General features: G+C 48.3%; 43 protein-coding genes, 2 tRNA genes and 1 pseudogene (2 of these 46 cut by a window edge). 37 read left to right on the top strand and 9 right to left on the bottom strand.

The window, feature by feature from the left end; translation table 11 throughout:
* Together ACL9RG_RS08270 and ACL9RG_RS08265 are read right to left on the bottom strand one after the other, a co-directional pair.
* Positions 1 to 1,344, bottom strand: partial view of an RHS repeat-associated core domain-containing protein gene (locus ACL9RG_RS08270; protein ID WP_422792118.1) — the 5' portion only. 2,880 nt of this gene lie to the left of the window's left edge; 1,344 of the gene's 4,224 nt are visible here — the first part of the coding sequence; the start codon lies at positions 1,342 to 1,344; its stop codon lies beyond the left edge, outside the window.
* 17 nt (positions 1,345 to 1,361) lie between these two features.
* On the bottom strand, positions 1,362 to 1,799 hold the full coding sequence (locus ACL9RG_RS08265) for a DcrB-related protein (protein WP_422792117.1): 438 nt from the start codon (positions 1,797 to 1,799) through the stop codon (positions 1,362 to 1,364).
* 258 nt (positions 1,800 to 2,057) lie between these two features.
* On the opposite strand from ACL9RG_RS08265, the gene budA (ACL9RG_RS08260) reads away from it, so the two are divergent.
* Together budA (ACL9RG_RS08260) and ACL9RG_RS08255 are read left to right on the top strand one after the other, a co-directional pair.
* Complete coding sequence (gene budA / locus ACL9RG_RS08260; protein ID WP_422792116.1) at positions 2,058 to 2,780, top strand: acetolactate decarboxylase; 723 nt, start codon at positions 2,058 to 2,060, stop codon at positions 2,778 to 2,780.
* A 102-nt stretch (positions 2,781 to 2,882) separates the two neighbouring features.
* A complete protein-coding gene (locus ACL9RG_RS08255) occupies positions 2,883 to 3,308 on the top strand; it encodes an ACT domain-containing protein (RefSeq protein WP_422792115.1) in 426 nt (141 codons plus the stop codon).
* A gap of 227 nt (positions 3,309 to 3,535) precedes the next feature.
* On the opposite strand, the gene ACL9RG_RS08250 is transcribed toward ACL9RG_RS08255, so the two are convergent.
* Positions 3,536 to 3,715 (bottom strand): DUF2158 domain-containing protein, encoded by a 180-nt coding sequence (locus tag ACL9RG_RS08250; RefSeq protein ID WP_422792114.1) that lies wholly within the window; start codon positions 3,713 to 3,715, stop codon positions 3,536 to 3,538.
* A gap of 136 nt (positions 3,716 to 3,851) precedes the next feature.
* On the opposite strand from ACL9RG_RS08250, the gene ACL9RG_RS08245 reads away from it, so the two are divergent.
* From ACL9RG_RS08245 to ACL9RG_RS08130, 24 genes and pseudogenes are all read left to right on the top strand, one after another.
* Entirely contained in the window at positions 3,852 to 4,283 is a 432-nt protein-coding gene (locus ACL9RG_RS08245; RefSeq protein WP_422792113.1) for an OsmC family protein, read from the top strand.
* A 144-nt stretch (positions 4,284 to 4,427) separates the two neighbouring features.
* A complete protein-coding gene (locus tag ACL9RG_RS08240; protein ID WP_422792112.1) occupies positions 4,428 to 5,765 on the top strand; it encodes a cation:proton antiporter in 1,338 nt (445 codons plus the stop codon).
* A gap of 259 nt (positions 5,766 to 6,024) precedes the next feature.
* Positions 6,025 to 7,629, top strand: coding sequence for a carbohydrate porin (locus tag ACL9RG_RS08235; protein ID WP_422792350.1), 1,605 nt, complete (start codon positions 6,025 to 6,027; stop codon positions 7,627 to 7,629).
* Positions 7,630 to 7,829: 200 nt separating this feature from the next.
* A complete protein-coding gene (locus tag ACL9RG_RS08230; protein ID WP_422792111.1) occupies positions 7,830 to 8,855 on the top strand; it encodes a substrate-binding domain-containing protein in 1,026 nt (341 codons plus the stop codon).
* 232 nt (positions 8,856 to 9,087) lie between these two features.
* On the top strand, positions 9,088 to 10,248 hold the full coding sequence (locus tag ACL9RG_RS08225; protein ID WP_422792110.1) for an MFS transporter: 1,161 nt from the start codon (positions 9,088 to 9,090) through the stop codon (positions 10,246 to 10,248).
* 193 nt (positions 10,249 to 10,441) lie between these two features.
* Complete coding sequence (locus ACL9RG_RS08220; RefSeq protein ID WP_422792109.1) at positions 10,442 to 11,212, top strand: IclR family transcriptional regulator; 771 nt, start codon at positions 10,442 to 10,444, stop codon at positions 11,210 to 11,212.
* Positions 11,213 to 11,312: 100 nt separating this feature from the next.
* Complete coding sequence (locus tag ACL9RG_RS08215; RefSeq protein ID WP_422792108.1) at positions 11,313 to 12,785, top strand: aldehyde dehydrogenase family protein; 1,473 nt, start codon at positions 11,313 to 11,315, stop codon at positions 12,783 to 12,785.
* A gap of 207 nt (positions 12,786 to 12,992) precedes the next feature.
* Positions 12,993 to 14,339, top strand: coding sequence for a 2-oxoadipate dioxygenase/decarboxylase HglS (gene hglS, locus ACL9RG_RS08210; protein ID WP_422792107.1), 1,347 nt, complete (start codon positions 12,993 to 12,995; stop codon positions 14,337 to 14,339).
* A gap of 186 nt (positions 14,340 to 14,525) precedes the next feature.
* The gene (locus ACL9RG_RS08205) at positions 14,526 to 15,941 is read left to right on the top strand and encodes a VWA domain-containing protein (RefSeq protein WP_422792106.1); all 1,416 of its coding nucleotides are present in this window, start codon (positions 14,526 to 14,528) and stop codon (positions 15,939 to 15,941) included.
* Between the two features lie 395 nt (positions 15,942 to 16,336).
* A complete protein-coding gene (locus ACL9RG_RS08200) occupies positions 16,337 to 17,770 on the top strand; it encodes an SrfA family protein (RefSeq protein WP_422792105.1) in 1,434 nt (477 codons plus the stop codon).
* 4 nt (positions 17,771 to 17,774) lie between these two features.
* A complete protein-coding gene (locus tag ACL9RG_RS08195) occupies positions 17,775 to 20,768 on the top strand; it encodes a virulence factor SrfB (RefSeq protein ID WP_422792349.1) in 2,994 nt (997 codons plus the stop codon).
* Positions 20,765 to 23,494: a putative virulence factor gene (locus tag ACL9RG_RS08190; protein WP_422792104.1), complete on the top strand. Its 2,730-nt coding sequence runs from the start codon at positions 20,765 to 20,767 to the stop codon at positions 23,492 to 23,494. The genes ACL9RG_RS08195 and ACL9RG_RS08190 overlap by 4 nt, the downstream gene beginning before the upstream one ends.
* Before the next feature lie 6 nt (positions 23,495 to 23,500).
* Positions 23,501 to 24,484 (top strand): hypothetical protein, encoded by a 984-nt coding sequence (locus ACL9RG_RS08185; protein WP_422792103.1) that lies wholly within the window; start codon positions 23,501 to 23,503, stop codon positions 24,482 to 24,484.
* A 9-nt stretch (positions 24,485 to 24,493) separates the two neighbouring features.
* Complete coding sequence (locus ACL9RG_RS08180; protein ID WP_422792348.1) at positions 24,494 to 26,503, top strand: vWA domain-containing protein; 2,010 nt, start codon at positions 24,494 to 24,496, stop codon at positions 26,501 to 26,503.
* The gene (locus ACL9RG_RS08175; RefSeq protein ID WP_422792102.1) at positions 26,504 to 27,199 is read left to right on the top strand and encodes an ABC transporter ATP-binding protein; all 696 of its coding nucleotides are present in this window, start codon (positions 26,504 to 26,506) and stop codon (positions 27,197 to 27,199) included. It begins immediately after the preceding gene.
* Complete coding sequence (locus ACL9RG_RS08170) at positions 27,183 to 28,427, top strand: ABC transporter permease (protein ID WP_422792101.1); 1,245 nt, start codon at positions 27,183 to 27,185, stop codon at positions 28,425 to 28,427. The genes ACL9RG_RS08175 and ACL9RG_RS08170 overlap by 17 nt, the downstream gene beginning before the upstream one ends.
* Positions 28,417 to 29,967 carry a formylglycine-generating enzyme family protein gene (locus ACL9RG_RS08165; RefSeq protein WP_422792100.1) on the top strand — a complete coding sequence of 517 codons (1,551 nt, stop codon included), beginning with the start codon at positions 28,417 to 28,419 and terminating at the stop codon, positions 29,965 to 29,967. Before ACL9RG_RS08170 ends, ACL9RG_RS08165 begins: the two co-directional genes overlap by 11 nt.
* A gap of 51 nt (positions 29,968 to 30,018) precedes the next feature.
* Positions 30,019 to 30,720, top strand: coding sequence for a hypothetical protein (locus tag ACL9RG_RS08160; RefSeq protein WP_422792099.1), 702 nt, complete (start codon positions 30,019 to 30,021; stop codon positions 30,718 to 30,720).
* 11 nt (positions 30,721 to 30,731) lie between these two features.
* On the top strand, positions 30,732 to 31,211 hold the full coding sequence (locus ACL9RG_RS08155; RefSeq protein ID WP_422792098.1) for a hypothetical protein: 480 nt from the start codon (positions 30,732 to 30,734) through the stop codon (positions 31,209 to 31,211).
* Positions 31,212 to 31,807: 596 nt separating this feature from the next.
* Positions 31,808 to 32,668, top strand: coding sequence for a hypothetical protein (locus tag ACL9RG_RS08150; protein ID WP_422792097.1), 861 nt, complete (start codon positions 31,808 to 31,810; stop codon positions 32,666 to 32,668).
* Positions 32,665 to 33,354, top strand: a complete 690-nt coding sequence (locus tag ACL9RG_RS08145) for a hypothetical protein (RefSeq protein ID WP_422792096.1) — start codon at positions 32,665 to 32,667, stop codon at positions 33,352 to 33,354. The genes ACL9RG_RS08150 and ACL9RG_RS08145 overlap by 4 nt, the downstream gene beginning before the upstream one ends.
* Complete coding sequence (locus ACL9RG_RS08140) at positions 33,341 to 34,399, top strand: thiamine-phosphate kinase (RefSeq protein ID WP_422792095.1); 1,059 nt, start codon at positions 33,341 to 33,343, stop codon at positions 34,397 to 34,399. Before ACL9RG_RS08145 ends, ACL9RG_RS08140 begins: the two co-directional genes overlap by 14 nt.
* A 337-nt stretch (positions 34,400 to 34,736) precedes the next feature.
* Positions 34,737 to 36,170, top strand: a pseudogene (locus tag ACL9RG_RS08135) (IS1182 family transposase).
* A 347-nt stretch (positions 36,171 to 36,517) separates the two neighbouring features.
* A complete protein-coding gene (locus tag ACL9RG_RS08130) occupies positions 36,518 to 37,051 on the top strand; it encodes a hypothetical protein (protein WP_422792094.1) in 534 nt (177 codons plus the stop codon).
* A gap of 413 nt (positions 37,052 to 37,464) precedes the next feature.
* Here the strand turns inward: ACL9RG_RS08130 and licT are convergent, their stop codons facing one another.
* From licT to ACL9RG_RS08115, 3 genes are all read right to left on the bottom strand, one after another.
* Entirely contained in the window at positions 37,465 to 38,292 is an 828-nt protein-coding gene (gene licT, locus ACL9RG_RS08125) for a BglG family transcription antiterminator LicT (protein ID WP_422792093.1), read from the bottom strand.
* Positions 38,293 to 38,397: 105 nt separating this feature from the next.
* Positions 38,398 to 39,807: a glycoside hydrolase family 1 protein gene (locus tag ACL9RG_RS08120; RefSeq protein WP_422792092.1), complete on the bottom strand. Its 1,410-nt coding sequence runs from the start codon at positions 39,805 to 39,807 to the stop codon at positions 38,398 to 38,400.
* Between the two features lie 34 nt (positions 39,808 to 39,841).
* Positions 39,842 to 41,719, bottom strand: coding sequence for a beta-glucoside-specific PTS transporter subunit IIABC (locus ACL9RG_RS08115; protein ID WP_422792091.1), 1,878 nt, complete (start codon positions 41,717 to 41,719; stop codon positions 39,842 to 39,844).
* Positions 41,720 to 42,050: 331 nt separating this feature from the next.
* Here ACL9RG_RS08115 and ACL9RG_RS08110 point away from each other — a divergent pair, with 331 nt between their 5' ends.
* From ACL9RG_RS08110 to ACL9RG_RS08080, 7 genes are all read left to right on the top strand, one after another.
* Complete coding sequence (locus ACL9RG_RS08110; protein WP_422792090.1) at positions 42,051 to 42,827, top strand: hypothetical protein; 777 nt, start codon at positions 42,051 to 42,053, stop codon at positions 42,825 to 42,827.
* A 349-nt stretch (positions 42,828 to 43,176) separates the two neighbouring features.
* Positions 43,177 to 44,580, top strand: a complete 1,404-nt coding sequence (locus tag ACL9RG_RS08105) for an MFS transporter (protein ID WP_422792089.1) — start codon at positions 43,177 to 43,179, stop codon at positions 44,578 to 44,580.
* 110 nt (positions 44,581 to 44,690) lie between these two features.
* On the top strand, positions 44,691 to 45,716 hold the full coding sequence (locus ACL9RG_RS08100) for a LacI family DNA-binding transcriptional regulator (RefSeq protein ID WP_422792347.1): 1,026 nt from the start codon (positions 44,691 to 44,693) through the stop codon (positions 45,714 to 45,716).
* 6 nt (positions 45,717 to 45,722) lie between these two features.
* Positions 45,723 to 46,706: a nucleoside hydrolase gene (locus tag ACL9RG_RS08095; protein WP_422792088.1), complete on the top strand. Its 984-nt coding sequence runs from the start codon at positions 45,723 to 45,725 to the stop codon at positions 46,704 to 46,706.
* A gap of 496 nt (positions 46,707 to 47,202) precedes the next feature.
* Positions 47,203 to 48,336: a porin gene (locus tag ACL9RG_RS08090; protein WP_422792087.1), complete on the top strand. Its 1,134-nt coding sequence runs from the start codon at positions 47,203 to 47,205 to the stop codon at positions 48,334 to 48,336.
* A gap of 401 nt (positions 48,337 to 48,737) precedes the next feature.
* A complete protein-coding gene (locus ACL9RG_RS08085; RefSeq protein WP_422792086.1) occupies positions 48,738 to 49,868 on the top strand; it encodes a porin in 1,131 nt (376 codons plus the stop codon).
* Positions 49,869 to 50,100: 232 nt separating this feature from the next.
* Positions 50,101 to 51,159, top strand: coding sequence for an NAD(P)H-dependent flavin oxidoreductase (locus ACL9RG_RS08080; RefSeq protein WP_422792085.1), 1,059 nt, complete (start codon positions 50,101 to 50,103; stop codon positions 51,157 to 51,159).
* A gap of 181 nt (positions 51,160 to 51,340) precedes the next feature.
* Here ACL9RG_RS08080 and ACL9RG_RS08075 read toward each other — a convergent pair whose 3' ends face one another.
* Complete coding sequence (locus tag ACL9RG_RS08075; RefSeq protein ID WP_422792084.1) at positions 51,341 to 52,207, bottom strand: LysR family transcriptional regulator; 867 nt, start codon at positions 52,205 to 52,207, stop codon at positions 51,341 to 51,343.
* A 105-nt stretch (positions 52,208 to 52,312) separates the two neighbouring features.
* Here ACL9RG_RS08075 and budA (ACL9RG_RS08070) point away from each other — a divergent pair, with 105 nt between their 5' ends.
* The 4 genes from budA (ACL9RG_RS08070) (at position 52,313) to ACL9RG_RS08055 (ending at position 57,379) form a co-directional block, all read left to right on the top strand.
* Positions 52,313 to 53,095, top strand: a complete 783-nt coding sequence (gene budA / locus ACL9RG_RS08070; RefSeq protein WP_422792083.1) for an acetolactate decarboxylase — start codon at positions 52,313 to 52,315, stop codon at positions 53,093 to 53,095.
* Positions 53,096 to 53,184: 89 nt separating this feature from the next.
* Positions 53,185 to 54,861: an acetolactate synthase AlsS gene (alsS, locus tag ACL9RG_RS08065; RefSeq protein WP_422792082.1), complete on the top strand. Its 1,677-nt coding sequence runs from the start codon at positions 53,185 to 53,187 to the stop codon at positions 54,859 to 54,861.
* Positions 54,862 to 55,102: 241 nt separating this feature from the next.
* The gene (locus ACL9RG_RS08060) at positions 55,103 to 56,758 is read left to right on the top strand and encodes a dihydroxyacetone kinase subunit DhaK (protein WP_422792081.1); all 1,656 of its coding nucleotides are present in this window, start codon (positions 55,103 to 55,105) and stop codon (positions 56,756 to 56,758) included.
* A gap of 336 nt (positions 56,759 to 57,094) precedes the next feature.
* Entirely contained in the window at positions 57,095 to 57,379 is a 285-nt protein-coding gene (locus ACL9RG_RS08055) for a DUF1435 domain-containing protein (protein WP_422792080.1), read from the top strand.
* 105 nt (positions 57,380 to 57,484) lie between these two features.
* Here the strand turns inward: ACL9RG_RS08055 and ACL9RG_RS08050 are convergent.
* Both ACL9RG_RS08050 and ACL9RG_RS08045 read right to left on the bottom strand, forming a co-directional pair.
* Positions 57,485 to 57,571: transfer RNA gene (locus ACL9RG_RS08050), tRNA-Leu, on the bottom strand.
* A 57-nt stretch (positions 57,572 to 57,628) separates the two neighbouring features.
* Positions 57,629 to 57,671, bottom strand: a tRNA-Leu gene (locus ACL9RG_RS08045) (it continues 44 nt past the right edge of the window).

The following is a 57,671-nucleotide window of genomic DNA, read 5'->3' as shown; positions in this document are numbered from 1 at the left end:
CAGGCCGTCTTGCCAGCTAAAGCGGCGGCGCAGGCTACCGCCCCGGCCGGTGACCGCGATCAGTTGCTGCTGTGCGTCGTAAGCATAGCTGACCAGGCAAGTGTCGTCATCCAACCAGGCACCGCTCAAGCGGCCATGGTGATAGCGACAGACCACGCGCTGTCCGGCGCTGTCGGTCAGTTCATGCAGTGTGTGATCGTCATTCCAACTAAACAGAATGTCATTGCCACAGGGTTCTGAAATACGGGTCAGTAAGGACGGTGAACCATCGCGCAGCGGGGCATAGTGCCAACGTTCGCCGCTAATGTCATACACCGACCAGCTATTATCTGAGTGATGTTCCAGCCACTTTTTTTCGGCTTCGCAGTAGGTGCGGCGGCCAAGCGGTACCAGCGGGAAGGGGATATAATCGCCAGAGGGCGCGCGCCACACCAGACCGTCTTGATAAGTCTCTAAGCGAGTTTCCCAAAACAGGTTCCAGCCACGGCCCAATACGCTGTCGCCGGGGTTACCGCTGCGCCAGGTGCGTTGCCACTGTACCGGCAGGCGTGAAGGCAGAACGAAGTCTAGCTCGTCATCGCCGCTGAGAAATTTTTGTCCGCTGACCACATCAACCGGGCGAGCAACGATACCGGCTGCTGCCACGCTAGTCATTAATACGCCCGCTCGACAGGCGATGCGGCCGAGTTTACTGATGCCAGGAATTTTGCTGAACAGCTTGGCTAGTGCCCCAACTTTGCCTGCTGCGCCTCCGGCACCCCCGAGCAGTCCGGCAAACAGCAGCGTCAGGTCGGAGACTTTATATAGCCAATCGGGAACTTCAGATTTGATGGGGAGGGTGGCTTCTGGATCACCGCCAATAATGACATTCGGCGAACCGTTCATCACCTTGGCACCGCAGTTAGTCTGGTCTTTGACGCGTGAAGCGGGCAGGTCGTTGATATAGACGCGGGACGAGCCTTCGGCCATTTGCATACTTGGGCCATCGTCTGAGCAGCCGACCAAGCTATTGGTGGCTATCGCCGCGGGTTTACCATTGATAAAGACGTTGGGTGAACCGGTGAGCAGCGTGCCTTTTTTCTCCATGCTGGCGGCACCGGCATCGGCAATGCCATCTCGGGCCGCTGTGGCCGCCTCCCCGGCGAGATATCCCACCGCCAGGCTGGCGGCAATGAGCACGACGCCAACGCCAAGGCAGGCGGAGGCCATACCAGCAATAAACAGCGCACCAGCGGCGATACCGCCAACGGCTGCCAGTAAACCACCGACTATCGTGCCTGCAATCATTCCTGCCAGAGCATGAGAATGGCCAATATCGTCACCGACGCGCGCCGCTTCAAACATAACAACAATCCTTATCGCTAATCATGACCAGCAAAGCTGGCAAGCAACTGCCCAAACAGCTGAATATCAGCGGCATCAAGTGCGGCCGTTTTGGTGATGGTGAACACCAAAATATGGTTTTCTTGTGTATTGAATACCGCTTGTTGCTGCCACACACGTTTGCCATCGCGCAGATAGCTGGCATGGACACATTCGCCAACTAAATAGTTATCGCCGAGTTCAACCGGTTCACGAGTCCCTTGCTTCCAGCCTTTAAGATGTTGGGCCAGCAACGCCAACTGGCGGTCAATATAGGCTGCCAGCGACTCGTTCTCATTGAGCGAATCGCGAGAAATGTTAATCGCTGCCGCCCCCTGTTGGGCGGACGTCATTACATTCACGGTCCGGTCCTGATAGCCATCAGGTAGCGTGACCTTACCTTCGGTGAACAGGCAGTCATTATCTTTGATGTGCATTAAGCGGCATCCATCTGCTTAGAAAGAGGTAGAGATTCTCATAGCTGGCTGACGATGGCAATGTGCGGCTGGCAGGAGGAATAAGGGGTTTGTTTTGTTATCAGATGATTCTTAATTGCCCATCACGCTATGTTCGATATTTTGCTCTGTCCCCGTATCCGCCGGGATAGGATTTTCGCTACTATTTTATCGCTTCATGCCCGCCGCTGCGGGCGGTGCAAATTTTCGAAGTTTCTTGGGTGTAAACGGGGAAATATCATGGCAAATGCTGGCAAAAAAGAGAAAGCGATTACCCAATTTTCTACGGTAAATGCGCTGTTTTCCGGTCTGTATGACGGGCAGTTCTCCGTACAGGAAGTGGTGGAGATTGGCGAGTTTGGCCTCGGCTGTTCACATGGCATTGATGGTGAGGTGATTGTCCAAGGTGGCGAATGTTACGTGGCGAAAGCCGGCAAACCGCTTGAAAAGATGCACCATCACGACATGTTGCCTTTCGCACAAGTGGCGACTTTTCATGAGCAACGCACGCAGCCATTGGCGAATATCGATAAAGAGCAGTTGACCCATAAGTTACTCGCGCTGGCCGATACCCAAAATCTGTTTATTGGCTTAAAACTCAAAGGGACGTTTAACACCGTTAAAGTACGCCGTCCGCCAGTGGTACAAAAACCTTATCCACCGATGATGGAAGCCTTGGCTAAGCAAGAAGAAGAGGTGATCGATAAGCCCAGCGGCACATTGATCGGTTTTTGGGCACCGAAGGAGTATCAAGGTTTAACCGTCGCGGGTCTGCACGTGCATTTTATCAATGACCAACAGAACGGCGGTGGCCATGTGCTTGACTTTGAGCTGCTGGAAGGGCAGTTGAGTTTTGAGCTGTACGACGGTTTTAATCTGCGTCTGCCCACGACACGCGAGTTTTTACAGGCAGACCTGGCCTACAACAACTTGGATGCTGATATCGAAAAAGCGGAAGGCTGATCGGGACAACGCATCATTAGAATCGCTAATGATGCGTTAGTATCTTTAATTTAACTAATAACTCTCTTCGCGATAAATTGCCGAAAAAACCGAGGAGATGATATGACAGGTATTACCGATCTTAACCAACTACTGGCGTCGATGGAGCCATCTGTTTCCAGCGATATTTATGTTTTTTGTACCACCACTTCGCTTTCAATCGCAGAGCTCGTCGCATTAGAACCCAAGGGGATGTTTAGCGAGTCTGAAGGGATGACGGTGATTCTAAATAAAGCGTCGGCTCTGAAAAATAACCTGCCCTTTAGCGGCGAGTTTAGTCAAATTACTCTCACCGTGCATTCCAGCTTAGAAGCCGTTGGGCTGACCGCTGCCGTCTCTGATGTATTGGCGAAAGCGGGAGTGAGTGCCAATGTGGTGGCGGCGTATTATCACGACCATATTTTCGTGCAGCGCGAAAAACAGCAGATAGCATTGAAGGCATTGCAAGACTTGCAAATAAGCTGCCAGGCCCAAATAAGTTCTCTTTAATCAATATTAATTATCTTTAATTGATAATTGAATACAGGCTATTAAGAGCGGCTAATCAAGCCGCTGAGTTTGATGACAAAGTTGTCTGGTATATCGAGATACACGGGCTTAGTAATCCTAGGGGCGCTCCGGCGAGCAAGCTCGCTACGACCCCAACGGTTTACTTTCCCTAATAACGGACTTTGTCAGCAGTCTGAGCGGCTAATCAAGCCGCTCTTGCTATTGGATTAGCAGACGCCAAAATCACCCTCTTCGTGATACAGATTGACGCTGTCAGCGGCGACGTTAATTTCTTTCTGCTCGGCGTCATCAAGGCGCGCACTCCATAAGGTTTCCCCTTCGACACGCAGCACGACCATTTTTGGACCACCGGTTTTTGACTGAATAATATCTTGGGCTTTAAACATCGTTTCTCTCCACTTTTTAGAAAATTATTACGCTCCGGTTAACCGCCTGAACATCTGATATTCAGAGCTTTCCCCAGATCATCGTGCCAGTTCCTGTCTACACTTACTCTACATGTACAGCAAACCGGAGGAAACAATGACCATTCATAAGAAAGGACAGGCTCACTGGGAAGGCGACATTAAGAAAGGTAAAGGCACGATTTCAACGGAAAGCGGCGCTTTAGAACAACATCCTTATGGCTTTAACACCCGCTTTGAAGGTAAACCCGGCTCGAATCCTGAAGAGCTGATTGGCGCGGCGCATGCGGCCTGTTTTTCGATGGCGCTATCTTTGATGCTCGGCGAGGCCGGACATATCCCACAAAGTATCGATACCACCGCTGATGTTTCGCTCGACAAAGTGGATGGCGGCTTTGCGATCACCAAGATCGCGCTACAAAGCCATGTTCATCTGCCCGGTATTGAAAAAGCGGCGTTCGATAAAATCATTCATCAGGCCAAAGAGAATTGCCCGGTGTCGAAATTGCTAAAAGCTGACATCACCCTGGATTATCAGCTCAAGAATTAAAACCCTCGACGTGATGGCGATAAAAGCTCTCGGTGTACGCCGAGAGCTTTTATCGCGCAGCGACCGAACCCACACCGCACCGACATAACCCCCCGTGGTAGCGGAATAATGACGTGGTCATTCATCTACACTTCGGAGAGATTAATGAGTTTCCTCGGATGGACAGCGGCCGTCGGCGGCCTATTACTGTTAATGTCATTAGCATCGGGCTGGATCCATCGCAGCCCGCTAACGTCATTTGGTATCTATCTGGCAGCCGGTATCGTTTGTGGTCCTTGGGTATTGGATCTGCTGCACATTGATATTGTGGCGCATTCGGATTTGACCGGACGATTGACTGAAATCGCCATGGCGGCCTCGCTGTTTATCACCGGTCTGAAACTACGTATTCCTTTCCGTACCCACGGTTGGCGTATGGGCGTGTTATTAGCGTTTCCCGGCATGTTGCTAACGGTATTGGGCGTGATGCTGGTGGCGCATTACCTGCTCGGATTTTCCTGGCCGATGGCGTTGGCTTTCGGTGCCATCGTCGCCCCAACCGATCCGGTGCTTGCCAGTTTGATCTCGGTAAATGATGCGCGCGATGAGGATCATTTGCGGGTGTCACTCTCGAGCGAAGCGGGGATGAATGATGGCACAGCCTTGCCTATCCTGATGTTAGCGCTGCTATTGATGACCAATAGCGAACCGCTTTCAGCATGGCAATGGGGACATTGGGCACTGGTAGATGTCGTCTGGGCACTGCTCGGCGGTCTGGGAGTTGGCTATGGGCTTGGGCGTTTAATTGGACTGTTAGCGACCCGTTTTCGTCATTCGCAGGGCGATATCGCCCCCAGTGATTTTATCGCGTTATCACTGATTGCCCTGAGTTATGCGGCGGCACAAAGCATCGATGCTTCCGGCTTTTTAGCCGCCTTTGCCGCAGGCGTAGGTCTGCGGCGTGCCGAGCTGCGGGTCGTTGGCCGACATCCCCCAGAAGAATCAGAAGATAACTATTTCCCACCCGCTGAAGAGCTAATAAATCCGCATAGCCGCCATTCGTTTTCAGACAGCAGTCCGGCCAAGTCGATGGGGCTGGTGGTCGGCGATGCGCTTTCCTTCGGTGATACTATCGAGCGACTGTTTGCGGCGGCGATTATTGTGGTGCTGGGGGTCACACTCTCTCAGCACTGGGATCCCATTGGCCTGCTGATGGCGGCGCTACTTTTCATCGTGATCCGCCCGCTATCTGTCTATCTGACGACTATTGGCAGCGGTGCGCCGCGAGTCAGAAGGTTGATGATCGGCTGGCTGGGGATCCGCGGTATCGGCAGTATCAACTATATCGCTTACGCCTATACCCACGGCATGGCCGGTGCCGAAGGCAATCGCATGGCTGATATTGCCTTGACGCTGGTCGTCGCCAGCGTGTTGGTTCATGGCTTAACGGTGACGCCACTGCTGAACTGGCGTCAGAAGCAGCAAACTCCCACCAATGAATAGCGGGGGAGAGAAATAGTCACGGCGCTGAGCAAGTGGGCTTAACCCGCGCTATCCCTCACTTTTTCTATCCTTTTATTGGCTAATTCGGTTTAGCTTTTTGCAAAAATGACACGAATTGCTAACTGCATCACAATAACAAAATTGCGTTAACAACAATGTTTGGTTATTACATTTTATTTCTAATACTCTGCTATCGAACCGGTTTAGCTAAGAAGAACCAGGTTGACCTAATAATAACGATATCCCTCAAGAGTATTAAATCATGAGAAAAAGTCTTCTTGCCCTTACTATTGCCCTAACACTCACAAACCAGACTTCCGCCTTCGCCGATACCACATCAGACAGTATTGAAGCTCGTCTGGCACTTATGGAAAAACGCCTGGAGGCGGCAGAACAACGCGCAACAGATGCTGAAAATCGTGCCAAGAAAGCTGAACAGAATGTGCAATTGCTGACTAAACAGTCAAAGGAAAATGCCCAGCAAGTTCGCGCATTACGTGAAAATCCTCCGGTTGCTCAGACGGTTAATGTGCCTGCTCCTGTGCCAACCACGACCGTAGCAGCAGCAACACCGGTCGCCGCTCCGACGTTAACGCCAACCGAGAAAAAAGTCGCCGAGATCGCAGAAGGCTTTGAATTCCACGGCTATGCACGTTCTGGGTTAATCGCCAATGATTCTGCTGCGGGCACCAAAAGTGGCCCTTATCTGACACCAGCAGGAGAAACCGGCGGAGCGGTAGGACGCTTGGGTAATGAAAACAATACCTACGTTGAACTCAGTTTCGAACATAAAACCAAGCTCGATAACGGCGCAACCACTCGTTACAAAGTCATGCTGGCTGACGGCCAAGAGAGCTTTAACGACTGGACCGGCGACACCAGCAGCCTGAACGTGCGCCAGGCGTTTGTTGAGCTGGGTAGCTTACCGACCTTCACCGGCGTATTTAAAGACAGTACATTGTGGGCCGGTAAACGCTTCGACCGCGATAACTTCGATATCCACTGGCTCGACTCCGATATCGTGTTCCTGGCCGGGACCGGCGGCGGTATTTACGACGTGAAATGGAATGACAATTTTAAAAGTAACTTATCCATTTACGGACGTAACTTCGGTGATATAGAGGGGATCAATGACACTATTGAGAACTACATCGTCACCAGCAATAACTTTGTTGGTCCGTTCCAGTTTATGTTGAGTGGATTACGCGCCAAAGAGAATGATGAGCGAGTGAATGACACCATTGTTCGCAGCAATAATGCCGGTGATACCGGTGTGCATGCGTTGGTGGCTTACCATGGCGACGATTTCTATGGCTTACGTGATGGTACCTCTAAAGTCGCGTTACTGTACGGTCATGGATTAGGTGCGGAAGTGAAAAGCGTTGGCGCCGATGGCAACCTGCTCGAAGACGCGAATACCTTACGTTTAGCGACCTACGGTACTACACGCCTTAATGATACCTGGAGCTTTGCACCGGTTATCCTCGCCCAAGACAGTAAAGACCGCTATATCAAAGGCGACCAATATCGTTGGGCAACATTCAATGCGCGCTTTATCCAAAAAATTACCGATAACTTTGCGCTGGCTTATGAAGGTAGCTACCAATACATGAACCTTGATCCTAAAGGGTTCAACGATCGTCAAAGCGTCAATGGCGGTTTCTATAAGCTGACGTTTGCACCGACCTTCAAAGTGGGTGATATTGGCGACTTCTATAGCCGACCTGAAATTCGCTTCTTCGCCAGCTGGATGGATTGGAACTCATCACTTGATCATTACGCCAGCAACGATGCCTTTGGCAGCAGCGGATTTACCGCCGGTGGTGAGATGAACTTTGGTGTACAGATGGAACTTTGGTTCTAAATAATTAATAAGAAATAGCAGGAGAACGATCCCATTTAAATAAAATCCCCGGTGGTTTTTTTTTGCCGGGAATGTGGGAACGTTCCCCGTTTCATCTAATATCTTAAAATGAATGAAAAAAGCTAAATTACGTTGCTTTACTGGAGGTTAGAGGATGTCGTGATAGAATTAAAATATTGCATCTCAATATTTTAAAAACAGTGAATAAAACAAAACGCGTCACAATTAATGATATTGCGCGCTTGGCTGGTGTATCAAAGTCTACCGCAAGTCTAGTGCTTAACGGCCGAGGCAAGGAATTGCGTGTGTCGACGGATACGCGTGCTCGGGTTATGGAAATTGCTCGTCAGGAGCATTACCAGCCGAGTATTCACGCTCGTTCACTGAGTTCTTCCCGCAGTAATACCCTTGGGTTAGTAGTGCCAGAGATTTCTAATCACAGTTTTGCCCTGTTTTCTCATGAACTTGAAACCTTATGCCGTGATGCAGGCTTGCAACTGCTGATCGCCTGTAGCGATGAGAATGCCAGCCAGGAAACGCTGGCGGTCAATAATTTAATCCAGCGTCAGGTTGATGGACTTATCGTCTCATCTTGTCTGTTAAGCGATAGCGAATATCAAAAGATTAGTCAGCAACTCCCGGTGGTACTTTTTGATCGCCATTTGGGAGAGTCAACGCTGCCGCTGGTTATCTCTGAATCTATCGAATCGACGGCTAAACTGGTCGCTGCTGTGGCAGGCCAAGGTTATGACGAATTTTATTTCTTTGCTGGTCCGCCACGTATTTCGCTGACTCGCGATCGTCTGGAAGGCTATCAACGCGGGTTGGCGGAGGCGGGATTAGCCTTTAATCCAGAATGGATCCACCACGGCCATTATGATGCCCGCTCTGGTTACGAGATGTTTTCCGAATTGTATTCTCGTTTAGGCCGTGTGCCACAGGCGCTATTTTGTGCGTCAGGTGCGTTGCAGGAAGGAGTATTACGCTATTTAAGTCGCCACGATTTATTAAATACTGATATTCATTTGTGTAGCTTTGACGATCACTATTTATATGATTCGCTGTCGGTGATGATTGATACCGTGGTGCAAGACGAGCGACTGTTAGCATGGAACTGTTTTGAGATGATTTTCAGTCTGATTGAAGAGCACAAAACAGGTGAGTTACAGCGCTGGCTGCCAGCCAGACTCAGGCTGCGACATGCTCAAGGACAAATCAGGCACTAACTGCGAGTCGAGCAATGTCAGCTAGCGTTGAGTATTTAATTTGATATCTATTTACATGTTAATAAAAATTCGTTGTATTTTTTAACCACTCCTCCCATCTCAATTGCTACCTCGTTTATTGCAGAATAAATCACATTATTAATATGTTCATGTTGCTAGCTTGGGGGTTCACTCTCGTGCGGGCCGCATCGGTTTTACTCGTCGCGATACCGCCAACTATGAAGGGTAAACCATGCTTACCGATCATAAAATTTCCAATGGTTCAGGAAAGTTACTGGTGGCTATTACTTTATTTGCGGCACTCGCGCCTGGTGTATTGATGATGGCACCGGCCCTTGCTGGGCAACTTGCCAGTGCCTGGCGGTTATCTCCAGTGCATATCGGCATGTTGTTTTCTGCCGAGTTAGGCGGCATGAGTTTAGCGACGTTGCCCGCCTGGTGGTGGATGAGTCGAATCAATTGGCGCAGGGTAGCGGTTATCGCGACCGGTATTTTTATCCTCGGTAATCTTGTCTCCGCGTTGATTGCCGCCTGGACAGTGAATTATCCGGCACTGCTAACCCTACGTTTTGTCACGTCGTTGTCTGGTGGCACTTTAATGATTTTATGCATTACCTGTGCTGCCAGCACGGCGAATCCCAGCCGTGCTTATGCTTTTTGGATGTTTGGGCAATTGACGCTTGGTGCGCTGGGATTGTTGCTTTTACCTCTGTTATTCGCCCACTTTGGGCTGATGATTATCTACCTGATTCTGGCCATTATGATGTTTTGCTGCCTGCCTTTGTTGCGGGCATTCCCGGTGCGATTTCAGGTTAATGTCGCCGAGTCTGTTCCCCTTAGACCGACAAATCATGGCAAAAAGTGGTGTGCGGTGCTGGCGGTATTAGCGTTTTACATCAGCATTAGTGCCGTCTGGACATTTATGGGTACCATTGCGGCGGGCGCAGGACTCACTATTGTTCAACGTGGGCAAGTGTTAGCCACCGCGTCGATATTTGGCATTATTGCTACTGGCATTGCCTCGCTCGTTGGGCAGCGCATACGTGCTAATCGCCTTATCTGGCTCAGTTATGGGTTACTAGCAGCCAGTCTTTTGATGCTCAGTCAGGTTTCTACGATGGTGCGTTTTAGTCTCGGCGCGGTGATGTTCGTTTTTGCCTGGAATTTTGGCGTGCCCTTTATTTTGGCCCGTGTTGCGGGGTTGGATAATAACGGCAAATTAATGAACAGTATTAATCTGGTAATTGGTGGTGGAATGGCAATTGGCCCAGCCCTCGCGGGGGCGTTTTTACAGTGCTCGGCTGCCAGCATTAGTATATTGCCGATTGGCGCGCTCATTGTCGGCGTCGTCTCGTTAGCACTATTACCGTCTCTTACGCTTTCTACAGATTGAATTTATATATGGTTATTTTGGGTGGGCATCGTAGAGGGAATTGTATGGTGATGAACTAAATATTCTTTCCTTCAGGCGCGCCATTGTTATCGCCGATATTTTTTCTTAAATATTCTCAGTTTCTGAGAATCATTTTTGCGTTTTTTTGGGGAAGGGCTAATGATGGCCGCCATTCAGGTCAGATGCGTAAAGCATGCGCAACGAATTTGCGGAATTCATGATGTCACGAACACAACGAACTCTAGCTATTTTGCAACTTTTTACCCCAGAGCGTCCGGCGTTATGCGCAGAAGATATTGTCTCTTTACTTGATATCTCGCGAGCGACGGCTTATCGCTGTATTAACGATTTAAAGGCAAACGGATTACTCGACGTTGCCTCTAGCGGTAGTTATGTTTTAGGGCCTGCGATAATGCAACTCGATCGCTTAGTTCGTTTACATGACCCGCTACTCACACTATCAATTGGTTTGATTAAACAATTGTCTCGTAAAACGTCTGGCAGCGTATTGCTGTGCCGACTGCACGATATGAAAGCGTTATGTATCTATGAAGAACAAGGTACAAACTCACCTAAAACAATTAGTTATGAGCGTGGTAGAGCAATGCCGCTGTTTTATGGAGCGACATCAAAAGTCATGTTGGCAAACCTGGAACCCGCGGCAGTCGAAACAATACTGAAACATGAATCCGATGCTTTAAATCAGGCAGGATTACCGGTTTCATCTGAACCATTACATACCTTACTCGCTCAGTGGCGCACGCAACGGATACTCCGCGCTGAAGAAGAAGTCGATCCTGGTGCGTGTGGTTGGGCAATGGCTATTTATCAAGGAAAGGAGTTGTTGGGGAGTTTGAGTGTGGTGTTAAAGCGGCATAGTAACGTTACCGACGCTCAAGTGACATCAGCATTGTTACAAACCGGCTTACGCATCGAAGCTCTGCTAGAAAAACCTTCTCGTTAGTATCTTAAGCCGCTTATTACGCGCGCATATTGGTGAATACCTTAGAGGCGAAAACAAGAGCACAGATCGACTACGCAATTTATCATCAGAGGACAATCACATGAGTAACTTTATCTCGACATCAGGATTCTTGGGGCAATTTATCGCCGGTCAGCATCGTGCTGGTCGTCAGGGAGATGTGTTGAAGGTTAGCGATCCTTATGACAATAGCCTCCTTGCGGAATTTCTTACCGCCAGCCTGGATGATGTAAATGAAGCTTTCAGCGTAGCAGAACAAGCTCAGAAATCGTGGGCAAGTAAACTGCCGTCCGAAAGAAGCGCAGTATTTCATCGCGCAGCGATCGTCATGGATCAATACCGTGCAGATATTGTTGACTTGATCATCCGAGAAACGGGCGGAACCCATACTAAAGCCAATGCGGAATGGGCCGCGACGCGTGCGGGCATGATGGAAGCCGCTGAGCTGCCGATGCGGGTTGAAGGCCGCATAATGCCGATTAATGTGCCGGGAAAAGAGAGCCGTGTCTATCGTGTGCCGCTCGGTGTTGTGAGTGTAATAAGCCCGTGGAATGTACCATTGCATCTTAGCAATCGTTCCGCAGCGCCCGCTTTGGCATTAGGCAACGCCGTGGTAATTAAACCTTCAGAAGAGACACCAATTTGCGGCGGTTTACTGCTGGCGAAAATTTACCAAGAAGCCGGTTTGCCAGATGGCTTACTCAATGTGGTTAACGGGGATATTCCTGTTATTGGCGATGCTTTTACGCTGCACCCTGTGGCGCGCTTTCTCTCTTTTACCGGCTCAGAAAGAGCGGGCAGAGCGATCGCCAGCCGTGTCGCAAACAGCCCAACGTTAAAACATATTGCTCTGGAATTGGGGGGGAACTCGCCGCTATTGGTACTTGATGATGCCGATATAGAGCAGGCTGTACGTGCTGCGGTGATGGGGCGCTTCTTGCACCAAGGGCAAGTGTGCATGAGTACTAATCGTATTATCGTCGATAAAAACCGCTATGAAGAGTTCACGGGGTTGTTTGTCGAGCACGTTTCTCGTTTGAAATTTGGCGATCCTAAAGAAGCGGATACAGTGATTGGTCCACTGATTAATGCCCGTCAGTTACAAGCTGCGCAAGCATTGGTAGCACAAGCCAAAGCATCCGGTTTACGACAGTTGTTGGGTGGCGAGGCTCAGGGACAAGTGCTTCCTCCTCACGTTTTCGCGCCTGTGCCTGAAGATTCACCCTTGGCACAAACGGAACTCTTTAGCCCGATCGCACAGATCTTCATTTCAGAAAACGATCGGCATGCGGTACAGATGGCTAACAATACGTCATATGGTCTGAGCAGCGCGATTTTTTCTAAAGATGAAGGCCGAGCGCTGCAATTATCTATGCAGATTGAAGCCGGTATGGTGCATATCAATGATATTACGGTCAACGATAGCCCGTTCAATATGTTTGGTGGTGTTAAAAACAGCGGGTTAGGTCGATTTAATGGGGAATGGAGCGTTGCTTCCTATACTGAGGATCGTTGGGTAACGATTCAACGTACGCCACTACAATATCCGTTCTAGCTTTTTTAAAGAAATGCCTCTGCGAAGATGTCTTCCGGGGGCACATTTCATCCCTGCATAGCCCCCCTTTTTTCATCTATTTCCTTACTATTTTTCAATGGAAAAACGATTATTTTTTGATGATTTTCTCTAAGAGTTCTCAGGAATTGTTTGATAGTCAGGCTAGACTTTACATCACTCTTTTGAGTTGTTACTTGGGGAAATAACATGAGTAGTGGATGGGTAAATGTAGATAGCATCCGTGACCGTTTTTCAAAAGCAATGTCGGCAATGTATCAAGCTGAAGTACCGCAATATGGAACCCTGCTTAAGATTGTTCGCGAAGTGAATAATGAAGTGCTATCGCAAGATAGCGGCACTTTTATTAAGCAGGAACATGAACAGCAAGTTAACCGTTTAAGTGTGGAACGTCACGGTGCAATCCGTCTTGGCACGGCGGCTGAGCTGGCAACGATGCGCGAGCTATTTGGTGTGATGGGCATGCACCCTGTTGGTTATTACGACTTGTCGGCGGCGGGCGTGCCGGTGCATGCGACAGCATTTCGCCCGGTCACTGAGACGGCACTACAAATCAATCCATTCCGTGTATTTACCTCGCTTCTGCGTTTAGAACTCATTGATAACGAAGCACTTCGCCAGCAGGTTAACGTTATCCTTGCTGCGCGCGATATCTTCACACCACGCGTTCGTGAGTTAATCGTGATCAATGAGAGGCAAGGCGGTTTAAATGATCAACAAGCGGATGAATTCGTCAGAGAAGCGCTGGAAACCTTCCGGTGGCATCATCAGGCGTTGGTCAGCCTGGAAACCTATAATGCGTTGTTGCAACAGCATCGTTTAATTGCCGATGTGGTTTGCTTCTGGGGGCCGCACATTAATCACCTCACGCCGCGTACGCTAGATATTGATGAAGTGCAAAAACGCATGCCGTTTAACGGTATTACGCCCAAAGAGACCATCGAAGGCCCGCCGCGCCGCCAGAACCCGATTTTGTTACGCCAAACCAGTTTTAAAGCGCTGAACGAAGCGATTCATTTCACTGACCATGCTGCCGGTACGCACACCGCGCGCTTTGGCGAGATAGAACAGCGTGGTTTGGCGTTAACGCGTAAAGGCCGGGCTCTGTATGACCGATTGCTTATTGAGGCATCGACGACGGAAAAAGCCGCTAACCTCAATCACCAGCAACATTTAGCGCAAATATTTGCCGCTTTCCCCGATGATCTCCATACATTGCGTCAGCAGAAGCTGGGCTATTTCCGCTATCGTCGTTCTGCACAAGACTCTTCGATTCAGATCACGCGCGATAATCTGGAGCAAAGTATTGCCAATGGATTAGTGACCGTTGAGCCGATCGTTTACGAAGATTTTTTACCCGTCAGCGCCGCGGGCATTTTCCAGTCCAATCTGGGTGGTGATACCAGCAGCGTCAACAGTGGCAATCCAAATCAGCAAGATTTTGAGAAGGCGCTAGGCCGTGCTGTCATTGATGAATTTGGTTTGTATGAGGAATTAGAAGCGCTATCGCTGGCGAAACTTGGTATTACGCATTAATTCTAAAAGCTGTTAAATAACTCTGCCTAATTAGGGATATTTTATAAAAATATTCCTAATATATTTTATCGCTCTGCCGATAATGACAAAAATCTATTATTATTTTTTATGGCTGGTATTTTAACAGCCTGCTTCTATCCTAGAATTCTAGTTTTTAAAATAATCCTCTAAGCGTATATCAACAATATGAATCGTATAGCCCGTCAGACCATCGAGTTATCAAATGCGACCAATGCATTAGCGGGCTACAGTCGCTTAATGAGCTTATTACGTCAGCATTTGCCTGCGCGTATTGCGACCCTTTACGCTCAACCTCGTTCTGATGGTGCCGAGGTTATCGAGTGGCTAACGGAGACCGATGGACAGGCATTGCCGTTCAGTACGTTGCCAGTGGGTGAGGCACAAAACCTGCGCCATATCATGCAGGAAAAATTAGCAGCGGTACGACAATTGGCTGAACAGTTAGCTCCTCAGTTGGGTGAGGATCATGCTGATGTTCAACTGCTTCGGCAGGCTTCTCATGTACCAGACGATAGCGTTATTTATGTGCAGAATGGTCAGCCTGTTATCACCTGTTGGGGCAAACCAGCTCCTGAACTACCTGTAGCTGTGCCATTAGCGGCTAGCGTTGGGGCTACGGTCGCGACTAGACGCTTGCGCTGGTGGTGGTTATTACTGCTGCTGTTATTGTTGGCTTTGCTCGCTTGGTGGTTTTGGCCGCGTACCCCTGATGCTGTGCCGATTGCAGAAGTTGAGCCGGTAAAATTACAGGTTATAGAGTCTGCACCCGTTGGTGAACTCCCGCCTTTAGGCCCATCAACGTTTGTTGAGCCGCCTGTTGCTCCCGCTTCTCCTATCGATAAATGCATTGCGGCAGAAGAAGCTGCTGGTCGCGGCAGTGAAGCGGCAAGCCACTGTAAGAGACTGGCGCTTGATAACGTGAAATCTCTCTGCCCGGAAGACCGCACGGCTGAGCTCGCGCCACAGGTGGTGGTGATACTAGATGCGTCAGGATCGATGATACTAAGTATGGATGCAACGCGAGAAGAGTTGAGTCGGATCGACGGCGATATGTTGCCCGCTAATCTTATTCGTGAGCCACGGCGTATTTCAGTCGCTCGCAAGGCAACGTCGAGCATTATTAATCAGCTGCCTTCTGATATGACGGTAGGATTAGTCAGTGCTGAAAACTGTGGTGTAGTTAAATCCAGTGGATTTTTCTCCGCCAGCCAGCGACCAAAATTAATTCGGACTATTAATCATATTGAACCAGACGGTAAAACCCCATTAGCAGAAGCCTTACGTAAAGCGGGTAAAATGGTTGATGGTGTAAATCGTGATGCCATTATTCTCTTGGTTTCTGATGGTGATGAAACCTGTGGTGGTGATCCTTGTAAAGTTGCTGCTGAATTAAAACGTTTAAAACCACGTTTAGTTGTTAATGTTGTGGATATTTTAGGTGCTGGCGCGGGTAATTGCGTCGCTCAATCTACGGGGGGGAAAGTCTTTACGGCAAATAAATCTGATGAAATTAACGACGTTATGAAAAAAGCGATGGCATCTTATATTCCTCAGAATTGCTCTGTTGGGAATGGTAAGTGATAACTAATGGTTATTATTTATCATCAAATTAAATAAGTTACATTTTTAGTCGGTTAGCTCTCTGATTTTTTCATGAGATTGATTTTATTGAATTTTAATTTGCGATGTTCTTGTGGTGAATTTGTGTAATACATATCTAGACATTTTATTATGTTTGTTGTTACAATTAAAAATAAGACTATTCCTAGTTTGTTTTTTATTAAAAAATCCGTTTTCAGAGAGAATCTTTTTTCCTAAAAGAGTCTCGCTTTAGCTATTTCCTTAAATTAAGTTTTCTGCAAAATATTAGCCAGCGTATGCATTATCAGCTTGTTTGTTCAATGCAGTTGATAATTAAGTTACGTCTGCCGTTAAATCAATTGCCGAAAAATATATTGCAGAAGGATCTCTTTTAAGTGGCAACCCCATTATTGCGCAGTGGCAAGCTTGAAGATTTTTTGGCGTTAGGAGAAAACGGGCAACCCGTCTATACCTCTGCGCTACAGCTTCGAGAGACGTTACGTCTTAGGCAACAACAAAATATCGCCGATTGTATGGCCGTTCCACAGTCCAATGAAGGTGGAGATAGGGTCGATTGGTATTCGCCAATTGATGGCAGTACAGTCATTCCCTGGTCAGCAGCCAGTGAACAGGAGAGGACATCGGCGCTCAGCCAATTAGAAGCCTGTCACGCGGCGCTGATTGATGTCAGCCAACGTATGCAAGGATCGGAGAAAGTCGAACACCAGTTGTTCGGTACATTATTGGCGAAATCCATTCAATTCCCTGATAATAGCCATGTTTATTTGGTTGATGGCAAGCCTGTTCTGACATTTTGGGGCTTCGTGAATGCCGATAAAGCCTCCCGCTCGGATCCGCTGGATTGTTTACGTTCTCCCATTAGCGAAAAACCTCTTCCTGTTAATCATGCCATTCCTGCTGCCACTGCTGCTGTGGCTGCTGCGCCTATTGCACCGACAACCCGCTATCACTGGTGGCACTGGCGTCGTTTTGGGTGGTTATTGCCGCTGTTGTTGTTATTGCTACTGGCACTTTTTTTACTGCGTGGTTGTACCACCAGCGTTGGTGTACCGGCGATGCCTTCTGCTTTGCCTGCGGCCACATCGTCAGATAAAACACGCCATGTTGTACCGCAGGAGGGCATGACACTCAATGGCGCAGTGACGTTGCCAAAGGGCCGGGTTGACGGAGAGGCTGTTGTTCCAGTTGGCAACCTCAATCATGGGGATGCAACATTGGCAGTTCCATCGATCGATGATGCGACAAACCAGGCCGTTGCTGAATCTACAAATGCTGGTGATGGCGTGGTATCACCTGATGCTGCAGTTTCTGCCGACAATACGACAGCACACAACATGCCGACAGTGGACGATCCTTCTATTCCTGCCCCCTCAATTAATGATCCATCTCCCGGCAATTCATCAATAAAGGATCCATTAGCCAACGCGAAAGCTCCGTTGAGTATTCCTGCTGATGCGTTGGCGAGTGGTTCGACTGGTTTTCTTAACGGTAACTGGAAAGCGGGGGCTGGGATTCAAGATCAACGTACCGGTAAACCACTAAGTCTGAATTATCAGATCAAAAATGGCCAAGGGCAGGTGTCGATGAAGCGTGGTGATGGCGTGACCTGTAGCGCGGGTGTCAGCGCGCTGGTGAATTCGGGGCAGCTGGCGATCAATAACATTGGCCAGGCGCAGTGTAGCGATGGTTCCAGTTACAAAATGCCGGAAATAGTTTGCCAGCCTGGGGCGCAAAGCGCTGCACATTGCAAAGGCCGCTATGACGCCAAGACGGTATTTCCGATGACGATGAAGCGAGAGAGTGAATAACAATATGCTGGCTAATATTATTGATTATAAAGAAAAAATTACTCTTATCCGTGATAGCGGCATCCAGTTTTTAGATTTTGCGCTCAAGCCGGTACTACGTAAAGAGCTGCCGGGTGAGTTTATTCGGCAAAGCGCTAATGGCCCGCTGATCCGCTTGTTGTATAACGAGCGTGACGATAACTATATTTTGCCTGCCGCCGCAGGTACGCCGCCAAAAGTGTGCAAACCTGAATTCAGCATTCCGCTGGATCAATCCTTAAAGCTGCTCGATGGCGTTTGGCTGCCGCTGCCGTTCTTTCGTTTTAATCCCCCTCGTACCTTCAGTGATGGCCCGGCAAACTGGGCTCGGGTACAGATTATTGCCTTGGATACCCCCGATCAGGATGGCAATACCTATCGGGTCAGTATGGCGTTTGATACCAAAGTCTATCCGGTACGCAACAATACCCAATATCTCGCCCCTAATGAGGATGATATTAAATCGGGCGTGGGCTTCGCATTAGCACACCGCAGCAATGAGTTGGGGGATTTCCTCGATTTACACTGGATTGATGAGTGGCTAAAAGAGGTCTTTACCGAGCAAGCCTTTTCTCGCCTGCGTATGCATAGCGATGATATTGAGACTGCACTGCGCGAGTTTGAATATCAGGCGCATTATCTTAATGTGTTGGATATTTTGGGCCGGTTGTTGCAGGTACCAGAAATCAAAATCAATGCCATCAAATTGCAGGATCCGGCGATCAAAGTGGACTTGATTTTGGATGTCGGTAATTCACGAACCTGCGGCATTTTGGTTGAAGATCACCAAAGCGAGAATAAAGGTTTACAGCAGCTTTATGAGCTGCAATTGCGCGATCTGAGCGAGCCACATTATATCTATAATGAGCCGTTTGAAAGCCGTATTGAATTTGCTCAGGCTGAATTTGGTAAACAGAATTTCTCGGTAAAAAGTGGCCGTAGCGATGCTTTCTTGTGGCCGACGATTACGCGCGTTGGCCTGGAAGCCACTCGTATGGCGGCACAACGTCTGGGCACCGAAGGTTCTACCGGCCTGTCTAGCCCGAAACGCTATCTGTGGGACGAAGACAGCTATACGCCGGGGTGGCGTTTTAGCCGTGCATTTGTGAAATCTGACCGCGAACCGCTGGCGACCGCTGCGCCTTTGATGTATTTGCTTAATGATCTGGGTCAACCGCTGTGTGGGTTAGAGCCCGATGAACGTATGACTGTTTTCTCGCCAAACTATAGCCGTAGTTCCTTGATGACCTTTATGCTTTCTGAGGTCTTGGCACAGGCGTTAATGCAGATAAATAGTGCGGCGCAGCGCTTAAAAATGAGCCATGCCAAAGCGCCGCGTCAATTACGAAATCTAATCCTGACCGTCCCTCCAGCGATGCCCAAGCCTGAGCGAGAAATCTTCCGCCAGCGTATGCACGACGCCATTGCCTTGGTGTGGAAGGCCATGGGATGGCATCAAGGTGATGGCCCAATCGATACTGAAGAAGAAAAAAATAGCTGCCTGATCCCACCGCCGGAAGTGCATGTAGAGTGGGATGAAGCGACCTGTGGGCAACTGGTCTATTTGTATAATGAAGCGCAGGAGAATTTCGGCGGACGTACCGAAGAGTTCTTTGCCAGCATGGCGCGCCCGGATAAAGTGCTGGCGGCCGGTGAACAGCCAGGTAAAACGCTAAAAATTGCCTCGATAGATATCGGTGGCGGCACCACGGATCTGGTGATTACGCAGTATATTCTGGACGACGGGAAGGGCAGTAACGTCAGGATCCATCCTCGTCAGTTATTCCGCGAAGGCTTTAAAGTCGCGGGCGACGATATCCTGCTCGATATCATCCAGCTGTATATTTTACCAGCAGTGTCTGAGGCGTTAAAAGTGGCGGGGGTGAAAAACCCGACGGCGCTGATGTCGCGATTGTTTGGTAGCGAAGCGCGTGAGGCACAGCAGCAGGTTCTGCGTCAGCAGGCGACATTACAGATATTCAGCCCTATTGGTTTGGCGGTACTTAAGCGTTACGAAGATTATGACCCGCTAGATACCACCGCAGAAATCAATAGCACCTTCGGCGAGTTGTTGGCGCAAGTGCCTACCGACAACGTGTTGGGCTATATCAGCACCGAAGTACGTCGTGAACTGAACGAAGCGCAAAACGCCTTTGATATTTTGCAGACGCCACTCAACATTGGTTTGAGCAAACTGCATGCTGATTTTTTAACTAACCGTATCAATATTGTGCAAAGCATTCGTTCGCTGTGTGAAGTGCTTTATCACTACTCCTGTGATGTGCTGCTGCTGACCGGACGACCTTCCCGTCTGCCGGGGATTCAGGCGCTGTTCAAACATCTGCAACCCTTACCGCCGGGACGTATTTTGCCGCTGCACGGTTATCACACCGGCGGCTGGTACCCGTTTAACAAACTCGGCTGTATTGATGACCCGAAATCCACCGCTGCCGTGGGGGCTATGCTATGCCTGATGGCCAAGAACCTGCGTCTGGCGAATTTCTATTTCCAGGCCACGGATTTCAGACCTTATTCCACGCTACGTCATCTCGGCATGCTCGATGTCAATAATGCGGTCACCGATAACAATCTCTATTACCAGGATATTGACCTGGATAAAGAGGATTTTGAATTAGATCCCGAAGGTGGCTTCCAGATGCGCGGCACGTTGCGTTTGGGCTTCCGTCAGTTAGCAAGTGAGCGTTGGCCAGCGTCTGCGCTTTATACCTTGTCGATTACCGATGCCAAACTGGCGCAACGTGTTGCCAGCAATGAAACCTTATTCGTGCGTTTAGCGGTCGCCAAGAAAACCAAAGATAGCAAAGGCTCTCCTGAGCGTTTCCAGATAGCTGAAGTGATGATGGAAGGCGGCGGCAGTGTTTCGCCGCGTAGCCTGCGACTGAAACTCAATACCTTGGTGGAAAATGGCCTGGGCGAAACTCATTACTGGCTCGACAGTGGGAGCGTAATTAACAAATGAAATCATTAACTCCCGAACAACTTTCTGCTCAGTGGCAAGCGGTATCTCAAGGTGCTGGTCAGGCAATTGACTGGATTGACAGTACGCGTAAAAACGCTCCACGGTTGAATACCGAAGCGGACAATTTGATCGTTAAACTGCGTCGTAGCCGCAATAAAGCACGCAGCCTGTCTCAGGCGGCGCTAAAGCCAATGACCGTCGGTTTCTTTGGCCTGTCCCAAGCCGGGAAATCCTACCTGATTTCGGCCTTAGCTGCCGGAGAAAACGGCAAGCTGGAAACTTCGCTTGGCGGACAACAGCTCGACTTCCTGACTCACATCAACCCGCCGGGCGGCGGTAAAGAAGCCACCGGCTTGGTAACACGATTTAGTCGTCAGGCAGCGGCAGGCAATCAGGCTTATCCGGTCGAACTGCTGTTATTTAGCGAAGTCGAAATTGGCAAAATTCTCGCCAATGCTTTCTTACACGATTTCAATCCAGAAAAATTCGCTTATGAGCTGGATGAAAAGCGTATCACCGAGCACCTGAAAGCACTCTCTGCTCGCCGCCAACCAACGTTAGTCGCAGGGTTAAGCGGTGATGATGTGGTCTCGCTTTGGGATTACCTAACGCGTCATGCGGAAAATAGCCAAAAGCGTCTGGTACCACATTTCTGGCCAGCAGCGATAGAACTGGCTCCATACCTGAGTATCGACGATCGTGCGAGTTTATTCTCAGTACTATGGGGAGAGATTGGCGAGCTGACGGATGCTTACCGCCGATTCGGCCACAGCCTGCAACGTTTATCCGGCGCTCACAAAGTGCTGGCCCCGCTCAGTGCTTTGGTCAAACAGCAAGATGGCGTATTGATACAAGCCGACAGCATTATGAACGTCGATATGTTGGAGCGGCTGAATAAACCCACGGACCAGCGTATTCAGGTGTGTCCGGTGGTCGAAAACCAGATCGGGGCGCCGGTTGAATTATCGCTAGCAGAGCTGACCGCGTTGACGGTTGAGCTGGTGGTGCCGCTGCTGTCTTCTACGCGTGAAGTTCTGTTCGAACAGGTGGATTTGCTCGACTTCCCTGGTTATCGCGGACGTCTGGGCGTGGAGTCGATGGCGGATGTACGTCGTGCGGTAAATAGCGACGATGCTAACCCGCTGGCTCAACTGATTTTGCGTGGCAAAGTCGCCTATCTGTTTGAGCGCTACACCGACCAGCAGGAAATGAATGTATTGGTGGTCTGTACTGCCTCCAGCAAGCAATCCGATGTGAAAGAAGTCGGCGGCGTATTGGATGAGTGGATCAAACACACGCAAGGTGAAAACGCGCACATTCGTGGTCGACGCAAGCCGGGTTTGATTTGGGCGCTGACCATGTTTGACCAGCGTATTACCAACTCTCTGGGCCACGACGAGGCGTTGTTGCGCCAGTCGTGGGGCAAGGGCGGGATGATCAAGATGGCGATGTTAGAACGCTTTGGTCAATACGAATGGTTGCAAGAATGGCAGCCGGGACAGCCATTTAATAACACGTTCTTGGTGCGTAAACCGCGTTTTCCGGTCTCCTTTATTCGTATGCAAAATCAGTGCGAAGTCGCGCTGCAAGACGACAGCGTCGAGCAGCTTCACCTGATGCGCCGCACCTTTATTGACGATGTCAGTGTGCAGAGCCACGTTGCTAATCCAGCCGAGGCATGGGATGCCATGTTGACATTGGACAACGGCGGAATGGCTCGTATGGCCGAGTATCTGAGTACAGTCGCGCTTCCACAGATGAAGCTCGAGCGTATTGCCGAGCAGTTGCATGAAGTGCAACGGGAGCTGGTCGATAACCGCCTTGGTGCCTGGTATCAGCAAGGTGGCTCTGAGGAGTTTGTTAAAAAACAGCGTATTGCCGAAGAGATCCTCAAAGCATTGCAAACCCGTACCGGCGTGCACGGCGAACTGCTAGACAGATTGCTGCCAACGCGCGATGAGCTGCGCAGTTTGTATCTGCAAGAGCACGATGAACCAATCAAAAACGTCAGTGAAGAACCGGAGAGCCACAGCGAACCTGCGGTGAGTAATGCCTTTGGCGTCGGCAGCGATTTCGATTTGTTTAGCGATGCGCCTGCGCCTTCTATCGTTGCCGATGCACCACGTAATACGCCTGCCGCAGTGAGCCAAGGCTATGAAACGGAATATGCCAGTAATGTGCTGCACTATTGGATCAACCATCTGCGCAATATGCCGGAAAACGACCCGCTGGTGGCGATGATTGGTATCAGTAAGCCGGTCTTTGAAGCCTTGGCAGATGAATTGATTACTGCCTGTCAGCGCCTTGGCGTGGAACAAGAGTTGCTCAATACCCTGGCAGGAACCGAGCAGGTGATTGCCCGTCGTGACGAGATGGTGGAACGACAGGTGTCGCGCGTGCTGACGGTATTAAGCGATTTCGTCTCGTGGTTCGGTTTCCTGAGATTACCTGAATCTCAACGACCAGAAAGTCGTATTAATCGAGGCAGCAAAATTTTTGCTCTGCCAAATGCGCAATTGGTGCAGTGGGATGAGCCTTATCGCCTACAAAAACTGACTGAACAGCCGACTAATTACACTGCTTTTTATATTTATGACTGGTTAATAGGCTTGCAAGACGTAATTAAAGACAACGCCGGACATTCTGCCGGGCGTGAAATCAGCGCCGAACAGAACGATCGCCTGGGCGCCATTCTCAAATTGATTAAACCTTCGCAGTCGGAGTAACTCGTTGTGTTAAAGCTAGAACTTAGGGCAGAGACCTTGGCCAGACCAGGCTATGCCCAATTGATAATCCGTAACTGGAATGGTGAAACCTCTGGCACCACGCTGTCTATACAGCGTAATCAGGACCAACGTTTTTTAGCGCAGGATGGTCAGTGGAGCGGCAGTGAAATTCAGCACCGACTGGCTGATTTTCAGCTCAATGGGGAAACGTTTTGGACGCGCCTTGGCCCGGAGATGGTCGATCCTTTGTTGGCCGATCGTCAGATGGCCTATCGCTTAACCTTGTCTGATGGTAGCACTACCGATCGCGGTGGTTTGGTGATTGCCAGTGATGTCATGAGCTCAATGGCAAGCGGCAGTACGGAAAGCCCGAACCGAGTGGTCGCTGCACCTGAGCCAGTACCAGAGCCGGTGAATATCCCAGAACCGTTGCCAGAACCTGACGTTGTTGTTCAACCAGAGGGTAAACCTGAGCCAGCGGTGGTACCTCCAGTGGTACCTGCGAAAAAGGCCTCTCTTTTGTGGTTATGGCTGCTGATCGCGATATTGCTTATTGCTGCGGCTATCGCTTGGTTCCGGTTTAAACCTTCTGCCCCCGTTGCGTCTGCGCCAGCAGCCGAGGTACCAACTGCGGCACCAGCACCAGTTGGTGGCTGTTCAATTGAAGCGATGACTTCATCAAGCGAGCTAGAGTTCGTGAAAAGCTGTCTGAAAACGCAGCCGAATGACACGCAAGTTCAAGAGATCATCAAACAGGCCAAAGAACAAAAACGTTGTGATGTCGCGCAGCGCCTTTATGCCTATAAAGCGCAGTCCGGCGATATCAAGCTCGCCCTAAGTTATGCCCATGAATACGATCCTGAAACGGTAACTAGCGGAGGATGTTTCACTGCCGACGCAGAAACCGCCGTTTACTGGTATCAAACGGTGATCGCCAAAGATCCGAACAATGCCGACGCGCAAGCACGGCTCGGCGCGTTGAAAAAATAGGGACAGATGATGAAGTTTATCCATTGGGTAAGTGGTGCGCTCTGCGGTCTGGTGTTAGCCAATGGCGCACAGGCAGATCAATCCCCCGCGGCACAGGCAGAAAAACCGCTGTTGCAGGCTGGAAAACAGACGCTCTTCCAACGAGTACTCACTACGCCCGGCTGTGAATTAGCTGATACGGCGGGTGCCAAGGGCAAAGCTCAGCCGGCATTCAGTCGTTTTTATGTTTATAAGCGTGAGAAGGTTGGTGCTGATGAGTGGCTACAAGTTGGTCCAGACAGTTTTGGTAAGCTTTCTGGCTGGATGAATGCCAACTGTACCGTGGATTGGAAGATGCAGCTAACGCTGGCGTTCACCAACCCGGTCGGACGCGATCCGATGATGTTCTTCCGCGATAAAGACGCAGTAGAAAAGATCCTCAATAACCCGCATCCGGAGACACTGGTTAAACCCTTGCAGGAACAGTTGAAAGCCAACCAGCCAAACCCGGAAATATTGGCGCGTGAGCCAGATAACATGGTGGATCAGTTGAAAAACTTCTATCTGTTACCGGTGCTGGATTCTGATGATGTCTTTACCGATAGCGGATTCCAGGTTCGGGTATTGAACGTGGCATCGGTGACTGAGCAGAACAAAGCCAAGCCACAAGCATCAGGAGCAGCCACGGCACCTGCTGACGGTTCTGATGGTAAAACCGATGAACAAAATATGATGAAAGGCTTCTCAGCGTCGGTGGTGTTTGTCATCGATTCTACGCTGTCGATGGGGCCGTATATCGACCGAACTAAAGAAGCCATCGCCAAGGTTTATCAGCGTATTGAAAAAGAGCAGTTGCTCGGCCAGGTGAAATTTGGCTTGGTGGCTTATCGCTCTAACGTCAAGGCGGTGCCGGGGCTGGAGTACGACAGCAAAATGTTTGTCGACCCTAATACGGTGAAAGATGGTAAGGATTTCCTGGCAAAAGTCAGTCAACTGAAAGAGGCGACCGTTTCCAGCAGCCGCGTAGACGAAGATGCCTACGCCGGAGTTATGACCGCCCTGGATAAAGTCGATTGGACGAAGTTTGGTGCCCGTTATGTGGTGCTGATTACCGATGCCGGTGCGCTTTCTGGTAGCGATGCGTTGTCATCAACGCATTTTGATGCTGCACAGGTGCGTCAAGAGGCGGCTTATCGCGGTGTAGCGCTGTATGCCCTGCATCTGAAAACCCCTTCTGGGGCTAAAAACCATGCCTCGGCGCAGCAGCAGTATGAGGATTTGACGCTCAATCCGTTCCTGCATAAGCCGCTTTATTACCCGATTAAGTCTGGTGATATCAAAAGCTTTGGGACGATGGTTGATAGTTTGGCGAGCGCGATAACCGGCCAGATAAAAACCGCTTACAGCGGCGAGGCGACCGTCGGCAGTGCGTTAGGGGCCGATGAAAAATACGCCGGTAAAGAAGAAAAGCCGATGATGGAAGACGCGGCCTTACTCGGTCATGCGATGCGTCTGGCGTATTTGGGCGACAAGCAGGGCACCAAAGCCCCGCCAGTGTTCAAAGCCTGGATCAGTGATCGTGACTTGGTGAAGCAGAATCTGCCGACGACGGAAGTTAAAGTACTGCTGACCAAAAGTGAGCTGAGTGATTTGAGTGAAGTGGTGAAGAAAATCGCCAATGCGGCCAATGAAGGCATGATTTCGCCAGATGATATGTTTGCCAGCTTGCGTTCTATCGCGGCCACGATGGGAACCGATCCTAATCAAGTGAAGCAAAAGAACGCCACTAAACTCGGTGAGCTTGGCCTGTTGGGTGAATATATTGACGGCCTGCCTTACTTAAGTGAAGTGCTGGGGCTGGACGAAGATACTTGGAAAAGTTGGGACGGCTTGGAGCAGGAGAAATTCATCCGCCGCCTGAATACTAAGTTGCAGTATTACCAACGTTATAACCAGGATGTTGACCGTTGGATCTCGCTCGCACCGGGCAGTGATCCACGCGATAACGTGTATCCGGTTCCGCTGGAAAACTTACCTTAAGTGTTAACCATTAAAAATATGGCTGTCCAGCGTGGCACTGGACAGCAGGGATATGCGGTGTGTCTGCCGGAATTAATGCTGCAACCAGGAGAGGTCGCGGCACTCACCGGGCCAAGCGGCTGTGGCAAAAGCACGCTGCTGGAAATGATCGGGCTGATCCTTAGGCCCGATAGCCTCGATGGTTACTTGCTAGGATCTCAGCAGACCGATGTTGCCGCGCCTCTATTGGCCGGTCAGGAAGACGTATTGTCGAACCTGCGCGCCAGTGAACTGGGATTTGTGCTGCAAAACGGTGGCCTGTTGCCTTACTTAAATGTTGAGCAAAATCTGCAACTGCCGCGCCGCTTGCTTGGCATGCCGCTGTCTTCGACGTGGGTCGATAAAGCGGTGCGCACGCTACAACTGCAGCCTTTATTAAAAAAAATGCCTCGCCAATTGTCGATTGGTGAGCGCCAGCGTGTGGCTTTTGTCCGCGCTATCGCCCACCAGCCGCCGCTACTGCTGGCCGATGAACCTACCGCTGCGCTTGATCCACATAACGCACGGGAGCTGTTTTCTCTGATGTTGGAGATGGTATCCGAGCTCAATATTAGTGCGCTGGTGGTCAGTCACGACTGGCAGTTAGTGGATGCGTTTTCTCTTCGACGTTTACATGGACAGCCGCAGGCAGGGAGAGGCAGTGTCTTTACATCCTGAAAGGAACCGTGCGGGGCGTTGGCAGCGGGGATCGTTGCTGCTGAGTCTGGCGGTACATGACCTGATCCATGACCGTAAGGTCGCACTCTGTATTGTGTTTTCGCTGGTGGCGGTGATCGCGCCGTTATTACTGCTGTTCGGGTTAAAAAGCGGCATTGTCGGCCAGTTGCGCGCTGAGTTACTTAATGATCCGCGCAATTTGGAAGTGCGGATGATAGGGAACGGCGAGTATTCACAGTCCTGGTTAGATCAACTGGCTGCCCGCCCAGAAGTGGGCTTCTCCATTGCGTTGACACGTGCCTTGAACACGCAGGCCGATCTGGTGCATAGCAGCCAGGCATTTGTTTCCAACGCCGAAATTTTACCGACAGCGGAAGGTGACCCGTTATTGGCTGGCGTACCGGTTCCGCAAGATGCGCAGCATCTGGTATTAAGCGCCAGCGCGGCCAAGAAACTCGAGGCCAAGGTGGGCGATCGCATCCAGTTTTTTGTGGCGCGTAAGCTCGATGGTGAAAATGAGCGTGGTCGGCTGACGATGACGGTCAGCGCGATTGTTGACGAGGCGCGTTTTTCTCGCCCTGCGGCCTTCGTGACCTTGGCTCTGCTGACCGACATGGAAGACTTTCGCGACGGTATCAAGGTACCCGCTTTTGGTATTGATAGCGGCCGGACTGGCGTGGCACGAACCCATTTTGCCAAAGCGCGGATCTACGCACGCGATATTGATGCCGTTGCACCGTTGGCCGACTGGCTGAACCAACAGCACGTTGAAACGGTGACTCGACAAGCCGAGATCGAATCTGTCCGTTCGATCACTTATGTGCTGGGGGTGATCTTTGCGGTGATCGCCTGGGTGTCGTTATTAGGCTGCATTGCGTCGCTGATTGGCGCGTTCCTCGCCAATATTGACCGAAAACGCAAAGACATGGCGGTGTTACGTCTGCTCGGTTTTCGTGGCAATGCCGTCGCATCGTACATCGTGCTGCAAGCTTTGCTGCTGACCACCATCGCCTTCCTTTGCGGCTTCCTGCTCTATTTATGTGGCAGCTCGCTCTTCAATCATTTACTGGGACAACACCTGCCCGGCAATACCTTTGTCTGCCATCTTGAGCCTGTCCATGTGCTGCTTGCCTTCGCCAGTGCCATGTTGGTGGCGGTACTGGTCGCCGGTATTGGCGCAGTGAGAGCTGTCCAGATCCAACCTGCGGAGAGTCTTCGTGATATCTAAACCTCAGCTATTTTCTTTGGCAATGGGTGCGGCATTTGCCTGTACCTCATTGTCCAGTTATGCCGTGTGGGATGAAAAGTTTTACAACCCGCAACCTCTGCCGGATGACGTGATTCTGCCGATGCCTTGTGATGGCGCGATGGTGTTTCGCAAAGTCGAGATCCCGCTCAGTAAGCCGCTGGACGATTACAGCATCACGCTGGGGCAGGATGGCGATGAATGGGGCTATATCGAACAGTCCCGTCCCGAGCATATTGCCGGCAGCTTTGCCGAAGGCAAAGGCGGAAAAAGCCGTTATTACCTGATGGCTAAATATGAACTGACCGAACTGCAATATCAGGCAGTGATTGGCGGTCAATGTCCGACACCTGGTAATAAACTGCGCTTGCCGCAGGTCAATATTGGTTGGGTGGATGCAATGAACTTTGCCGATAAGTACAACCTGTGGCTACGCAAAGAGAAAGCCGACGCGCTGCCAAGCGAAGACGGCGCTAAAGGCTTCCTGCGTCTGCCGACCGAAGCCGAATGGGAGTTTGCCGCACGCGGGGGCCTGGCCGTCTCTCCCGCCGAATTCCGCGATCAGCGCTTCCCGATGCCGGAAGGCATCACCAGTTATGCTTGGTTTGCCGGGGCGCAATCGGCCAATGGCAAGCTGCAATTAGCCGGACTGCTCAAGCCAAACCCATTGGGGCTGTTTGACATGCTGGGCAACGCCTCGGAAATGACCTTTGAACCCTTCCGCCTCAATAAACTGGACCGTCAGCACGGCCAGGCGGGCGGTTATGTGGTGCGTGGCGGGAATTTCCTGACACCACAGGGCGAATTGCGCAGCGCTTTGCGCGCCGAAGAGCCGTATTACACCAATGCGGGGGCTAACGAGAATAAAACCATCGGTATGCGTTTGGCGATGGTCAGCCCGACCTTAACCTCGCGCGATCGTATCAAAGAGATTGAACAAGAGTGGAAAGGTCTGGGCACACAAAACGCCAAAGGAAAAGCACAAGGTGGGGATAACACCTTGACCAGCCTGAATAACCTCTCTTCGCAGGTACAGGATGAGGGCCTGAAGAAGCAGTTGGAGAAACTGCGGGCAGAGATGCGGGCCAATAGCCAACTGCGCGACGAACAACGCGATCAGGCGATTCGTTCCTCCCTGCAACTTGGTGCTTTCTTGTGTACCAAGCTGAAAGATGACGGCATGTTCTACGACCGCTTGGCGGGATTGTATGAAAAAAGCTGTAAAGCGGGCAGTGAACTGGATGCTAATTGTGGTCGCCGTCAGGAGCAGCTCAATGAACATCAAAAAGCGCTCGATTTCATCGTCAGTTATTACGCCGACACGGTGGTCGATAACGGCACGACTTATAACCTTGAACAGGTGAAACCACAGGTTAGCGTAGTGATTCAACAAATGGCCGCCCGAGAAAAAACCAATTTGAATAACTATTTGTCGACCTACTGGCAGCATCTGCAAGGCTATTGGAAAGACGGCAAAGTGTCGCGTGCAGGATGGCTGGAAGCTTGTAAGAAAACCGGGTAATTAATTGATAATTATTATTTTTTTAATGGAAATAAAAATGGGGTTGGGGTCATGAAAATTAAATCAGTATTAATGATGTTGTGTTTGAGTGTGGTGTTGGTACTTACCGGCTGTCAGAGCACGGGCTCTCTAAGCGGTGATAAAACCGATCCACGCTTAGAAAATAGCGCGGATTATAATTTCTTCAGTAAATCTGGCTGGACGGCCTGTGCTGGTGGCGCCGCGGTCGGAGCGTTGGCTTGTGCTGTAAGCAACAGCAGCAATAAAGCGGTATGTATGGCGGCAGCGGCTGTCGCTGGATGTGGTGTTGGTATGGGGGCTAATGCTTATCTGGATAATCAGCGCAGCAAGTATGCGAATAAAGAGCAACGTCTGAATGCATCTATTGCCGACGTGCAGGCCGATAACCAGAAGCTACAACGTGCATCTGCTGTCGCTAAAGCAGTGATCGCCGACGATCGCCGGATGTTGACGCAACTGCAACAAGATATCGCCGCTAAGCGAGTCGATCAGGCTACTGCCAGTAAAAAACTGGGCGGCGTCGATGCCAACATAGCTTCACTGCGTAAAAAACTGACTGATTTGAATGCGCGTGAAAAACAGTGGGTTGATGTGTCTGCTGCTGAGCAGCGTGATGGTAATAAAACCGCTCAGTTGGATAGTGATATTGGTCAAATGCGTACGCAAATTGCTTCTCTGCAATCAGATTTAGATAGTCTGTATACCCAGCGAACCGCGCTGAAGGTGAGCTAAGGAAATTGGACATGCAACTAAGATATTTACCGTTATTAGCCAGTATCGTTGTATTGAGTGGTTGTGCTACTAATGCCGCAGATTGTGATCCGACTACAGGTGATGTCAGCATTATTACCAAGTTCAACTGCAACTACTCGGGCACCTATGATAAGCGTGTCGAAAGTAAACAGCAGACGTTGAGTAATGAACAGGCGCTTAATACCGAGTTCAAAGCGGTGTATGCCGCTATTGAGCAGGAAAAAAACCAGGTACATGGTGATGTTGCTAGTAAACAGGCGACATACAACGCGTTGAATAAGTCAATGAGCAATTTGTTGGCGCAACTGAAGAAGAAAAGCGCCGGACAAGCGAAGTATCAAAAGCAGATTGCTGAGCTGGAAACTAGCCTGAAACAGCAGAACACACCGTCGAAATCGGTGATGGAAAAGCAGATGGAATTGGAAGACTTGCGCAGCCAAGTCGCCAGTTTGCAGCAGGCGCTTGAGTAGTATTTTTTAGACGAATACTGATAAATAGCGTGGGATAAATGAGAGATCGCCGTGAATACGGTGATCTCTCAGGCTGCGGATAAAGCCAGTTATCAGCGTGCGCTTAGAGGTATTAGCTCAGATTTGACCTGACACATCTATTGCACAGCGTCAGACCTAATCTGACAGGCAGCTCTGTGCCAGGAGCGGACGTTCAAAGTTACGAACGTGTCAGCCTCGCAGACCTGATTAAACCTTTCTAAAAAGATCGCCGTCTGAATTTCGGTTATGCCGTTTTTTTGTGAATGCTTAATTTCATTGGGAGCGAGCAGAGCGAAGAGGCTACTTAGACATACAAGGGAGGGGCTGGGATTGGTAAAACCTATAAGTTCAAGGCTGCGACGCTGCATCACGGCGACAATAGCCTGTAGTAATATACGAAAATTTTTCTGTCGTCTTCATTCACTGTCGCGCATTAAAAATTGCTTTAGCCATAAGTGAGCGTTACGTTTAAGTGGTTTGAGAGCCATTGGTCATCGAACCTTTAAGTTAAATATGATGTCATGCAATACTGATTCTGCTGTTTCCTAAAAATCAGATTATTAAAGGAGATTGAATTGGAATTTAATATATGGAAGTATAAGTTTAGTGTTTCGCGCCAAAAAGAATCCCGCATACCCCCTGACAAGGTATTGTTTGACCGTTTACATCTTAACGGTTTACTTCGCCCTTATTTTGATAATAGAGCCTCGAATATAGGGATTTTGCTATCGCAGATAAGCATCCTTGTAACTATTGGTTTTACTATGCTCGTATCCGACATCAGCTCTAAATGGGGTATCGATAAGGGCGTGTGGATCTTTTTATCCTTAACTTTTTTTGGGGCACTCTTAGTATGGTTTTCGTATATCATTTACAAAATATTAAGAACCCCAAGTTTTGAAGTTTTTTTGCAAAAGTTGATAGACCAATCACAAACTAAAGAAGATAGACGCTTCGCATTTTTATTATTAGCTGAAGATACTCAATCGTCTTTAAGGATATTAGTTGAATATTCTAAATCGTGGGATTGCTGGCTATTGCCTAACTTCGGAAAGCGCGAGTCTTCGAATATTCAAACGAATGATGAATTGTGCAATGCACTAGCGATAAAATGGGCTGCTGAGGGCAGTGATATTAAACTATCAACATTTAAAAATGATTTAATAAGCAAGAAAATATCAGTAAAAAGTGAGAAGCTTACCACTTATTACTTCGATATTTTTTTTGTGGAAATTTCAGACAATCTTGCAAAAAAAATGAGTGATAGGGAGTTTATTCTTCCTGCAGGTAAGTATGCATGGATGACCATTCATGACTTGCGAAATCATCAGTATACGTTAGAAAGGAACGGCGATGTTATCGATCATCTCGAACAACAATTAGCACACGGCTCACCTGGTGTATCTATGAAACGAGCAGTGGAGCTGAAGCAGTGAAAAGATTAATAGATATTCTCATCAAGAAAAATAATGTAGTACTTAAACAACAAGAACTTGTTGATATGCTGACTAGGTATACTAGCCCAATTGAAATAAAAGAGTATTTGGGTCATTTATTGAGTAAAGGTGAGTTAAACCTTAGCGGATACGAACATCAGCTTGGCTTTTATAAATTCATAATTGCAGATGTCGGTGGAATGTACCCGCGTCGGGTCCGCCTGCATTTTTGGAAACGTGGACAAATAGAGAAAGATATTCATGATCACATCGCGTCTTTTGCCTCTATAATATTACAAGGAACCTTGACTTCTACTAAATTTAGCATCGGTGATTTTGGTAATGAATATTATAGACAGGATTTCGTAGCAGTAGGAGACAGTTGTGAGCCAAGTACAGAAAGCGCACAAACGATAAAATTAATTCCAAAGAGCAAGTCAACTATAAAAGCTGGTGATGTTTATTACTTAAATTTTAATGAGTTACATTGCGCGGTGCCTTTATCAATTTGTACAATTTCCTTAATACTGCAAGATTCTCCAGTAGATCGCAATATCCACGTGTATAGGGCAAGGCAATCTACCAATGAAGTTATAAATTCATCAAGAACTTTATATTTTGATGAAAAAAGAAGAATCTTGGAGGAAATGCGCTTTCAATTAGGTGAAAATAATGTTGATGAATGATATTGGAGAAAAGGAATTTTTGCGCTCCATCCTCCCTGGCTTGATCAAATCAGATAAGTTTCTTAATGGTTTTGGAAATGATGCGAGTGTAGTTGATATCGGCCTTCCCGATATTGCAATTGCTTTCAAAATTGATCGTGCAGCTAAACCCATAGCAGCATATAAAGGCTGGACTAGCTTTCAAATGTGGGGGCGTTTAGCTGTAACAGCCAATATTAGCGATATTCTTGCTGTTGGAGCTACACCAACTGGGTTTATGCTTTCCATCACTGTACCCGGCAGTTGGAGTGCTTCAGACGTTGAAGAGATTATTAAAGGAGCTGAGATAGCTTGTCAGGAAAAAGGCGTAGCGTTCGTTGGTGGTGATACAAAAGAAGGTAGAGAAGCTAATGTAGTGGGGGCAGCGTTCGGAACAATACAGAAAGACATGATTGTCAGTAGAAGGGCCGCAGAAGAAGAAAACACTGTACTCCTCGCTGGCCGTCTGGGAGGGTTTGCATCTTCTTATTTATTACGCACTAAAGCAAGAAATAAGAGTAGCGAAATCCTAGAATCTCTCGCACTACCAACTTGCGTTTGGGATGAAGCTAGATATCTATTTTCTCATGGCGGAGTGACAGCTGCTGTAGATCTAAGTGATGGACTTGCCGAAGGCTTGAATTTACTTAGCAAAAATGGATTGGCCCCCCTCATTAATATTGATTTATTGCCTCTACATCATTTAGCTAGACGGGCTTCAACTGAATTATGCATTGAGAAATCTAATTTTGCTTTTACTGTAGGTGATTGGGGAATTCTTTTTGCAATGTCAAAAAGCACTGCTGAAAGCGCAATAGCATCGATGCCAGCAGGTCTCGACATAACTGAGGTTGGAACCATTGTAAAAGCAGATAAAGCTAGATATTTCTCTGTCAAAACTGGGATGAAATACGAGTTAACTTTAGATTTAACAAATGAGCATTTTCGCCGAACCATGGAGAAAGAAAAAGACTACTTTTCTGAACTTACAAAATTCTCTTTTCTTAAGGGTAAAGCTCAGTTGTAAATTATGGTTTCGATAGGCGATTGGCTTTGTTGAAAAAGTTCTTGACCGGAATCAGGAGTATAACACTACATTTCTAATCCTCTAAGATTCGTTGGATCTCACCGGCTCTGCTTTAGCGCAGTAGGGCTTGACGCCCCGGCAACGCCGGGGAGCCAGAGGGGCCATCGAGATGTCCGCACCTCGCTCAGCCCTCAGTGTCAGGCTGTGTGAAAACTTCTGATCACTTTTTGGTCTAACTAGTGGCTTTATATGATCAATCATTCTTGATAAACGCATGCAGAAACCTGTTTTATTTAATAAAATTAGAAGTATACGGTTAAATATTGCTGGTGCAGATATGACCCATCACATTAAAGGCCAGGGAAGACATCAGGTGACTTTACTCCCTGAAGCGCTGGATGATTTTGTCACCGAAGATAACCCTGTCAGAGTCGTTGATTTATTTGTAGATGGGCTACAGCTTGATTCTCTTGGCTTCGAGAGAGTTAATGCAAAGCAGACTGGGCGGCCCGGATATCATCCTGCGGTTATGCTGAAGTTGTACATTTATGGATACCTGAACCGCATTCAGTCCTCCCGCAGGTTAGAAAAAGAGGCTCATCGGAACGTTGAGCTGATGTGGTTGCTTGAGCGATTAACGCCTGACTTTAAAACCATTGCCGACTTCAGAAAAAATAACGGTAAAGGTATCAAAAATGCTTGTCGGGCCTTCATTGACCTCTGTCGGCAGATGCAGATGTTCACCGATGTGGTTGTAGCCATCGACGGCAGTAAATTCAAGGCGGTAAACAGCAAGCCGAATAATTTCACGCCTCAGAAAGCCAAAGACCATATTGAGCGGGTTGAGAAAAGTATCAATCATTACCTGAATAAGCTGGACGAAGCTGACAAGAGCACAGAGTCCGATGTCAGCACAAAGTTAACAGCAACTAAACTGGCATGGTTGCACAAGCGCTTACAGGAACTTCAGGAAATTCAACAAGCAGTCGCGCAACAACCAGACAAACAGCTGTCTTTAACTGATCCTGATTCCCGGTTAATGAAGACAAATAACATGAACCGGCAAATTTGCTACAACGTACAGACTGTTGTTGATGCCAAAAATCACCTGATTGTTGTGCATGAAGTAACAAATACCCCAGACCGCGGGCAGCTAGCTGCCGTGACAAAATTGACGCAAGGTGCTGTAGGCAAAACGGATATTACTGTACTGGCTGATAAAGGCTATTACAGCCGGAGTGATATTAAGGCTGCTCAGGAATTAGGTGCCGTGGCGTTAGTACCAAAAGGTGATACCTCTGGCGCGGACCGGAAAGGTCTTTTTAACCGTTCGTTGTTCTAATATGACAAGGAAAAAGACGTCTACATTTGCCCGGCGGGTAACGAGCTTCAGAACAGATTTACGATGGTTGAGGATGGGCAAATGTATTTTAACAATATCGCCTGTCACGATTGCAGTCAGCGCTCAAGGTGTACTACATCAAAACGCGATCCGAGACGTATAAGACGCTGGGTTCATGAAGCCGAAATGGAAGACATGCAGGCCAAGCTTGATGCTTCGCAACAAACAGCTATCGTGCGAAAGCAAACGGTAGAACACCCGTTCGGAACAATTAAAATGTGGATGGGGGCAACACATATCCTGATGCGACGATTTAAAAATGTCAGTACAGAAATCAGTCTGCATGTACTGGCTTATAACCTGAAAAGGATGATGTCAATCTGGGGGACTGAAGGACTGAGCATTAAGCTGCGAGAGCAATTCAACTAGCGGGGGAGTGACCGCTTTAACCCTTAATATCAAGCCATTAGAACTCAGTGCCAGGCCACAAAACCCTCGAAAAACCTCTCTATACAAATCACAGCGAATACTGTCAATATCAGGAATATTTTGCGCTCCTGGTCGGAGATAGTACTCAGATAATGAAAAAACGAGTTTTTACACAGTCTGCGCTCACAACGGACCTTGTGACCACACAGCTTGTCCGCTGCGTGCCAGAAGCGGACGTTGGCTTGAAGCGTCATTTTCTGTGATGCTCGCCAAGAGTAGCGGAGCTATAAAAAAACACTCTAGTCGGTATAATCTCTTTCATGTTTTTCTTTTCGATATCTAACACCATGAGCATGTCAGCATTACAACCGCAGATAGTTAAAGCAATGAAACCAAAACATGGAAAGGATTGGATGTTAGTCCGTGGAGACACGGTTTTCGTCCGCTTTTTAGCTCAAAATGATGATGGTAATTCTTTTGAAGTGCAGACACCAACGAGGCCCGAAGAGAGAATTCGCATAGGGGGTGGTTTGACTATCGGATACAAGCTGCCAGTAGACCAGAAGCTCCTTTTTTCGGTCGCTGAGACGTTAGCCCAAGAAAATCATCTTCAACCTGAGAATAAAGTAGACCGCTTTCAGAATAATTGTATCTCCATGTTTTCCATTACTATAGGTCACGGCAAAACTATACAAGATGAGGTCAACGAGGAATGGGTCACTCGCTTCTTTGAGCTCTTCGATGCTCATGGGATTTCGACGAATATTGTCGAACCTGGCATGGTCGATATTTATTCTGACCTAAGTGTTGAGGATGGCGAAGACGTTTATCTGAATGATGGTATGTACATGCGCCCGAACGGGACAATTTACGAACGTTGATAATGTAGGTGAGAAAGCATAAATCAATTCCCGGTTGATAGCCGGGGTATCACTTAACCATATCCGACAATTAGTCCAAGTAGCACCACTTCTTCAGGCGACTTTTCGTATTCATGCCCACTCTATGAGTTAGTTCGCCGCCACGCTCTGGACTTATTTCCTCTGCTTTCAGACGATCTGCTATCTCCTTCTCTCTTTATACATAGACAAAAGTCCGCACCTCGCTCTAAGCAGACTGTCAGATTTGATTGTGTGCTACAGGCGAAAACCGTCAGATCAAGTTTTAGCTAACACAGCAGATGTACTAGGTCCTGCTATCTGATCTTCAAGGCCATTTTACGACGCGAATACCTTTTCATGACAGCGGTTGTTAAAGACTGCTGGCCAGTAGTGACCCCATTCGACCATATCCTTCATCCCGCCTTGATCCGATTAATATGAATCGTCAAAAACAGGGTTTCGTCGGCCGTGAGCTGGCTGAGGGCGTTTTTCTCGACATAATCACCAATTTTCAGCGCGCAGAGATAAGCCTTGGGCATACCTTCTTTGATGCCGTCATAAATGCTTTTATCCTCGTGATCGACATTCTCACGCTTGAATAGGCGCAGCGTGAAGAATTTGAGATGGGTAATTAAGCGTTGATAATCCAGCGATGTCTCATCAAATGCAATGCGCAGGTCGTACTTGATGATATTCAATATATCTTTAATCATCCCGGCACTTTGCATGGTACTGCTCAGGTCTTTATTTTTGGCATTAGCCAGATGTAAGGCAATAAACCCGGCTTCGTCTTCCGGCAAGGTAATAGCGAGTTTGTGGTTAATTAATGCCAGTGCTTCCCTGGCGAGCGAGAATTCTACGGCGTAAAACTGTTTAATATCCCACAGTAGAAGGTTTTTTATCTCAATGCCTTTATTAAAGCGATGTACCGCAAAGCTAATATGATCGCTTAACGCGAAAAATAGACTTTCTTGCGCATCAATATTGAGTTTCTCTTGCGCCAACTGAATAATCTGCTGGGTCAGTAATAAGTATTCTGTGGGGATAGCGGAGGTAAGTTGCACAAGTACGTCGTTTAATTCATTACCCTTTTTAATGAACTGACTTTCGATATTAAGAGGCTCGACTGTATCGCCGCTATGTTTGCCAAAGCCAACCCCTCGGCCAATAGCGACCACTTCCTGACCGTTTTCTGTCGCCGCGATAATGGCGTTATTACTTAATATTTTGACGACTTTCATCAGGGTGATCCTATTGCCTACGAGGTCGAAACATCAAACAAACCGATGATGGCTTATTACCACACTTTCGCTGCCATCACCGGGGTAGATCTGCATGACTATCCTTTATAACGTATTGTATTTGATAACATCAGAGTACCAATAGGAGCTCAGCTTACGAATACGTTTGAGTTGTTTTAAATCGAACTCGTCGCGATCAACATAGATTAATCCATAACGTTTTGAGCAGCCTTGGTGTGTGGAAATTAAATCCAGTGCCGACCAAGGAGTATAGCCAAATATTTCAATGCCATCGGTGATGGCTAACTGCATTTGTTCGATATGCAGATATAAATAGTTGATGCGATAGGTGTCATTGATTTGGCCATTCTCATCGAGTTTATCAAAGGCACCTAAACCGTTTTCGGTGATCAGCAGTGGCAAATGGTAGCGATCGTAAATCTCGCGCAGCGTATTACGAAAACCAACCGGGTCCATCTCAATCCCAAATTCTGTACGGGGCAAGTAGGGATTCGATGCGCCGCGATGTACGCCATCTTCACCTGATTTGAGCAACTTATTTCCTCCGCGGATCACTTCGTCATGACCATCGCCGCGACTGGCTTCGACCGTCTGCGTGGTGTAGTAATTGAAGGCAATAAAATCGGGCTTAGCATTGCTCAGGATCTCCATATCACCGGGTAAGATCTCCGGCGTATAGCCTTTCTCTTGCATATAGCGCCATGCCATCACGTTATATTTGCCGTGTACCGCCATATCTAAATAGAGCCAGTTGCGAATGGCGTTGTAGTTGAATGCCGCCTGAATATCTTCCGGTTTGGCACTGGCAGGATAAATCAGCGAGATATTGGGTGCCGGGCCAATTTTCGCTTCTGGCACTTTGTCGTGTAAAGCACGCATGACTTTAGCTTGAGCGACCAGCATATGGTGGTTTTGCTGGTAGAGGATCTTTTTCTGGCTCTCCATGTTTGCATCCATGGTACCGAGTGAAACACCTTGTAAAATCATCAAGTTCTGTTCATTGATAGTGAGCCAATATTTTACCCTGCTGCCGTATTCATCAAACAATACGTCGGCATAACGAGCAAAAGCATCAATGGTTTTTCGATTGTACCAGCCGCCTTGTTCTTGCAGCGCTTGCGGCAAATCGAAATGGTACATGGTGACAATCGGCACAATGCCGTGGCGAAGAATTTCATCAATCAACTGATGGTAAAAATCGACCCCGGCCTGGTTAATCTCACCGCTGCCGTCTGGGATGATCCGTGTCCAGGCAATGGAAAATCGATAAGATTTCAAGCCAATTTCAGCAAACAGCGCGATGTCTTCTTTATAGCGATGGTAGTGATCGCTGGCGACGGTAAAATCCGTGGTGCCTTCGGGGTAAGGGTTGCGAGCATCAATGACTGACGGACCTTTGCCATCTTCATTCCACGCCCCTTCAACTTGATAGGCTGAGGTTGAGGCTCCCCATAAAAAATCATGTGGGAAGGGAGTAAGTTGACGATATTTCATAAGTTTCTCCTTTAATGTTTGCGCATCACTGCGCTCAAGATAAGGTCAGCAGAACATCGCCAGCTTTGGCGTCTGGGCTTATCGATTTCTGAAAAGTTTTATAGTCGTCTGAGTTGGTGATGATCACCGGCGTGATGCAGTCAAAGCCAGCTTGCTCAATGGCAGCTAGATCAAACTCGATCAGCAGATCACCGTATTTGACCTCCTGGCTCTCTGTGACATGCATGCGGTAGTGCTCACCGTTGAGTTTCACGGTGTCAAGACCGATGTGAATCAACACTTCTGCACCGCTATCGGACAAAATTTGCAGAGCATGACCCGAGTTAAAGGTTGCAGTAACGATGCCATTGACCGGCGCGTACACCTTGCCGTTTGCGGGTTGGATCGCAATACCATCGCCGACCACACCACTGGAAAACACTTTGTCATTAACCTGTTCGAGTGCGATCAAATGCCCTGCTATAGGCGATTTTATTTCTTCTCGTTGTCTCGTATGTAAAGTGGTAAGCGGCGTATATGTGGTGGATTGAGCAGGGGAGTCCGTGGGCGCTGGGGACGCTTCTTCATCCACAGGATCTTGGAAACCGATGACATAAGTCAGTAGCGCCGCTAAGACAAAGGAGATGGCGGTACCGATTAACAAGCCGGCAAAACCTTCGCCGTAAAAAATAGGCAGAGTGAGTAATCCTGAGATACCGGTCGCGATAGCCGCACTATTGGAATAACCCAACACGCCGCCGCCAATCCCTGCGGCAATGACGGCACAGATAAACGGCGTTTTTAATTTCAACGTCACACCGTATATCGCCGGTTCGGTAATACCGATTAAGGCGCTAATTAAGGCACTACCCGCCAGCGTCTTCATTTTTTTGTTTTTGGTTTTCAGCATCACACCTAATACCGCGCCGGCTTGGGCGATGACTGAGGGCAATGTGGCGGCTTTCATGACGCTGCGCCCACCGCTGGTGATGTCATTAATAATCACGGGGGTGAAAATCCAGTGCATGCCGAATATCACCAATACCTGATAAAGTGCGGCAAATAAGGCGCTGGCAATGACCGGGTTAACGTTATAAATAGTGATAAAGAACTTGGCGACTAACTCACTGGAATATAAACCTATAGGCCCGATAGTAAGCAGTGTTAACGGGACCATAATAACTAATAATAAGAAGGGGTTAAGTACATAACGCAAGGTTTCATGGATGTACTTATTAAACAGGTGCTCTAATTTGCACATCAGATAGATAGCGAGAATGATTGGTAAGACGGTAGCGCTGTATTTCATCATTACTACCGGAATACCAAAGAAAGTCACGTCAACCTGGCGAGCAAACAACTCTTGTAATGAGGGATAAACCAGTGCACCGGCAATAGCGATAGCAACAAAAATATTGCCCTCGAATTTTTTAGCCGCAGTAGCTGCGAGCATCAGAGGCAAGAAGTAAAAGGCGCTGTCGGAGGTGGCATGCAAAATAATATAGGTAGATTGGCTGGGGTTTAACCAGCCTTGTGTGATAGCGATGGTCAGTAAGCCTTTTAACATCCCGGCAGCTGCCATGGCACCAAGCAAAGGGGTGAAGATCGATGAGACGATATCAACCAGTTTGGCCAGAGGATTGGCGCGTTTTGTCGTTTCTTTTGGCGGTTGTGGATGAGCGCCGTCTTTTAATGAGGCTAATGGCAAGGCTTGATAAACCTCGGCGACGCGGTTGCCAATGACGACCTGAAACTGGTCAGCACTGTTGAGGGTGGTGATCACGCCATCGAGTTGCTCAATTGCCGCGACGTCCACCAGACGATCGTAGAATAACGAAAAGCGCAGGCGAGTGGCGCAATGCACCACATTTTTGACATTTTTCTCGCCGCCAACCAACCGCAGTAACTCGTTTGCTAATAAGCTGGTATCCATAGTGCTTCCCCTTATTCTCGATTTTTTGCTGAATTGCGGCCAAAAAAAAACCTGATTCGGGAAATGCCAATCATGGCACTCCTCGAATCAGGTTTCGCTCAGGTCACTAACCCGATTACGTCCTATTGATTGGTTATAGTTGTGGCTTAAATAAAATACAAGTGCCGGGAGGATCTTCTGTGATAAACATCATGTCGTGTTATTTTAACCTGAGGCAATTTTAGCTTGCTTCGTGAGTGGCTAGCTTTGCAAGCTACTGCTCATAGATTATTTTGGTTAGCGATAAATTATCCCGTTTATCGCCCGGCAGTTTGGTACAGGAGCACCGTTTATGAATATTGTTCTTATAAAAATGGTGGTGACGCCGGTGTTGATGCTCGCTATTTGTTTAGCTATGCGCCGGTGGGGGAGTTTTATTGGCGGCATATTGTCTGGTTTGCCGCTGACTTCTGGCCCGATTGTCATCTTTTTGACGATTGAGCAAGGCCGCCATTTTGCTGCGCAATCTGCCTCTGGGGCGCTATCGGGATTGAGTGCGGTATTACTGACGTACCTTTTTTACCTGGTGATAAGCCGTTTTATTCCCGTGCTGTTTACCTGCTTAATGGCGATTATTTTCTTCGCGCTGATGTCATTATTATTGTTGATGGTTAGTTCACCTGCTATAGCGATTATTATCAGTATGGCAGCGATTATGTTGATGGTGTATTTCACGCGGCAACAGGATGCTAGCGAGATTAAGACGCCGAAAGCTTCTGTTTGGGATATTCCTTTTCGTATGCTTACCTCAACCGTGATGCTATTTGTTATTACCAGTTCGGCGCATATTCTTGGGCCACAAATCAGCGGTATTTTAGCCCCCATCCCCGTTATTGCCTGGCCATTAACTGTCTTTGCACATGTGCATTCTGGTCGAAATGCCATGTTGGCGGTGATGCGCGGCAATGCAATTAGCGCTATTGGCGTGATCATATTTTATGAAATAGTTCGGGTGTTACTGCCCTCTGCTGGGTTGTTCAGCACCTTTGCATTGGCGTTGATCTCTGCGGTGGTGGTGACGTCATTACTGGCAGGGATTATTCATAGAACGACCAGAGCGTTAGCCTAGTTGTTGCTCTATAGCCAGGTGTTAAGACCGATGATTCAGCAAGATTAAGTGATGATTGTTTTTGGGTGAAAAATAGCCAATTGTCACATAAGTGAAATAAATCCTTTTTTATCAATAACCTAATAAATTTGGTTTATGACACTTTTATGAATATTCTCATTAGGCAAAATAATTGAATTGACCTATCTACGCGGGTAGATAATCATATGTACAGGACGAATCGTAAATATACCTTACGTTTTAAGTCTTCCTGGTATGACTAAGCCCAATGAGGAATAGCGTAACTGGTGAGGATGGAATGTGGGTATAACGCGCCAATATTAGCTTCAACACCAGGGGAACTTATAGAATGACGTCACTCGATAGCTCCGAAACTGACCGTGCTCCAATAGAGAGCTTGGCTGCAGAAGAGCGTCTGGCTACACCTGAAGGTCGTAAAGACTTTTGGCGTGCAACCGCATCATGTTGGCTGGGGACAGCGATGGAGTATGCAGATTTTGCGCTCTATGGCTTAGCCGCTGGCATAATATTTGGTGATGTATTCTTCCCTGAAGCAACTCCAACGATCGCCCTGTTATCCAGCTTTGCGACCTATTCAGTCGGCTTCATTGCGCGCCCTATTGGTGCGCTGTTGTTCGGAAGATTAGGAGACCGTAAAGGCCGGAAAGTGGTAATGATTACCACTATAAGCTTGATGGGCTTGTCCACAACACTGATTGGCGTGATTCCAAGTTATGCGTCAATCGGTGTTTGGGCCCCAGCCTGTCTGGTTGTACTTCGTTTTTTACAGGGGTTAGGTGCCGGAGCGGAGCTTTCCGGCGGCGCGGTGATGCTGGGGGAATATTCTCCAGCAAAAACACGCGGCTTGATCTCATCAATCATTGCTCTTGGTTCTAACAGTGGAACACTGCTTGCCGCAGGAGTATGGCTGCTGGTTTTGCAGATGGATAAGCAAACATTAGTTGCTTGGGGATGGCGCATACCTTTCTTGTGCAGTTTCCTGATAGCTGGTGCAGCTTTATATCTGCGTCGCCATATTCGTGATACGCCAGTGTTCGAGCGTCAACAGTTAGTATTAGAGCAACAGCGTCAAGAGGCTCTGGCTAGAGGGCCTCAACATCAGGAGCTAGTTGATAAACGTAGCTTCTGGCAGCGCAGTAAAGCGTTCTGGGTAATGATTGGCTTGCGTATTGGCGAGAATGGCCCATCTTACTTGGCTCAAGGCTTTATGATTGGTTACGTGGCCAAAGTGCTGATGGTGGATAAGTCGGTACCAACGATGGCGGTATTTATTGCGTCATTGCTTGGTTTCTTGATTATTCCGCTGTCAGGTTATCTCTCAGATCGCTTTGGCCGTCGTATTACTTACCGTTGGTTCTGCCTGTTACTGATACTTTATGCGTTCCCAGCTTTTATGCTGCTTGATACGCGTGAACCCGCTATCGTTATCGGCACTATTATTGTAGGCATGGCGTTGGCATCACTGGGTATTTTTGGTGTGCAAGCGGCATGGGGCGTTGAACTGTTTGGCGTCACTAATCGTTATACCAAGATGGCTGTAGCGAAAGAGCTTGGCTCGATTCTGTCCGGCGGCACGGCACCTCTGATTGCCTCAGCAATGCTGAGCTATACCGGACACTGGCTACCCATCGCTATCTATTTCGCTGTAATGGCGGGCATCGGCTTTATCACGACTTTCTTTGCACCTGAAACCCGCGGACGCGATCTTAATCTGCCGCAGGATGCTATCTGACTTTATTTACTAAAAACAGCATCTGCAATGAATAGCAGATGCTATGAACAGCGTTTATTACAAACCGGATTTGTCTAGCGCAGACTAAGTAGGTAAAGAACTTGACCACTATTCAGCCTCAGCGTGTTACACGTTCTGATGTCGCCCGTGAAGCGGGTACGTCAGTTGCAGTCGTTAGTTATGTGGTCAATAACGGGCCGCGCCCGGTTGCACCTGCAACTCGCCAGCGTGTACTCGATGCTATCAAAAAGACCGGCTACCGACCTAACGGTATCGCCCGCGCCTTGGCCTCTGGTACTACGCAAACTTACGGTCTGATTATTCCTAATATCTCCAACCCGTTCCTGTCTTCAATGGCCCACGCGTTACAGCGTGAAGCCTTTAGCAAGGGGCAGGTCTTGCTGCTGGCGGATTCTGGTGACGATCGTCAGCGCGAATTAGAACTTATCAATAACCTGTTGCACCGCCAGGTTGATGGCCTGCTGTATACCAGCGTTGACCGCCATCCCTATATCGAGCTTATCCAGGCCAGCGGTACGCCTTTCGTAATGCTGGATCGTGTCGATTTACCGGTAAGTGCCATTTTAGTCGATGAGCGCGCGGCGGCGTTTCAGGCAACGCATCATCTGATTGAGCATGGTTACCATGACATCGCAATTATTTGCGGGCCAATGGATATGCTCAATACTTCTGACCGGCTTAATGGCTGGCGCGATGCGATGCAACAGGCCGGTCTGAAGATTAATGAGGAGTGGATTTTTTCCACCTCTTATACCCGCCCGGGCGGGTATGCCGCGGCCCAAAATATGTTGCAAGGCCGTCTGCCGCAGGCGGTGTTTTGTACCAATGAATTACAAGCTTTTGGCTGTTTGCGGGCGATGGCAGAACGTGGTTTCTCTGCTCCTAAAGACATTGCTTTGGTCTGTTTTAACGGCACGATTGAATCAGAATTTAATGTGCCCTCTTTGACCACAGTGCGCCAGCCGATTGATCTGATGGCAAAAAATGCCATTGAAATGCTGCAAAACTGGAATGGTGAACCAACCTGTCGTGAATTTGCATTTTCACTGCAAATTGGTGAGTCCTGCGGTTGTCACAGCGATAACAAAGACCCGTCACTGACTATAAAAAGATAAAGATATATGCGTTTAATTATTGATTGTGACCCAGGAAATGGCATACCAGGTGCCAATGTTGATGATGGGTTAGCATTGGCGTTGGCGATTGCTGCGCCACAAATTGAGTTAGAGTTGATCACGACTGTGGCGGGTAATACTCCCAGTGAAGTAGGATATTCTGTTGCCCATGATTTGATACACCGCCTTGGATTATCTATCCCGATTGAGCGCGGTGCCTCTCAAGCGTTAGTTGAACCTGCCGAGCCTTGGCGTAATAAACTTGATAACGGTGCCGTTACTAGTGGCTTAGGTGGTTTATGGCAAGGCGTGGCTAAACCGCCATTGATTGCCTCGACAGCGCCGATGGCTGCACACGCGATGGGTAAATTGATTTGCGATAACCCTGGTGAAATTACGCTGGTTGCTATCGGTCCGTTAACCAACGTTGCTCACGCCATGCAGCTTTATCCCGATCTGGCTTCTTCTGTGGCGCAGATAGCCATTATGGGCGGGGTATTCAACGTGAATGGCTATCTGAAAGACACAAATTTTGGTATTGATCCCGAAGCGGCACATGTGGTGTTGACCAGCGGTGCCAATATTAAACTCTTACCGCTCGATGTGACGACGCAGACCCAAATGGTGCATGCTGATCTTGATCGTATCGAGAAGATCAATTCGCCGCTCAGCCGCTATCTGGTATCAACGTTACGCCCATGGATCGACTATTCTATGCAGACTCGTAAACTGCCAGGATGCTGGATCCATGATGCTTTAGTCGTGGCATCGTTGATCGATGAGAGCTTGGTAACGGGGACGGAATATTATGTCGATGTTGCATTGGAAGGGGCAATGACCCGAGGTTCTACTCTGCGCTACAACCCTGCTGAGTTACGCTTAAATATCGGCTTCCCTGCGCCTCTAGGCAAGCCGGTTAATGTATTACAGTCCGTGGATAATACCAGACTACTTGAACTGCTTTTTAGCAGCTTCCAGGCTTACCGTTAGTTCTTCCTCTTCAAGAGGTTAGCACCTCTGCCATCGTTAGCTGTTTGTGTGTGCGAGCGTTTACTGCTCGCACTACTTAGCTGATAGCGTCGTTTTTATTTCCTGCTTGCCTCATCACAAATCCCATATAAATGCTTTTATCTCTTTTGTGTTAAGTCATAAATTGTTAATTCAGATAATTAAAAGAGAGGTGATGATTACTCATAATAAAACTATTTTTACTGTTATTTTAAGTAATAAGATAAATATATTTTTTATTAAAATAATAAAAAGCAAGTAAGCGTTTTAGCTATAAATTACGAACGGATGAATTGTAATGTCGTGACAGGCCAGGTTTTTTATACACTCTTTGCTTGAGGCTAAATTTACTTTAGTTAGAGTCGCTTGTTTTATATCTCTCTAATTAATGTAGGGGGTGTTTTTATTCGCCTGCCTATTTAAATGTTTCCGTGTTGAATTCGCTATATTAACTCCAGGAACAAAAAGGCAGGGTTTTATGAATAAATTTACTACATCAATAATAATTGGTGGCGTTGTTCTGTCCATTTATTCTGCTAGTGCGCCAGCAGATATTATTCTTTTAGCAAAAGATCCCAAAAGGGATGCGCTATCAGCACCATTATCATTCAAAATTAGCGGGAGTATTCGCCCTGAATGGTCGTTTAATAACGACAATTCTTCTGATTATCATACTGGGCACGACGGTGGCAGCCGTTTTCGTTTCACTACTGACTATGCGCTTAGTCAACATACGTCAGTGGTTGGCTATTATGAGGTAGGAGTGGATATGGCCCATCTGCTGCATATGAATGGGCACTACGATAAACATCACAATGCGACAAATCAGCGCCAATTGTATGCAGGATTTAGTGACGATCGTTATGGCCGATTCACTCTGGGTCACCAATATGGCGTTTATTACTCGGTTATCGCCGGTAAAAGTGATATTTGGGATAATGATGCCCAAGCTGTGGGGGACGGTGTTGGGGTGGGCAGTAACTATGATGGCAGTAGCCGCCCAAAACGCAGTCTTAAATATACTAATGTTTTTGGCCCGGTCACGCTGTATGCCGATTATTTGCTACCACAGGATAAATACCCACTCAGCTCAGGTTTTTATTATCGCCGTACTCGCGGTGGAGGACTTGGTTTGGATTATAAAATTAACCAAGATTTGACGTTGGGGCTGGCCTATAATCTGACTGCTGCAACTATCAGTAATATGGCTAACCGTAGTAAAAAATACCACCAGCAATTGTCCGGCGCTGCATTTACCTGGACGCCTAATAATTGGTATGTCGCAGGAACGGCGAGTTACTACAAAGATTTTGTACCCAGTAAACGTCAACGAAGGGTATCTAAATACTTCGCAGGTAGCGGTTACGGCATTGAGGGTTTTGTCGGCTATACCGTTAATATTGATAAGCCTTATCTTAAATTTATTCAGCCTTATGTCGCCGCAGACTCTTTACGCCTGAAAGGTGATGAGGATTATCATGCCAGCCATACGTATGTTGGGGTCGATGCGACGGTCGGTTACGGCTTCTCGATATACGTTGAACGTACTTTTGCCACAAAAAATGATCGGACGCCAGATCAGACCTTTGTCACTTTATTTTATGATTTCTAGTCTCATAAAACGCCATGTTATTAAAATGTTGAGAATATAATCAGGTGTATATAATCAAGTGAGTTAATTTATTTCAGGCGTAATTTTGGCGTTTCCAGCCGTAATAGAATTATCATTATTTGTTATTAATTATTTCACAATTGAACTTTCTTGAATGCCCGGTTTGATTTAAAAATGACCGCAACGGGCATAAAACAACCCTGCGTTTGTTTTTTTATTTCAAATAGTTACGTATTGAAATATTAATGGATGATTTGCGAGCGATAATATTGCAGTGTGGTGACAAGCCTCGCTGAATTTATTCTTTTCCGCCTGACCCGGCTATGTTAAATCTCTGTCAGTGGCGAAATGCCACGTTTAATCAAGAAACAAAATAATAAAACAAAAGACAGGGTGATTTTATGAGCAAGTTTACTACATCAATGATGATTGGCGGCGTGGTTTTATCCGCGCTGTCTGCAAATGCGCAGGCTGCGATTACAGTTTTAGATAAAAATCCTCAGAGCAACTCTTTGTTGGCTCCTCTGAGCCTGACCGTCGGCGGAAGTATCCGTCCTGAGTGGTCATTTAATAACAATGGCAAAGGTGATGCCCGTAAAGGTCACGATGGCGGTTCTCGTTTCAAGTTCGGCGCTGACTACAAGCTCGACGATCACACTTCTTTCATCGGCTATTATGAGCTGGGTGTAAACATGGCTCATCTGCTGGGCATGGATGGTCGTTATCCAGAAGGCAGCAATATCAAGAACAAGCGTCAATTATACGCAGGTGTTAAAGACGACCGTTTCGGTACCTTGACCTATGGTCAACAATACGGTGTTTATTATTCTGTCATCGGGATTAAAAGTGACGTTTGGGATAACGATGGTCTTGCCTCTGGCGATTCTATGGGGATCAACCCTAGCTATGATGGCGGTGGCCGTGCGAAGAACAGTATCAAATATACCAACGATTTTGGCCCAGTAACGCTGACGGCTAACTATCTGTTGCCACAAAGTGAACTTCCTGATGGGAGCGGTTTGAACTACCGTCGTACTAACGGTGGTGGCTTGGGTCTGGATTATAAAATTACTAAAGACCTGACCTTGAGCGGTGCATACAGTCTGACTGATGCTTACATGAAAGATGCTGGTAATAACGAGAAAGAGTATCACCAGCAGCTGTCTGGTACCGCGTTGACCTGGACACCGAACAACTGGTATTTGGTGACGACTGCCAGCTACTACAAAGATTTCATACCAAGCCAGCATACGACTTTAAGTCGTTACTTCGCGGGTAGCGGCTATGGCCTGGAAGCGTTCGGTGGCTATACCTTCAACATCGACAAGCATTACCTGAAATCTATCCAGCCTTACGTTGCGGTTGACTCCTTACAGCTGAAAGGCCAAGACGATTACCATGCGAACCACACTTACGTGGGTGTGGGTACCACCATTGGTTACGGTCTGTCTGTGTATGTTGAGCGTACCTTCACAGCATCAAGCGATAAGCAGCCAGATCAAACCTTCGTTACCGTGTTCTACGATTTCTAATCCTGGATTTATCGGATAGCGTCAAAGGCCAGTGCAGCAATGCACTGGCTTTTTTATATCCGTGATATTCCGCCAATATCCTCTCTCGTCGCAATATTTGCTGTTTTCAAAAACTCCTCCGCTGCGGCGTCGTTGATCTTTCATGTTCATTTGGCGAACGGCGTTGATCTTTATGTCTGGGTAAGAGATTTTATGAACCACCCTACATTGAGTTCAAGCAGGTATAAGAAAAATGAAAACCGCGTTGTGTAAAACTCTTAATTTGCAGTATCCGTTGGTACAGGCTCCGATGGCTGGCGTATCGACGCCTGAGCTTGCCGCCGCGGTGAGTAATGCTGGTGGACTGGGTTCTATCAGCGTGGGCGCGTCTACGCCGGAACAAGCGGAGGCGATGATCAAAAAAACGCAGTCGCTAACCTCTGGGCCGATTAATGTAAATGTGTTTTGTCACGGGGCGGTACAACGAAACGAACCATTGGAGCAGAAATGGATACAGCGTTTTGCCGGGCTTTTTAGTCGCTATAAGGCTGCATTACCCGTCGAGTTGTCTGAAATTTACCAGACGTTTCATGATAATCAACGCATGTTAGCGGTGTTGTTGGCCTTGCGCCCTGATGTGGTGAGTTTTCACTTTGGGTTGCCATCCGCCGCCTTTATTGCGCAGCTAAAAGCGCAAGGCATTATCACTTTTGCCACGGCAACCGATCCGCGTGAAGCGCAGTTGATTGCCGAAAGTCAGATCGATTTTATTGTGGCGCAGGGCTATGAAGCGGGCGGGCATCGTGGCCAGTTTGATTTACACGATGACGATCGACAGATGAGCACCTTTACTCTGGTACAGGCGATAAAGAAGGTGACCTCGACGCCAGTTATTGCCGCAGGCGGCATTATGGATGGTGCAGGCATCGCGGCGATGCTGGCGCTGGGAGTCGCTGGCGTGCAGATGGGTACCGCTTTTGTATTATGTCCAGAGTCTGCTGCCAATGACGCCTATCGTGAAGCTTTACGTAGCGAACAAGCCACTAATACGCAGATGATATCGGCTATCTCTGGTCGGCCGGCCCGCTGTCTTGATAATGATTTCTGTCGTTTTTCTCGTGATATCGCCAAAGAGAATATTCCTCCTTATCCATTGACCTACGCATTAGGAAAAGCGCTTGCCAGCGCGGCCGCCGCCAAAGGGGATCATGGATACGGTGCCCAGTGGGCCGGGCAAGGCGCAGCACTGATTCGCGAAATGCCCGCCGCTGAATTGGTCAATACATTGATCAACGAGTGGCAGGCCATATAAAGGAAAGGTGTTCTTGATGAGGTTCAGGGAAGCTATTCAAGTATCCGTTGACCTTCAATCTTTTGACTCTTAATAGCGTATCTTGCCGTGTGCGTTCGGCTATGCTGATATATTCTCGTTTATTAACAAGCGGCCGAACCTGCACCAAACCTGTAAATGTGATGTGGATGCCACATCGTATTTACAGCAAATTTAACATGGGTTGTGCCGCTTTGCTGTGCCGTCGCCAGGCTAGTGCGACTTGTGTCTTCAGCGCAATGTCTTTTATTGGCAAAAAGGTGACATGGCCTTGATCGATTTTGCTCAATGATGCCGGGACGATAGCGTAACCGAAGCCGGTGGCAACCATGCTAATTGCCGAGGTCACTTGCGGGGATTGTTGGCCTAAAATTGGTGTGAATCCGGCTTCCATGCAAGCATTGATAATGCTGCTGTATAAACCTGGTGCGACATCTTGTGGGAAGGTGATCAGTGTTTCATGCTGAAGTTCAGCTAAGGCAATGCTGTCGTTTTGACTCAGCGGATGCCCGTTGGGTAAAGCTACCAGCATCTCTTCGTTATCAATCACCTGATAGCTGAATTCCTGGCTGCGTTGGCAGGGTAAACGTATAAACGCCACGTCCACTTTGCTTTCCCCTAATGAAGTTAACAGCGTCGACATGCCTTGTTCGCTCGGGTGTAACTCAACGTCGGGATGGGATTCGCGATAACGATGCAGCAAAGAAAATACTTGTGGATTAAACGCGGTAGAACCTGCAAAACCAATTCTTAACACCCCCCTCATTCCGCGAGCGATGCTGCGGGCACGTTCAGCGGCGGCATCGCTTAACGACAAAATCTGGCAGGCATCTTGAAATAAGCTTTCTCCGGCAGGCGTCAGTTCGATGCTACGAGTCAGGCGTTTTAACAACGGCGCACCGATTTCATGTTCTAGCCGCTGGATCTGTTGGCTAAGGGGAGGCTGGGAAATACCCAGCTGTTCTGCGGCGCGGGTAAAATTGCCCGCTTGGGCGACCGTGACGAAATAGCGAAGATGGCGCAGTTCCATATCAAAAACGTCTCAAAGAGTATAGATGTCTATATTGGAACTGTGAACTGAATGGAGTCAACATCTAATAAGAAATGGTTAAACAATTCTTATTGGAGCCTTACCATGAAATCCCATCTTCACGGCTGTTCTTGTGTGGAAAATATCGCCAAAAGTGCCATGCGTTACCAACAAGAACACCCGGAGAGCGTTATTTATCAAGTCTCATTGATGAGCGCGCTACTCAGTGGCGTTTATGAAGGCAATACCACCATGACCGAGCTGCTTGAGCACGGTGACTTCGGTCTGGGGACATTTAACGACCTTGACGGTGAGCTGATAGCCTTCGACAGCAATATCTTCCAACTGCGTGCAGATGGCACCGCGCGCCGTGCAGCGCCCGATCAGAAAACCCCTTTCGCCGTGATGACTTTCTTTAATCCAACCGACGAATACCACATTGATCGTTTGCATAGTCGCGAAGAGATCCACCAAATCATTGATGAGCATGTTCGCAGTGACAATCTGTTCTGTGCCTTGCGTATCGAAGGTAATTTCAGTCTGGTTGATACCCGCACAGTACCAAAGCAAACCCGTCCTTATAAGCCGATGTTACAGGCAGTAGAACAGCAGCCAATTTTCCATATTAAAGCGCGTGAAGGCGTGCTGATTGGCTTCCGTACCCCTGAGTATATGCAAGGGGTCAACGTGGCGGGTTACCACGAACATTTTATTACTGACCAGCGTGAAAGCGGCGGCCATGTGCTGGATTACCAAGTGCTAAGCGGAAAACTGACCTTCGGCACTATTGAAAAACTGATCGTTGATTTCCCGAAAGACCAAGATTTTAAAAACGCCGATTTATCGCCTGAAAACCTCAACGAAGCCATCCGTGCCGTTGAAAGCTAATCCTTGAAATGCAGGCTATTAAAATCACGCGTTATTAAAAGCTAATGCTGCTGAGTGACAAGCAAATTCTATTTTAGAGAGACCAAGCAATGAAAAATCCTGAACAAAACAAAGAGTGGAAATGTGGTGCGGATCTGGTTGTCGCGCAATTAGAAGCACAGGGCGTAAAACATGTCTTTGGGATCCCGGGCGCAAAAATCGACCGCGTCTTTGATTCACTCGTGGATTCTTCAATTATCACCGTGCCTGTGCGTCATGAAGCCAATGCTGCTTTTATGGCAACGGCGGTCGGGCGTTTAACCGGTAAAGCTGGGGTGGCGTTGGTGACCTCTGGGCCTGGTTGTTCGAATTTGGTAACTGGCGTAGCAACGGCTAACTCCGAAGGCGATCCGATGGTGGCGTTAGGTGGGGCGGTAAAACGCGCTCATCACCTCAAACAAGTCCACCAGACAATGGACACCGTCAGCATATTTAAACCGGTAACTAAATATTCGGCAGAAGTGACCTCGCCATCGGCGATATCCGAAGTGCTGGCTAACGGTTTCCGCGCCGCAGAGTTTGGCCGTCCTGGCGCGGCATTTATCAGCCTGCCGATGGATATCGTTAATGAACCGGCCTATGGTCATGCACTGACTGTTCGCCCACCGACATTAGGTAGCGCGCCGCTCTCTTCAGTACGTGAAGTGGCGGATGCGTTGGAAAAAGCGAAAAATCCGGTGTTGTTGTTGGGATTAATGGCCAGCCAGCCACGTAATGCCGAAGCGATTCGCCGCCTGTTAGCAAAAAGCAAACTGCCAGTAACCAGTACTTATCAGGCCGCAGGTGTTATCGATCAAGAGCACTTTACCCGTTTTGCTGGCCGCGTTGGCCTGTTTAACAATCAGGCGGGTGACCGCTTGTTGCAACAGGCTGACTTAGTCGTGACCATCGGTTATAGCCCGGTTGAATACGAACCAGAAAAATGGAGTAATGGCAGCGCTGAATTGGTACATATTGATGTGATGCCAGCTGAAGCCGATAGCGACTATCAGCCTGATGTTGAACTGATTGGGGACATCGCTGATACCATTGATTTACTGACAGATCTGGTGCCGCGAGCGTTTGAACTAAGCACCACCTCGGCTTCTATTCTTGCCGATCGCAGTGAACAACGTCGGTTGTTGGCACAGAAAGGCCAAAATTTGTCTCAGTTTGCGATTCACCCGTTACGTTTGGTGCGTGCGATGCAGGATATCGTCAACAGCGATGTCACCCTGTGCGTAGATATGGGCAGCTTCCATATCTGGATTGCCCGCTACTTATATAGCTTCCGTGCGCGTCAGGTATTGATCTCTAATGGTCAACAAACCATGGGCGTCGCGCTGCCTTGGGCGATTGGCGCAGCCTTGGTTGATCCAAGCCGTAAAGTGGTATCGGTGTCGGGCGACGGTGGTTTCATGCAATCGAGCATGGAGCTGGAAACGGCGGTGCGTCTTGGCATCAATATGCTGCATATTATCTGGGTGGATGAAGCCTATAACATGGTGGCAATCCAGGAAGAGAAGAAATACAACCGTACCTCAGGCATTCAATTTGGTCCGATTGATTTCAAAGCTTATGCCGAAGCCTTTGGCGCTAAAGGCTTTTCGGTGACCTCATCTGAAACGCTGGAATCAACGCTGCGTGCGGCGATGGATGTGCAAGGCCCTGCGGTGGTTGCTATCCCGGTTGACTACAGCGATAACGCGTTGCTGATGAGTCAACTGAATATGTCACAGATTTTCTGATTAGGCTCACAAGCTAGGTTTTCCCTTCTGATAATTATTCACCCGACGGCTAGTATTAATCGTCGGGTGACCTGTCTTATTTTTCTCTCGATGTTTCTTGCCCAGTTAGCAATGTCTGGTTGTTATCAATCAGATGGTTTTCGCTCTTCCAGGCAACCCGGTCGTTTTCCGCCGTGCTATCTTTTCTTCGTTATATTTGGATAACTGATGACTTCATGCAAACGCTAAAGGATCCGAGGCTATGTCTACATTTTTTATGAATGACCGCAAGAATCTGATTAATGATGTGATTGAAGGGGCGATACTCACATCACCCTTTAAGAATCTGGCCAAGCTGGATGCGGATACGGCAATTCGAGTGGTGGTGCGTAGCGATTGGGATAAGAAAAAGGTCGCGTTGATCTCCGGCGGTGGCTCCGGCCATGAACCTGCACACGTTGGTTTTGTCGGTAAAGGCATGTTGACCGCGGCAGTATGCGGTGATGTTTTTGCTTCTCCTAGTGTGGATGCGGTACTCAGTGCGATTGTGGCAGTAACCGGCAAAGCGGGCTGTCTGTTGATCGTCAAAAACTACACCGGCGATCGCCTGAACTTTGGTTTGGCGGCTGAGAAAGCCAAAACTCTCGGTTACGACGTTGAACTGGTGATGGTGTCTGACGATATCTCCTTGCCAGATAACAAGCAGCCACGCGGTATTGCGGGAACAGCATTGGTGCATAAAATTGCCGGTTATGCCGCCGAACATGGACAGAGCTTGCAACAGGTTACCGAATTTGCTCAGCAGGCGATTGCAGCAACCCGCAGCATTGGCGTGGCGATGACCGGTTGCCACTTGCCGGGCGATGTTGCTGACGACGATGGGGCATCGCGCATTGCTAACGGCCATGTCGAGCTGGGATTAGGTATTCACGGCGAGCCGGGCGTGTCGATCATCAAGACGCACAACAGTAAAAAAATCATCGCCAAAATGGTCGAGAAGCTACAAGCGTCGTTGAAGAAAAAAGACAAACTGGCGGTGCTGGTGAACAATTTAGGCGGCGTTTCTCCGCTAGAAATGAGCCAGATCACTAAAGAGTTAGTGCATTCCGACCTGGAACCGGCCATTCGTTATCTGATTGGCCCGGCGGCGTTAGTCAGTGCATTGGATATGAAAGGTTTCTCCTTGTCAGCTATTGTGCTGAACAAAGCTTTTGAGCAGGCACTGCTGGCCGAGGTCGAAGTGGCCGGATGGCAGCCGTTGGTGAAGCTGCAGGCATTACCTACTGTGAAAGCCAAAAAAATTGCCGAGAAAGGCAAAGTAAAAGCCTCGGCTAACAAGCAGGTCGGCGAAATTGTGGCAACGGTCGCCAAAACGTTGGTTGGACTGGAAGGTGAGCTGAATAAACTCGATGCTAAAGTGGGCGATGGCGATACCGGTTCGACGTTTGCTTCAGGAGCGAAAGATGTGCTGGATCTGCATAAAGAGAAAAAATTACCGTTAAACGATCTGGCCGCATTATTTAACGTTATCGGCGATCGTCTGGCGACGGTGATGGGCGGTTCTAGCGGCGTATTAATGTCTATCTTCTTTACTGCAGCCGGACAAAAAGTCAGTGAAGGTAGCGAGTTGTCCGAGTCCTTACTGTTTGGGCTAGCCAGAATGAAACATTACGGCGGCGCGGATCTGGGCGATCGTACCTTGATCGATGCCTTGCAACCGGCGCTTGAGGCTCTGCACCATAAACCAGGTGATATAAAAGCGGCGGCGGCAGCGGCAGCCAAAGGGGCGAAGGCCACCTCAACGATGAAGAAAGCCAACGCGGGTCGCTCATCTTACCTGAGCAGCGCGAGCTTAAAAGGCGTGAAAGATCCGGGGGCGGTTGCCATTGAAGAGGTCTTTGCGGCATTAGCTAAGTAAAACCATCATACTTGACGTTGCCTGCGGTTACTTACCCGAATCACTTACCTAAGTAAGCTCATCGGGATGTATTCCCTTGCCGCCTTGATGCAACGCCAATTATTTTGGGTATAAACCCTGTCATACCTAATAATGGCCTGTTTTTTCATCGACAGGCCATGAATTACACCTCAAAAAGCCACATTCTCCCTGCTGATTTTTATCTAGTTAATTGATATTAAAGACAAAATAGTGACATCGAATTCGCGATATGGATTTATGCTGAAAATAATGCGTAATGAGAAAAGCTATTATATGATATTGGTTATCATTATCGTTTTTGGGTGGGGTAACAACATGATTGCAGCGATGGTTACAGCATGTGGTTTATGGGGAGTCAGCTGGTGTTTAGGTAAGCGCCTTGCCAGTGCCTGGGGCGTATTGTTGCCTTGTGCATTGCTGCCATTCCTGGCGTTGGCGAATCTTAGCCTTGGTCAACTGCGCGTCTTGGTGATCGTTTCTATGCTGGCAACATTGCTGATGTTGTTTAACAGCAAACTCAGACATTATGTGTTGTTGCCTTCATTTATGGCGCTGGCAGGTGGGATTGCGGCGGTATCGGTTAACTTTAATTTGATGTAATTAATGACAACTTTGTCCTGCTGATCACAACAGCAGCAGACAGGATGCTTAAAAAGGATATATCGGTGTGGGATTCTACAAACTGAAGACGTGGAAAGAATCATGTGGTGCGAAGAGAGGGACTTGAACCCTCACGTCCGTAAGAACACTAACACCTGAAGCTAGCGCGTCTACCAATTCCGCCACCTTCGCACAGATGATTTCTTTCTTATTGCGTTGATTTTACTACGTCGATTTATATCACCAGCTTGGTGCGAAGGGAGGGACTTGAACCCTCACGTCCGTAAGAACA

The organism is Rouxiella sp. Mn2063 (genome assembly GCF_049319665.1).
Taxonomy (GTDB): Bacteria; Pseudomonadota; Gammaproteobacteria; order Enterobacterales; family Enterobacteriaceae; genus JBMOUD01.
Note: the sequence above shows the minus strand (reverse complement) of the source record. Positions and strands in the feature narration are given on the sequence as shown.

Coding starts and splice junctions, on each gene's coding strand:
- ACL9RG_RS08160 (WP_422792099.1), top strand. CDS start 30,019: ATGAAAATTAAATCAGTATTAATGATGTTGTGTTTGAGTGTGGTGTTG.
- alsS (WP_422792082.1), top strand. CDS start 53,185: ATGAAAAATCCTGAACAAAACAAAGAGTGGAAATGTGGTGCGGATCTG.
- ACL9RG_RS08205 (WP_422792106.1), top strand. CDS start 14,526: ATGAATCGTATAGCCCGTCAGACCATCGAGTTATCAAATGCGACCAAT.
- ACL9RG_RS08140 (WP_422792095.1), top strand. CDS start 33,341: ATGTTGATGAATGATATTGGAGAAAAGGAATTTTTGCGCTCCATCCTC.
- ACL9RG_RS08095 (WP_422792088.1), top strand. CDS start 45,723: ATGCGTTTAATTATTGATTGTGACCCAGGAAATGGCATACCAGGTGCC.
- ACL9RG_RS08105 (WP_422792089.1), top strand. CDS start 43,177: ATGACGTCACTCGATAGCTCCGAAACTGACCGTGCTCCAATAGAGAGC.
- ACL9RG_RS08190 (WP_422792104.1), top strand. CDS start 20,765: ATGAAATCATTAACTCCCGAACAACTTTCTGCTCAGTGGCAAGCGGTA.
- ACL9RG_RS08215 (WP_422792108.1), top strand. CDS start 11,313: ATGAGTAACTTTATCTCGACATCAGGATTCTTGGGGCAATTTATCGCC.
- ACL9RG_RS08075 (WP_422792084.1), bottom strand. CDS start 52,207: ATGGAACTGCGCCATCTTCGCTATTTCGTCACGGTCGCCCAAGCGGGC.
- budA (WP_422792083.1), top strand. CDS start 52,313: ATGAAATCCCATCTTCACGGCTGTTCTTGTGTGGAAAATATCGCCAAA.
- hglS (WP_422792107.1), top strand. CDS start 12,993: ATGAGTAGTGGATGGGTAAATGTAGATAGCATCCGTGACCGTTTTTCA.
- ACL9RG_RS08060 (WP_422792081.1), top strand. CDS start 55,103: ATGTCTACATTTTTTATGAATGACCGCAAGAATCTGATTAATGATGTG.
- ACL9RG_RS08155 (WP_422792098.1), top strand. CDS start 30,732: ATGCAACTAAGATATTTACCGTTATTAGCCAGTATCGTTGTATTGAGT.
- ACL9RG_RS08080 (WP_422792085.1), top strand. CDS start 50,101: ATGAAAACCGCGTTGTGTAAAACTCTTAATTTGCAGTATCCGTTGGTA.
- ACL9RG_RS08265 (WP_422792117.1), bottom strand. CDS start 1,799: ATGCACATCAAAGATAATGACTGCCTGTTCACCGAAGGTAAGGTCACG.
- licT (WP_422792093.1), bottom strand. CDS start 38,292: ATGAAAGTCGTCAAAATATTAAGTAATAACGCCATTATCGCGGCGACA.
- ACL9RG_RS08195 (WP_422792349.1), top strand. CDS start 17,775: ATGCTGGCTAATATTATTGATTATAAAGAAAAAATTACTCTTATCCGT.
- ACL9RG_RS08120 (WP_422792092.1), bottom strand. CDS start 39,807: ATGAAATATCGTCAACTTACTCCCTTCCCACATGATTTTTTATGGGGA.
- ACL9RG_RS08255 (WP_422792115.1), top strand. CDS start 2,883: ATGACAGGTATTACCGATCTTAACCAACTACTGGCGTCGATGGAGCCA.
- ACL9RG_RS08110 (WP_422792090.1), top strand. CDS start 42,051: ATGAATATTGTTCTTATAAAAATGGTGGTGACGCCGGTGTTGATGCTC.
- ACL9RG_RS08130 (WP_422792094.1), top strand. CDS start 36,518: ATGAGCATGTCAGCATTACAACCGCAGATAGTTAAAGCAATGAAACCA.
- ACL9RG_RS08240 (WP_422792112.1), top strand. CDS start 4,428: ATGAGTTTCCTCGGATGGACAGCGGCCGTCGGCGGCCTATTACTGTTA.
- budA (WP_422792116.1), top strand. CDS start 2,058: ATGGCAAATGCTGGCAAAAAAGAGAAAGCGATTACCCAATTTTCTACG.
- ACL9RG_RS08115 (WP_422792091.1), bottom strand. CDS start 41,719: ATGGATACCAGCTTATTAGCAAACGAGTTACTGCGGTTGGTTGGCGGC.
- ACL9RG_RS08220 (WP_422792109.1), top strand. CDS start 10,442: ATGCGCAACGAATTTGCGGAATTCATGATGTCACGAACACAACGAACT.
- ACL9RG_RS08225 (WP_422792110.1), top strand. CDS start 9,088: ATGCTTACCGATCATAAAATTTCCAATGGTTCAGGAAAGTTACTGGTG.
- ACL9RG_RS08090 (WP_422792087.1), top strand. CDS start 47,203: ATGAATAAATTTACTACATCAATAATAATTGGTGGCGTTGTTCTGTCC.
- ACL9RG_RS08245 (WP_422792113.1), top strand. CDS start 3,852: ATGACCATTCATAAGAAAGGACAGGCTCACTGGGAAGGCGACATTAAG.
- ACL9RG_RS08055 (WP_422792080.1), top strand. CDS start 57,095: ATGATTGCAGCGATGGTTACAGCATGTGGTTTATGGGGAGTCAGCTGG.
- ACL9RG_RS08180 (WP_422792348.1), top strand. CDS start 24,494: ATGAAGTTTATCCATTGGGTAAGTGGTGCGCTCTGCGGTCTGGTGTTA.
- ACL9RG_RS08085 (WP_422792086.1), top strand. CDS start 48,738: ATGAGCAAGTTTACTACATCAATGATGATTGGCGGCGTGGTTTTATCC.
- ACL9RG_RS08250 (WP_422792114.1), bottom strand. CDS start 3,715: ATGTTTAAAGCCCAAGATATTATTCAGTCAAAAACCGGTGGTCCAAAA.